Annotated in this window: 51 protein-coding genes (1 of these 51 running past the window's edge); 25 read left to right on the top strand and 26 right to left on the bottom strand. The window is 70.0% G+C overall.

Going from position 1 to position 57671, the window contains the following annotated elements:
- From AB0I41_RS23725 to AB0I41_RS23700, 6 genes are all read left to right on the top strand, one after another.
- Positions 1–3834, top strand: the 3' portion of a protein-coding gene (locus tag AB0I41_RS23725; RefSeq protein WP_357111405.1) for a DNA methyltransferase. The gene continues 282 nt to the left of window position 1, outside the view; 3834 of the gene's 4116 nt are visible here — the last part of the coding sequence; the start codon falls outside the window, past its left edge; the stop codon is at positions 3832–3834.
- Positions 3835–3912: 78 nt separating this feature from the next.
- Positions 3913–4902: an HIRAN domain-containing protein gene (locus AB0I41_RS23720; protein WP_357111401.1), complete on the top strand. Its 990-nt coding sequence runs from the start codon at positions 3913–3915 to the stop codon at positions 4900–4902.
- 955 nt (positions 4903–5857) lie between these two features.
- The gene (gene drmA, locus AB0I41_RS23715) at positions 5858–9361 is read left to right on the top strand and encodes a DISARM system helicase DrmA (protein ID WP_357111398.1); all 3504 of its coding nucleotides are present in this window, start codon (positions 5858–5860) and stop codon (positions 9359–9361) included.
- On the top strand, positions 9358–11196 hold the full coding sequence (locus AB0I41_RS23710) for a DUF1998 domain-containing protein (protein ID WP_357111395.1): 1839 nt from the start codon (positions 9358–9360) through the stop codon (positions 11194–11196). The genes drmA and AB0I41_RS23710 overlap by 4 nt, the downstream gene beginning before the upstream one ends.
- Positions 11193–11996, top strand: a complete 804-nt coding sequence (drmC, locus tag AB0I41_RS23705) for a DISARM system phospholipase D-like protein DrmC (RefSeq protein ID WP_357111392.1) — start codon at positions 11193–11195, stop codon at positions 11994–11996. Before AB0I41_RS23710 ends, drmC begins: the two co-directional genes overlap by 4 nt.
- A 443-nt stretch (positions 11997–12439) precedes the next feature.
- Positions 12440–13252 carry an abortive infection family protein gene (locus tag AB0I41_RS23700; RefSeq protein WP_357111389.1) on the top strand — a complete coding sequence of 271 codons (813 nt, stop codon included), beginning with the start codon at positions 12440–12442 and terminating at the stop codon, positions 13250–13252.
- A 364-nt stretch (positions 13253–13616) separates the two neighbouring features.
- On the opposite strand, the gene AB0I41_RS23695 is transcribed toward AB0I41_RS23700, so the two are convergent.
- The 4 genes from AB0I41_RS23695 to AB0I41_RS23680 all read right to left on the bottom strand — a co-directional run bounded on the left by AB0I41_RS23695 (position 13617) and on the right by AB0I41_RS23680 (position 17648).
- The gene (locus AB0I41_RS23695; protein ID WP_357111386.1) at positions 13617–15089 is read right to left on the bottom strand and encodes a site-specific integrase; all 1473 of its coding nucleotides are present in this window, start codon (positions 15087–15089) and stop codon (positions 13617–13619) included.
- Positions 15086–15487, bottom strand: coding sequence for a hypothetical protein (locus AB0I41_RS23690; RefSeq protein ID WP_357111383.1), 402 nt, complete (start codon positions 15485–15487; stop codon positions 15086–15088). Before AB0I41_RS23690 ends, AB0I41_RS23695 begins: the two co-directional genes overlap by 4 nt.
- Positions 15462–16379: a DUF2637 domain-containing protein gene (locus AB0I41_RS23685; protein WP_357111381.1), complete on the bottom strand. Its 918-nt coding sequence runs from the start codon at positions 16377–16379 to the stop codon at positions 15462–15464. The genes AB0I41_RS23690 and AB0I41_RS23685 overlap by 26 nt, the downstream gene beginning before the upstream one ends.
- Positions 16380–16760: 381 nt before the next feature.
- Positions 16761–17648 carry a replication-relaxation family protein gene (locus AB0I41_RS23680; protein WP_357111378.1) on the bottom strand — a complete coding sequence of 296 codons (888 nt, stop codon included), beginning with the start codon at positions 17646–17648 and terminating at the stop codon, positions 16761–16763.
- 486 nt (positions 17649–18134) lie between these two features.
- Between AB0I41_RS23680 and AB0I41_RS23675 the strand changes: the two genes are divergently transcribed.
- Positions 18135–18647, top strand: a complete 513-nt coding sequence (locus AB0I41_RS23675) for an HAD domain-containing protein (RefSeq protein ID WP_357111376.1) — start codon at positions 18135–18137, stop codon at positions 18645–18647.
- 113 nt (positions 18648–18760) lie between these two features.
- Here AB0I41_RS23675 and AB0I41_RS23670 read toward each other — a convergent pair whose 3' ends face one another.
- The 4 genes from AB0I41_RS23670 to AB0I41_RS23655 all read right to left on the bottom strand — a co-directional run bounded on the left by AB0I41_RS23670 (position 18761) and on the right by AB0I41_RS23655 (position 21111).
- Positions 18761–19330: a kinase gene (locus AB0I41_RS23670; protein WP_357111373.1), complete on the bottom strand. Its 570-nt coding sequence runs from the start codon at positions 19328–19330 to the stop codon at positions 18761–18763.
- Positions 19331–19345: 15 nt separating this feature from the next.
- The gene (locus AB0I41_RS23665; RefSeq protein ID WP_357111370.1) at positions 19346–20008 is read right to left on the bottom strand and encodes a pentapeptide repeat-containing protein; all 663 of its coding nucleotides are present in this window, start codon (positions 20006–20008) and stop codon (positions 19346–19348) included.
- Between the two features lie 61 nt (positions 20009–20069).
- Entirely contained in the window at positions 20070–20252 is a 183-nt protein-coding gene (gene amcA, locus AB0I41_RS23660; RefSeq protein ID WP_357111367.1) for a multiple cyclophane-containing RiPP AmcA, read from the bottom strand.
- A gap of 61 nt (positions 20253–20313) precedes the next feature.
- Positions 20314–21111: a DeoR family transcriptional regulator gene (locus tag AB0I41_RS23655; protein WP_357111364.1), complete on the bottom strand. Its 798-nt coding sequence runs from the start codon at positions 21109–21111 to the stop codon at positions 20314–20316.
- Between the two features lie 471 nt (positions 21112–21582).
- Between AB0I41_RS23655 and AB0I41_RS23650 the strand changes: the two genes are divergently transcribed.
- Together AB0I41_RS23650 and AB0I41_RS23645 are read left to right on the top strand one after the other, a co-directional pair.
- A complete protein-coding gene (locus AB0I41_RS23650) occupies positions 21583–22080 on the top strand; it encodes an NUDIX hydrolase (protein WP_357111361.1) in 498 nt (165 codons plus the stop codon).
- A gap of 141 nt (positions 22081–22221) precedes the next feature.
- On the top strand, positions 22222–22878 hold the full coding sequence (locus tag AB0I41_RS23645; protein WP_357111358.1) for an HAD family hydrolase: 657 nt from the start codon (positions 22222–22224) through the stop codon (positions 22876–22878).
- On the opposite strand, the gene AB0I41_RS23640 is transcribed toward AB0I41_RS23645, so the two are convergent.
- Positions 22875–24206: a helix-turn-helix transcriptional regulator gene (locus AB0I41_RS23640; RefSeq protein WP_357111355.1), complete on the bottom strand. Its 1332-nt coding sequence runs from the start codon at positions 24204–24206 to the stop codon at positions 22875–22877. The genes AB0I41_RS23645 and AB0I41_RS23640 overlap by 4 nt on opposite strands.
- A gap of 443 nt (positions 24207–24649) precedes the next feature.
- Between AB0I41_RS23640 and amcA (AB0I41_RS23635) the strand changes: the two genes are divergently transcribed.
- From amcA (AB0I41_RS23635) to AB0I41_RS23585, 11 genes are all read left to right on the top strand, one after another.
- Positions 24650–24829 carry a multiple cyclophane-containing RiPP AmcA gene (amcA, locus tag AB0I41_RS23635; protein ID WP_357111352.1) on the top strand — a complete coding sequence of 60 codons (180 nt, stop codon included), beginning with the start codon at positions 24650–24652 and terminating at the stop codon, positions 24827–24829.
- Positions 24826–25797, top strand: a complete 972-nt coding sequence (locus AB0I41_RS23630; RefSeq protein WP_357111349.1) for an NAD-dependent epimerase/dehydratase family protein — start codon at positions 24826–24828, stop codon at positions 25795–25797. The genes amcA (AB0I41_RS23635) and AB0I41_RS23630 overlap by 4 nt, the downstream gene beginning before the upstream one ends.
- 18 nt (positions 25798–25815) lie before the next feature.
- Positions 25816–26769 carry a thymidylate synthase gene (locus AB0I41_RS23625; protein WP_357111346.1) on the top strand — a complete coding sequence of 318 codons (954 nt, stop codon included), beginning with the start codon at positions 25816–25818 and terminating at the stop codon, positions 26767–26769.
- Complete coding sequence (locus AB0I41_RS23620; RefSeq protein ID WP_357111343.1) at positions 26766–28475, top strand: carbamoyltransferase C-terminal domain-containing protein; 1710 nt, start codon at positions 26766–26768, stop codon at positions 28473–28475. Before AB0I41_RS23625 ends, AB0I41_RS23620 begins: the two co-directional genes overlap by 4 nt.
- Positions 28460–29506: a hypothetical protein gene (locus AB0I41_RS23615; RefSeq protein WP_357111341.1), complete on the top strand. Its 1047-nt coding sequence runs from the start codon at positions 28460–28462 to the stop codon at positions 29504–29506. The genes AB0I41_RS23620 and AB0I41_RS23615 overlap by 16 nt, the downstream gene beginning before the upstream one ends.
- A gap of 51 nt (positions 29507–29557) precedes the next feature.
- Positions 29558–30079, top strand: a complete 522-nt coding sequence (locus tag AB0I41_RS23610) for a topology modulation protein (RefSeq protein ID WP_357111338.1) — start codon at positions 29558–29560, stop codon at positions 30077–30079.
- A 24-nt stretch (positions 30080–30103) separates the two neighbouring features.
- Complete coding sequence (locus AB0I41_RS23605; protein WP_357111335.1) at positions 30104–30919, top strand: class I SAM-dependent methyltransferase; 816 nt, start codon at positions 30104–30106, stop codon at positions 30917–30919.
- Entirely contained in the window at positions 30916–31677 is a 762-nt protein-coding gene (locus AB0I41_RS23600) for a phosphotransferase (RefSeq protein WP_357111332.1), read from the top strand. The genes AB0I41_RS23605 and AB0I41_RS23600 overlap by 4 nt, the downstream gene beginning before the upstream one ends.
- Positions 31674–32327 carry a histidine phosphatase family protein gene (locus AB0I41_RS23595; RefSeq protein WP_357111329.1) on the top strand — a complete coding sequence of 218 codons (654 nt, stop codon included), beginning with the start codon at positions 31674–31676 and terminating at the stop codon, positions 32325–32327. The genes AB0I41_RS23600 and AB0I41_RS23595 overlap by 4 nt, the downstream gene beginning before the upstream one ends.
- Complete coding sequence (locus AB0I41_RS23590) at positions 32320–33156, top strand: aminoglycoside phosphotransferase family protein (RefSeq protein ID WP_357111326.1); 837 nt, start codon at positions 32320–32322, stop codon at positions 33154–33156. Before AB0I41_RS23595 ends, AB0I41_RS23590 begins: the two co-directional genes overlap by 8 nt.
- A 249-nt stretch (positions 33157–33405) precedes the next feature.
- The gene (locus AB0I41_RS23585) at positions 33406–34782 is read left to right on the top strand and encodes a hypothetical protein (RefSeq protein ID WP_357111323.1); all 1377 of its coding nucleotides are present in this window, start codon (positions 33406–33408) and stop codon (positions 34780–34782) included.
- Positions 34783–35026: 244 nt separating this feature from the next.
- On the opposite strand, the gene AB0I41_RS23580 is transcribed toward AB0I41_RS23585, so the two are convergent.
- From AB0I41_RS23580 to AB0I41_RS23565, 4 genes are all read right to left on the bottom strand, one after another.
- A complete protein-coding gene (locus AB0I41_RS23580; protein ID WP_357111321.1) occupies positions 35027–35287 on the bottom strand; it encodes a hypothetical protein in 261 nt (86 codons plus the stop codon).
- Positions 35288–35616: 329 nt separating this feature from the next.
- Positions 35617–36438, bottom strand: a complete 822-nt coding sequence (locus AB0I41_RS23575; RefSeq protein ID WP_357111318.1) for a helix-turn-helix domain-containing protein — start codon at positions 36436–36438, stop codon at positions 35617–35619.
- 523 nt (positions 36439–36961) lie between these two features.
- A complete protein-coding gene (locus AB0I41_RS23570; protein ID WP_357111315.1) occupies positions 36962–37807 on the bottom strand; it encodes an N-formylglutamate amidohydrolase in 846 nt (281 codons plus the stop codon).
- 108 nt (positions 37808–37915) lie between these two features.
- A complete protein-coding gene (locus AB0I41_RS23565; RefSeq protein ID WP_357111313.1) occupies positions 37916–38152 on the bottom strand; it encodes a preprotein translocase YidC in 237 nt (78 codons plus the stop codon).
- 303 nt (positions 38153–38455) lie between these two features.
- Between AB0I41_RS23565 and AB0I41_RS23560 the strand changes: the two genes are divergently transcribed.
- Positions 38456–40606 (top strand): glycogen debranching N-terminal domain-containing protein, encoded by a 2151-nt coding sequence (locus AB0I41_RS23560; protein WP_357111310.1) that lies wholly within the window; start codon positions 38456–38458, stop codon positions 40604–40606.
- A gap of 100 nt (positions 40607–40706) precedes the next feature.
- Here AB0I41_RS23560 and AB0I41_RS23555 read toward each other — a convergent pair whose 3' ends face one another.
- From AB0I41_RS23555 to AB0I41_RS23505, 11 genes are read right to left on the bottom strand one after another with little or no spacing between them, the layout of a single operon-like run.
- Positions 40707–41234: a hypothetical protein gene (locus AB0I41_RS23555; protein WP_357111307.1), complete on the bottom strand. Its 528-nt coding sequence runs from the start codon at positions 41232–41234 to the stop codon at positions 40707–40709.
- A gap of 14 nt (positions 41235–41248) precedes the next feature.
- Entirely contained in the window at positions 41249–42019 is a 771-nt protein-coding gene (locus tag AB0I41_RS23550; protein WP_357111304.1) for a hypothetical protein, read from the bottom strand.
- Complete coding sequence (locus tag AB0I41_RS23545; protein ID WP_357111302.1) at positions 42016–43269, bottom strand: MlaD family protein; 1254 nt, start codon at positions 43267–43269, stop codon at positions 42016–42018. The genes AB0I41_RS23550 and AB0I41_RS23545 overlap by 4 nt, the downstream gene beginning before the upstream one ends.
- Positions 43266–44681 (bottom strand): MCE family protein, encoded by a 1416-nt coding sequence (locus AB0I41_RS23540; RefSeq protein WP_357111299.1) that lies wholly within the window; start codon positions 44679–44681, stop codon positions 43266–43268. The genes AB0I41_RS23545 and AB0I41_RS23540 overlap by 4 nt, the downstream gene beginning before the upstream one ends.
- The gene (locus AB0I41_RS23535; protein ID WP_357111296.1) at positions 44678–45928 is read right to left on the bottom strand and encodes an MCE family protein; all 1251 of its coding nucleotides are present in this window, start codon (positions 45926–45928) and stop codon (positions 44678–44680) included. Before AB0I41_RS23535 ends, AB0I41_RS23540 begins: the two co-directional genes overlap by 4 nt.
- Positions 45928–46911 (bottom strand): MCE family protein, encoded by a 984-nt coding sequence (locus AB0I41_RS23530; RefSeq protein WP_357111293.1) that lies wholly within the window; start codon positions 46909–46911, stop codon positions 45928–45930. The genes AB0I41_RS23535 and AB0I41_RS23530 overlap by 1 nt, the downstream gene beginning before the upstream one ends.
- Complete coding sequence (locus AB0I41_RS23525) at positions 46908–47942, bottom strand: MCE family protein (protein WP_357111290.1); 1035 nt, start codon at positions 47940–47942, stop codon at positions 46908–46910. Before AB0I41_RS23525 ends, AB0I41_RS23530 begins: the two co-directional genes overlap by 4 nt.
- On the bottom strand, positions 47939–49222 hold the full coding sequence (locus AB0I41_RS23520; protein WP_357111287.1) for an MCE family protein: 1284 nt from the start codon (positions 49220–49222) through the stop codon (positions 47939–47941). Before AB0I41_RS23520 ends, AB0I41_RS23525 begins: the two co-directional genes overlap by 4 nt.
- Before the next feature lie 2 nt (positions 49223–49224).
- Positions 49225–50028, bottom strand: coding sequence for an ABC transporter permease (locus tag AB0I41_RS23515; protein WP_357111284.1), 804 nt, complete (start codon positions 50026–50028; stop codon positions 49225–49227).
- Position 50029: 1 nt separating this feature from the next.
- On the bottom strand, positions 50030–50800 hold the full coding sequence (locus AB0I41_RS23510) for an ABC transporter permease (RefSeq protein ID WP_357111281.1): 771 nt from the start codon (positions 50798–50800) through the stop codon (positions 50030–50032).
- Positions 50797–51810, bottom strand: a complete 1014-nt coding sequence (locus AB0I41_RS23505; RefSeq protein WP_357111279.1) for an ABC transporter ATP-binding protein — start codon at positions 51808–51810, stop codon at positions 50797–50799. The genes AB0I41_RS23510 and AB0I41_RS23505 overlap by 4 nt, the downstream gene beginning before the upstream one ends.
- 160 nt (positions 51811–51970) lie before the next feature.
- Between AB0I41_RS23505 and shbA the strand changes: the two genes are divergently transcribed.
- Genes shbA through AB0I41_RS23490 form a run of 3 tightly spaced genes read left to right on the top strand, consistent with a single transcriptional unit; the run spans position 51971 to position 53651 of the window.
- Entirely contained in the window at positions 51971–52549 is a 579-nt protein-coding gene (shbA, locus tag AB0I41_RS23500; protein WP_357111276.1) for an RNA polymerase sigma factor ShbA, read from the top strand.
- Entirely contained in the window at positions 52546–53418 is an 873-nt protein-coding gene (locus AB0I41_RS23495; RefSeq protein ID WP_357111273.1) for an anti-sigma-D factor RsdA, read from the top strand. Before shbA ends, AB0I41_RS23495 begins: the two co-directional genes overlap by 4 nt.
- A gap of 23 nt (positions 53419–53441) precedes the next feature.
- The gene (locus AB0I41_RS23490; RefSeq protein WP_357111270.1) at positions 53442–53651 is read left to right on the top strand and encodes a hypothetical protein; all 210 of its coding nucleotides are present in this window, start codon (positions 53442–53444) and stop codon (positions 53649–53651) included.
- Between the two features lie 64 nt (positions 53652–53715).
- On the opposite strand, the gene AB0I41_RS23485 is transcribed toward AB0I41_RS23490, so the two are convergent.
- On the bottom strand, positions 53716–54678 hold the full coding sequence (locus AB0I41_RS23485) for a TetR/AcrR family transcriptional regulator C-terminal domain-containing protein (protein WP_357111268.1): 963 nt from the start codon (positions 54676–54678) through the stop codon (positions 53716–53718).
- Between the two features lie 216 nt (positions 54679–54894).
- Between AB0I41_RS23485 and AB0I41_RS23480 the strand changes: the two genes are divergently transcribed.
- A complete protein-coding gene (locus tag AB0I41_RS23480; RefSeq protein WP_357111265.1) occupies positions 54895–56547 on the top strand; it encodes a carboxylesterase family protein in 1653 nt (550 codons plus the stop codon).
- Positions 56548–56860: 313 nt separating this feature from the next.
- On the opposite strand, the gene AB0I41_RS23475 is transcribed toward AB0I41_RS23480, so the two are convergent.
- Complete coding sequence (locus AB0I41_RS23475; RefSeq protein WP_357111262.1) at positions 56861–57556, bottom strand: 50S ribosomal protein L11 methyltransferase; 696 nt, start codon at positions 57554–57556, stop codon at positions 56861–56863.
- Between the last annotated feature and the right edge of the window lie 115 nt (positions 57557–57671).

Raw genomic sequence — 57671 nt, 5'->3', positions numbered from 1 at the left:
GGCGAGCTGCTGGGCTATCCGGCGAGCGCGCGTACCGACGACGGGCTCGGGGTCGTCGGCAGCGGCGACTTCCGGCCCGACGCGGTGCTGTCCGGTCCGCAACCCGGCGGCGGCCGGACCGCCCGGCTGCACGTGCACCGCCTGCCCTTCGACGCGTCGCTCACCGCCGCCCGCGGTGGCCGGCCGTCCCCGGTGGAGCAGGCCGCCCAGTTGTGCCGGGACACCGGCGTGCCGCTGGCGCTGGTGACCAACGGGCAGCACTGGGCGCTGGTACACGCCCCCCGGGGCGAGCCGACCGGGGTGGGTGTCTTCGACGCCGACCTCTGGCTGGAGGAGCCGGCCCTGCTGCGCGCCTTCGCGACGTTGCTCACCGCGTCCCGGGTGCTCATGCCGCCGACCGGCGCCGACGGGCGCCCGTCGGCCAGCCTCGCCGGGCTGTTCGCGCGCAGCGCGGAGGCGCTCACCCAGATCACCACCACCCTGGGCGACCAGGTTCGCCGGGCAGTGGAGCTCTTCGTCGGCGAGTTGGCCCGGCTGGACCGGGAGTCCGAGGGGCAGCTGCTCGGCAAGGTCAGCGACCGGGAGATCTACCGGGGCTCGCTGACCGTGCTGATGCGCCTGGTGTTCCTGCTCTACGCCGAGGAGCAACGGCTGCTGCCGGTGGCCGACCCGCTTTACGCGCAGGCGTACGCGGCGTCCACGCTGCACGGCCAGCTCGGCGCGGTCCGGGACCTGCACGGCGACGAGGTCGGCGATCGGCGCACCGCCGCCTGGCCCCGGCTGCTCGCCCTCTTCGCCGCCGTGCACGGCGGGTGCGAGCACCCCGACCTGCGCATCCCCGCCCACGGCGGGTCCCTGATCGACCCCGGACGGTTCCCCTGGCTGGTCGACGCGGCGGTCACCGACCGGGTGGTGCACGAGATGCTGGACGCCCTGCTGGTGCTGCGGCACCGGGGCAGGGCCGCCGAGCAGCTCAGCTACTCCAGCCTCGGCGTCGAGCAGCTCGGCCACGTCTACGAGGGCCTGCTGGAGTTCTCCTGCGCCCGGGTGCGGGAGCCGTACGTCGGGCTGCTCGGCAAGGCCGAGCCGGAGCTGCCGCTGGCCGAACTGGAGGCGGCGGCCGCCCGGGGCGAGGCGGAGCTGCGGGTCTGGCTCGTCGCCCGCTGCGACCTCACCGTCCGGCAGGTGGCGAAGGCCAGGGCCACGACGCCCGCACCGCACCAGCTCGCCGCGCTGCACGCGGCCTGCGACAACGACGCCGACCTGACCGATCGGGTACGCCCGTTCTGGGGGCTGCTCCGCGCCGACCTGCGTGACCTGCCCACGGTCTTCCCCGCCGGCTCGGTGCTGTTCACCCAGTTCGGCGACCGGCGCAACACCGGCACCCACTACACCCCCCGAGAGCTGGCCGAGGAGGTCGTCCGGCACACCCTCGCGCCGCTCTGCTTCTCCCCCGGCCCGGCCCAGGGCGTCACCGACGAGGGCGCCTGGCGGGCCAGGACCGCCGACGAGCTGCTGCGGCTGAAGGTGCTCGACCCGGCGATGGGCTCCGGCGCGTTCCTGGTGGCGGCCTGCCGCTACCTCGCCGAGGTGGTGGTGCGGGCCTGGCAACGCGACGGGCTCCCCACCGAGCTGTCCGACCTGGCCAACGGCAACCCGGACCAGGAGGACCTGCTGCTCGCCGCCCGCCGCCTGGTCGCCGCCCGCTGCCTCTACGGGGTGGACCGCGACGACATGGCCGTGGAGCTGGCGAAGCTCTCGCTGTGGCTGGTGACCCTGGCCAAGGGCAAGCCGTTCGGCTTCCTCGACCACGCGCTGCGCTGCGGTGACTCGCTGGTCGGGATCACCTCCCTCGACCAGCTCACCGCCTTCCACCTCGACCCGGAGGCGGGGCGCTTCCAGCACAGCCGCTTCTTCGGCGACCTGGTCGACCGGCTGCACCGGACCGTCGACGAGATGACCGCCCTGCGCGAGTCAATCGGCGCGACGGTGGTCGAGGACAGCCGGGACGCCGCCGACAAGGCCGCCAAGCTCGCCGAGGTCAGGCACCTGGGCCGGGGCCTGCGACGGGCTGCGGACGCAGTGGTCGGCGCGGCGCTCTCCACCGCCGTCCGCGCCCAGCGCCGCCCGTGGGATCCGGAGGACGACACCGACGACCCCGAGCGGAAGTACGACGACCGCCTGCTCGACATCAGCGACGACGTGCACCGCCTGCTGGACGGGCCGTACGACGCGGAGCTGGAGCAGCGGATCGGGATCACCGTCGCAGGCTGGCTGCGGGGCACCCGCCCGGAGCCGATCCGGCCACTGCACTGGCCGCTGGAGTTCCCTGAGGTGGTCAACCGGGCCGGCTTCGACGCGGTCATCGGCAACCCTCCCTTTGTCGGTGGCCAGCGCCTGACCGGGGCGATCGGACCGGACATGCGCGAATACCTGGTCGAGCGGATCGGCCGGGGAAAGCGGGGCAGCGCGGATCTCTGCTCCTACTTCCTGCTGCGCAACCTGAGTGTCACGGGCAAGGGGCGGGTGGGCATCATCGCCACCAACACGATCGCCCAGGGCGACACCCGCGAGGTCGGGCTCGACCAGGCCGTGGACATGGGCTGGACGGTCTACCGGGCGAACAAGTCACAGCCCTGGCCGGGCACGGCGTCGCTGGAGGTTTCCCTGCTCTGGGTCGGCCACGCCGCCGACGACGAGCTGCCGATCCTCGACGGCAACCGGGTGCCCGGCATCACCCCGTCGCTGGACGCCCGTTCCCGGGTCACCGGCAACCCGTACCGCCTGACCGCCAACGCCGGACAGGCGTTCCAGGGGACGAACATCCTGGGCACAGGCTTTCTGCTGGAGCCGGAACAGGCGCAGACGTTGATCGCGAAGGACCCGCGCAACACGGATGTGCTCTTCCCCTACCTCACCGGGAAGGACCTGAACGGCCGCCCCGACTGCTCGGCCCGAGACTGGATCATCAACTTCCACAACTGGTCGCTCGAACGGGCCCAGGAGTACCCCGACTGCTTCGCCATCGTCGAACGGAAAGTTAAGCCGGAAAGATTGGAAAACAAATACAGCGTCAATGCACGAGAGCGTTGGTGGCAATACGAGCGGCGACGCCCTGAACTCTACGGTGCGATCAAGGGGCTCGATCGCGTACTTGTCATTGCCCGGGTCAGTAGCACCGCTGCGGCTACCTTTGTGACCACTAACCAAGTTCTAAACGAAAAGATTGTGGTCTTCGCTACGGACAACTCGGATCAACTCGCTTTACTCAACTCGCAGATCCACGTCTCCTGGGCTTGGAAGTATTCATCGACCCGCACGGGCGACCTGCAGTACACACCATCTGACTGCTTTGAAACGTATCCGCAGCCGTACAGCACTGAGCGGATGAAGCGGATCGGAGCGGAGTTGGACTCGTATCGGCGGTCGGTGATGCTGGGACGGGAGCTAGGGCTGACGGGGCTCTACAACTTGGTCCACAACGAGCGGGTGACCAGCGCCGACATTCAACGCCTGCGGGACATCCACGTCGAGATCGACGAGGCGGTGGCCGAGGCGTACGGGTTCGACCTCGGGCTGGGGCACGGTTTCCACCGGACCCGGCAGGGCACCCGGTTCACCATCGACCCGACCGCCCAGGTCGACGTGCTGGACCTGCTGCTCGAACTCAACCATCAGCGCCACGAGCAGGAGCGGCCCCAACAAACCACCGCCCGCCGCAGGCCCCGGAAGCAGACGCCGGCCGTGCCGCGCCCCAGGTCGGCAGAGACACCGGATTCGATGCCGCCCGCATTGGACGGTGGCCTGTTTCCCCTTCCGGACGCCCTGTTCTGAGCGGTGTCGGATGCCTGACATCCACCTCAACCGTTCAGGTGAACCCGGTTCGGGTTGCCGAGGCGCTACCTTGCCTCGGTGACCCGACCGTTTGATCTGTGGGGCCAGCGCGGCTGGTGTTCGCAGGAAGTCGCTGGCGAATCGCATTACGCCAAGAACATCCGTGCTCTGTTCGGGCGGGCGTTCGATCCGGACGGCGACAACGAACTGACCGTGCCGGCTCAACTGATTCCGGAGCCGAGCAATCGATACGATGCGCACGCCGTGAAGGTGCTCTGCTCCGGCAAGCAGGTCGGCCATCTGCCGAAGGAGCAGGCCCGGGAGTTCTCGTCGGTGCTCACCGCGCTGATCGACCAGGGCTGGACGCCTCAGGTGCAGGCCCGGGTCTGGGCGCAGGAACGCGAGGACTGGGACGACCCACGTAAGCGGACGTTCTTTGCCTCCGTGCGGATCGACCTCGCCGAGCCGCACATGATCGTGCCGACGAACATGCCACCGTCGGGCTTGCACACCGTGCTGCCCACCGGCCGCTTCATCCAGGTGACCGGCGAGGAGAAGCACATGTCGCACCTCGCCTCCCTGATCGGCCCAAGCGGCGAATCCTGGGTGTACGTGACGTTGCATGAGGTCGAGGTCCAGCGAGCCCGGTCCACCCGCACCCTGGTCGAGGTTCGGATCAACGGCCTGGCCGCCGGCACGCTGAGCCCGGCCATGTCCACGGAGAATCTGCCGGTGCTCGCTCACCTGCAGGACAAGGGGCTGATCACCGCTGCGCGCGCCGTCTTGAAGGGCAACCGGGTAAGGGCGGATGTCGCGATCAACCTCGCCAAGGCGAGCGAGCTGTCGGACGCCTGGCTCGAAGCGCCCCCTATCGCTCGGGGTACCAATCCGGCCGAGCGGGCAGAGTCGTCAACGAGCCAGGAAGTGGCGACCGCGACACCGTGGAGGTTCGTCGTACCTCCGGAGTGGCCGCCACCTCCGGTGGGTTGGGTCCCTCCACAGGGCTGGCGGCCCGATCCGTCGTGGCCCCCCGCACCGGGCGGGTGGCAGTTCTGGGTCCAGGAGTGATACCGAGCCGCTAACTGGCCCACCTACAGGACGGCCGTCTGGCGGTATCGCCCCACCACCGACAGCTGGGCACTGACATTTTGGGTCTGACGTATCGGAGTAGTGCGTGATCCCTGGACGTGGCATCGGCGACTGGTACGCCAACTCGGAAGGACGCAGGTCGGAGGAGCTGCGTCGCGACTGGGAGAACGATGATCCGATCGATCGGACCCCCGACTCCTGGCTCGACCGCCTTCCGTTCGAGGTACAGGTCCGGGCGACCAGGTCCGGCACTGCAACACCGCCTCAGCGGCCGAGCCAATCTCACAGTCCGCGACGCACGGAGAGCGGCCGAGGATCAGCGCCACCGGACGGTCGATTTTCGCAGAGGCCGAGAATTGAGAGCGCGTCGGGTGTCCCCGCCCAACGGCACACTCGTCCCCAGCAACCTCCATCGGTGACGAACGGAACCGATTCGGTGTCGCCTCGGCCACTCCGGCAGTTGTTCATCTCGACTGTGCAGAACATGTTGATAGGAGATCCTGGAATTTCCGAGAAGGCTGTCCTCCAGAGGCTGCGTCCGCAGTGGCCACTCGCCACGAGACGCGAGGTACAGCATGCACTCGATGCCGGCCGCAAAGATCCGCTAGTCCGTGCTGATGCGTTACGCGCGGCCCATCGGAAACATCAGGGCCTCGGCATGCGCAAACTGGCAGCACGGTTCCGGGAGTGCGGCTGGTCCGAAATGACCGAGGCAGAGGTACGAGCGGCCCTGAGGCAACCTCGCCCGCAACGTGTCAGTCCTCGCCCTGTCGCTTTAGGGCTCGAGCGGCCCGTTTCGCGTCAGCGGCGCGATACGTGTGCCGCTTGCGGAGCGGTTCCCTCGATTCTCGGCACCTGCGGCTGCTCGTGACTACCGCAGCGACGCGTTCGGGCAGGGCTCCAAGTGTCGGCGGCAGGCATTAGGGTGCCCCGCATGAATTCCGAAGGTGTGCTCGCCATACCGGATGAGCGGGTGATCCGCAGCGAGCTGCAACGGCTGGTCCTGGCCGACCTGCTCGGGCCGCTCGGCGGCCCGGCGGAGGAGTTCTCCACCAAGGAGAATCCCCTCGACCGCTACATCCTCGGGCGACTGGCCCCCAATGGCGTGTCGGTGGATCCGGCCACTCAGGACACCCTCGTCGAGGCCACAGCCTCGGATGTGACGGAGGGAGGTGTCGAGCCGACCGCACCGAGCGTGCCGAGTCTGGCTCCCTCCGCACTCGGCTTCACCAGCAGCGTGCTGCTGTCGGTCACGGAGTTGCGGGTTACCGCCGCCTGGGGCAGCTACGACACCGCGACAACCGAACGGGAGGAGTACGCCGGCAGGCCGGTCTGGCAGCGGCACCAGCGCGGGGGCACGGTCACCGTGCCCCTGCGAGAAGGGCCGATCACGCCGCTGCAGGTCGACGCGGCACAGCCGAAGGTCGTAGTGCGGGGTCGGGTGCGCCGCTTGGGTGGAGTCTGGCTCGTCTCACTTTTCCTCGAAAACCGGGAGCACAGTGAGTCGTCGCGTCAGCCGAAGCGGTGGATTTTCCAGGTCGAATTGAGTGCGGCCGGTCCGACGAATGACGAGCCGGTCTTCCAGCCCCGGCCGGAGCAGGTCACCGGCGGCGACGACGCCGACCAGGCGGAGCGACGCCGGCTGGCGATGGCCTACCGGTTCCACCCGGAGTTCGCGGTGGGGCACGGCACGGCCGTCGACGCCGAGCCAGCCCCCAACGACCCCCTACAGGCCCTTGAGGTACGCACCGCGACGGTCCCCGCGCACGAGATGCCGTTTACCGACGTGCCCAGCAGCGAGCAGGACGACGACCTGCTCGAGTTGGCCGACGTGGAGCTGGACATGCGGCGGCTCGCCGAGCTGGCAGCCGGCCCGGTCGAGTCCCTCACGGCGGCGTTGCAGCCCCTCGTCGCCGGCTACCGGGCGTGGATCGACCGCAACGAGGCGACCGCCGACGGCCCGGAGCGACGCCTCGGCGGGTATCGCCGGCAGGTGCGCGAGGCGCTGCGCGACGCCCGGGAGGCGGCCGACCGGATCGCCGCCGGCATCAGGCTGCTCGCCGCCCCGGACCCCACGGCCCGCCAGGCGTTCGGCTTCGCCAACCAGGCGATGTACCTGCAACGTGTGCACAGCGTGGTCGCCGCCCGACGGCGGGAACACCCGAGCGTCCCGTTGGAGCAGGCGGTCGCCGATGCCGACCGACCGGAGAACCACCGGTGGCGTCCGTTCCAGTTGGCCTTCGTCCTGATCAACCTGCCGGCCCTGGCTGACCCCCGGCACCCAGAGCGGGGTGACGACGTCGAGCGCGCCGTCGCTGACCTGCTCTGGTTCCCCACCGGTGGCGGCAAGACCGAGGCATACCTCGGCCTTACCGCCTTCACCATCGCGGTACGCCGCCGCCAGCCGGATCAGGGCGGGTTGACCAGCGGCGCGGGGCTCACGGTGCTGATGCGGTACACCCTGCGGCTGCTCACCATTCAGCAGTTCGAGCGGGCCGCGACCCTGATCTGCGCAGCAGAGTCCCTACGCCGCACCGATCCCCAAACATGGGGCACCACGCCGATCAGGATCGGGCTCTGGGTTGGCGGCCGGGTCACCCCGAACCGCACGCAGGACGCCAAGGACTGGTTGGACGAGCGGCGGCGGGGCCGCTCGAACCGGGGCATCGGTTCACCGCACCAGCTCACCAGTTGCCCGTGGTGTGGCAGCAGGATCAATCCGGGCCAGGACATCGTGGTGGAGCGGGAGCCTTGGCGGACCCTGGTGCTCTGCCCCGATGTGGAGTGCCCGTTCAGCAGAGTGGGCAGCTACCCGCTGACCGATGAGCAGGTCGGTCTGCCGGTGATCCTGGTCGACGAAGAGCTCTACCGCCATCCACCCGCGCTGGTGATCGCCACCGTCGACAAGTTCGCCCAGTTGCCGTGGAAGGGCGAGACCGCCGCCCTCTTCGGCCGGGTCAGCAAGCACTGCGACCAACACGGCTATCTCACCGAGGATCTCGAATCGACCGACTGGGAGCGCAAACGACACCGGCCGGGCAACCGGGTCGTCCCCTGCGCAGGGTTGCGTCCGCCCGACCTCATCATCCAGGACGAGCTGCACCTGATCTCCGGGCCGCTCGGTTCGCTGGTCGGGCTCTTCGAGACCGCAGTGGACCGGCTGGCCAGCTGGGAACCGGCCCGCGGGCACTGGTCCCGGCCGAAGGTGATCGCGTCCACCGCCACCGTGCGTCGCGCCCAGCAGCAGATCGGTGCGCTGTTCAACCGGCGTACCCGGGTTTTTCCGCCGTCGGGGTTGGATGCTTCCGACAGCTTCTTCGCCCGGCAACGCAAGACCGAGGAGCACCCGGGTCGCCGATACATCGGCATCTGCGCGCACGGCAACCGGCTCCGGTCGACCCTGATCCGGGTCTACGTCTCCGTGCTCGGCGCGGCGCAGAAGCTCCACGAGACGTACGGTCGCAACCGGGTCACCGACCCCTACATGACGCTGGTCGGCTACTTCAACAGCCTGCGCGACCTCGGCGGCATGCGTCGGCTGGTCGAGGACGACGTATCCAGCCGCCTCATTCGCGCCGACGAGCGCGGGCTCGCCCGGCGGTACGACCCGTACCTGGAGGAGCTGACCTCCCGAATGCCGTCGGACGCCATCCGGCCGCTGCTTGACCGGCTCGCGGTGCGCTTCGACGGCACCCGGGCCAAGGGCGCACCCCGGCCGATCGACGTGCTTCTGGCCACCAGCATGATCGCCGTCGGGGTCGACATCGAGCGGCTTGGCGTGATGGTGGTGGCCAACCAGCCGAAGTCCGCCGCCGAATATATCCAGGCGACGAGCCGGGTCGGGCGGAAGGCGCCGGGTCTGGTTTTTACCGTCTTCAACTGGGCCCGGCCGCGCGACCTGTCGCACTTCGAGCGCTTCGACCACTTCCACGCCACCGCCTACCGGCAGGTCGAGGCCCTGTCGGTGACCCCGTTCGCCGAGCGGGCCATCGACCGAGGGCTGACCGGGGTGCTGGTGGCCCTTGTCCGGGATCTGGAGGGCACCTACAACGGCAATCTGCGGGCGCGCGAGTTCGATCGGCACGGTCAACTCGCCGACCACGTGGTGCGATACCTCAAACGCCGTAGCGAGGTGGCCGCCGACAACACAGTCCGCCAACGGGTGGAGGACGAGCTCGAAGCCCGCCTCGACCTGTGGGCGCGGGAACGGGCCCGGCCCGCCCGACGGCTGGCCTACGACAAGCCGTACCACAGCGACGACGTCGCCGGGCTGCTGCACCGACCGGAGGAGGGCCGGTGGGTGCAGACCACCTGTCCTACCTCGCTACGGGACGTGGAGCCCGGCATTCAGCTCCAACTGCAACTCGGTGCCATCGGGGACGACCCACCACCATTCGTTCCGTCCACCGGGGGCGGCGTCACGGGGGCGTCCTCATGAGCCGGCCACAGCAACGCAGCCTGCGGGTCGGCGCGTTGCGCCCCAACCAACTGCTGCACACCTACGGCGTCGGCTCGGTCGCCGATCTGCCCAGCCTGTCGGTGCTGACCCTCGGGTTGGCGCACTGGGACCTCACCTACTCGATGCCAGTCACCGAGGACCGGCTGTTGAGGGCGGTCCGGCGCAGGCTCGGGGGCCAGGTGGAAAGCCTTCGGCTTCCCCCGCACCTGCCGGAGACGTCCGACCCGTTCGCCGACTGGACCCGGGTGGGGGTGCCGGTGGCGCTCTTCCCCACCTGGCTCCGCTGCTCGGACACCCGATGCAACCGACTCGCGCCGGCGGATTCCGGGCTGTTCGAACTGCTGTCGTCGCCCTACCAGCCGGACCGGGCCCGTTACGTGCACAGCTGCCGGGGCAACGGAAACTCCCGACCCACCGCCGTGCCGGCCCGTTTCGTGCTGGCTTGCGACAACGGTCACCTAGACGACTTTCCCTGGTCGTACGTCGCGCACGGTGGCACAGACCCGGGCGCCGGTCACTCGCTCACGCTCGCCGAGCGCGGCAGCACAGGTGAGGCGGCCAACATCTTCATCTCCTGCGAGTGCAAGGCCTCCCGACCGATGTCGGTGGCGATCGGCCTGCACGCCGAGCGGACCCTGCCCGCCTGCCGCGGACGCCACCCCCACCTCAACACCTACGAGCACTGCGACGCGCCCGCGCGAACACTCGCCCTCGGTGCCACCAACAGCTGGTTCGCCATGCAGTTACGGGTATTCAGCATTCCCCGGGCCGAGCACCCGGTCGATCAGGTGGTCGACGACCTCTGGCGAGACCTGAGCATGCTCGCCGGACTGGACGCGACCACCGCCAAGATGATCATGCAGACCCAGAGTTGCTGGGCCGAGCTAAAGCCCTACGGCGTCGACCGGGTCTGGGCAGCGATCCAGCGCCGCAGCAAGGCCGAGCCCGACGACACGCCAGACGACAGCGATGACCTGCGCAAACCCGAGTGGCTAGCGTTCACCGCCGGCACCAGCACCGAGCTCCCCGACTTCACCACCCGCCCGGAGCCAGTTCCGCCCGAACACCGGCACTGGCTCCGAGAGGTGGTCCTCGCCCCCCGGCTCCGGGAAGTCTCCGCCCTCTACGGCTTTACTCGAATTGACGCACCCGAGTGGGATGTGCTCGATACACCGGACCGACGGCGCGCGCCGCTGACCATCGGCAAACCGACCTGGCTGCCCTGCGCCGAGATGCGGGGCGAAGGAATCTTCCTGCGCCTTGACGAAGAACGCGTCGTCGAGTGGGAACACCGGCCGGAGGTCAAGCAACGCGAACAGTTACTGGTCCGCGCCCACGACCGCTGGCGGGCGCAACGCGGGCTGGACCAGGCACCGTGGCCAGGTCCTCGGTACGTCCTGCTGCACACCCTCGCCCACGTGCTCATCCGTGAGCTGGCCCTGGAATGCGGATACAGCGCCGCCGGGATTGGCGAGCGCATCTACGCCCGGACGGACGATACTCCCGCCGCCGGGGTCCTTCTCTACACCTCAGCACCCGACAGCGAAGGCACCCTCGGCGGCTTGGTCTCCCTGGGGCGAAAGGACAGACTGGGATCGCTCGTCGAGCGGGCCCTGGAAGCCGCCCGGCTGTGCAGCTCGGACCCGCTCTGTGCGGAACACAACCCGACCGTGCACGCCCGCCTATCAGGCGCCGCCTGCCACGCCTGCCTCTTCGCCGCCGAGACCTCCTGCGAGCGGGGCAATCACTACCTCGACCGAGCCCTGCTGGTCGACACCCTCAACGATCCTGGCTCCGGATTCTTCGCCCGATGAGCTACGACCGGTTCGCCAAGGTAATCGCCGACATCGCCATCAATCTCCCCGCCGATCATGTCACCGCCTGGGCCGGTGTGCTGATGAGCGTCGACACGCCCGGCGACAGCGCGGTAGCCGCCGAACTGGTCGGCGCCCGGCCCGGGTTCTCGGTCGGCACCCAAGTAGAACGGCTGATGAAAAGCTGGCGAATGGAGGCACCCGACCTTCCCGGTTCAGCGGTCGGTCTCGCCCTGCGCAGCGCCGCCCTCCTGCAGGGGCGCGCGGATGCGAGGCGCACCGAGTTGGCGGTCAGCGGGCCGACCAGTGCGGCCGTACCGGTACGGCTCACCAGTACCGTGGTCATCGAGGTCATCCGAGCGGCCCGAAGCAGACTGCTCATAGCGAGCTTCGCCGCGTACGGCGTCGCCGAGGTGGTCGCCGAACTGCGGTCTGCAGCCCTCCGAGGCGTACACATCGATCTGATCCTGGAAAGCTCAGCCGAAGACGGCGGCGCCCTACGGGGATCCGCCGGGGCCGCACTCACCTTCGCCGCTCTCCGTCACCAGGCGACATTCTGGCACTGGCCGGCCGCACGACGAACCGCCAGCGGGAACTCGCACGCCGCGTTGCACGCGAAGCTCATCGCCGCCGACAGCAGGATCGCGCTGATCAGCAGCGCCAACCTCACCGACCGAGCACTGTCTCACAACATCGAGGTCGGCGTCGTGCTCCACGATCCGGAGGTGACGCGAAAACTCGTCGCGCACTTCCATGCCCTTACCGATTCCCGCACTGGCGTGTTGCAGCAACTCATCTGAGCAGGCGGCGATCAATCCCGGTGACCAGTGCAAATCCGACCCCAGCCATGATCCCTGACACCCACGAGCTGCTGCTCGGTCGTCCATGGCGGTAGCGTCCCGGATTCCCCTGACCGTGTGGAGCGGGCAGCGGTAGGTGCCTGGTGCAGGCTCGCGATGGCGCAGATTTCCGGTGTGAGGCGGGAGTAGCCGAACGCGTCGGGTCCACGGTCGGGTGTCGCAAGTAGGACAGCACGTCGGCGAGGTCGGCCAGGATGAGCAGGCCGTGGTGGCCGCGCAGCCAATACCGTGGCCCGGCGGGGCTGACCCCCGTCTCCCAGGGTGGGTTGAGGCCAGCGGTACCGGCCTGTCTAGGCCGACGCGCCGAACTCAAGGATCAGCGGCGTAGCGCCGCGGATGGATATGACTCGCCGCTTCGACCCGGTCAGGGGCATCATCACTACATGCCCCAGTCGCCGGTCAGTGATGAGATCGCCGCCTCATTAGCCCGCTTCTACCACGGCGGCGCCGGGCCTTCTCACTCGAAGCTGACCCTCGCCTTCACCTCGGGTGGCTACGCCGACGTCGCTCCGTACGACCCTAGAACCTCGTCGCCCAACAAGGAGACGCGAGTGCTCACGACCGTCCGGGCGGCCATGCGCCGGCCAGGCGGAGCTCGGAGACTCGTTGACGCGCTCTTGGTGGATCTTCGAGTTGTGGGCTTCTTCGACGGCGTTAACGAGCAACGCGGCAATGTGCTTGCGGCACAGCGCGCCTTCTCGCGTCGTGGATGGATGCTCGACGATGATGGGCATTTGTCGCCTGTTGGCATGATCGATCTCGCGACGGGTGGGCGTGAGGCCCTCGAGGAGCAGCTAGACCGGCTTCGCCGCGCCACTGACGATCCGGGTCAACTGCTGGGAACAGCAAAGGACCTCTTAGAGGCAGTTGCGAAGTTCGTGTTGGAAGAGGTGGGGATGCCGGTTCCCGGCAACCCAAGCTTCAACCACTTGTGGCACCTCGCCCGGGAACGACTTGGGATCCTTCCCGAGCAGGTTGCGGCAGACACGCCGGGAGCCAAGCACATTAAGGCGGTACTCCAGTCATCGTGGAAGATCGCGGAGCAGGTGAATGAGCTGCGATGTGTTCAAGGCGCTGGTCATGGAAGGACCTTGCCGACGGGTGTCACCGCGGAGATGGCCCTCCTCATGGTCCGAGAGGCTTGCAGCGTCGCCGAGTTCACGCTGACGACGCTGCACCGCTTATACGGTCGTTAGCCCGGGTCATCAGCTCCGACCGCCCTCCGGGCCTTCACCCTGCTCGACGGGCTGATGTCATTGCACTTCTGCCTGCCTACATCGCGCTGCCACTGTGGATCGCCGGGCACCCGTCCACCGGCCTGGATGATCTCCGTTCTGACACTTGTCAACACCCTGCTGGTGGTACTCCTACAGGTACGCGGCGCGCGGTGCCAAGACTCTCACCGGCGCCGCCCGCGCCTCCCGCCGGGCCAGCGGCGCCATCGCGCTTCTCTGCGTCCTGATGCGGATCTTCCGCAGCAGACGTTACGCCAGTCTCGGGCTTCCGGGCCCCGGCCCGGAGGCTCGGGAGGAGGCCGACAACGGTGCGGCAGCCTGCGGATCATGCTGGCCTCGTCGAGCCATGCTGACGTGGGACAACCGACGCGGTGGCTTCGGCTGCGGCGTGGGACAGCTCGGGTAGGACGTCGCCGTAGAACTTGGCGGTGAAGTGTGGGCTCGAGTGGCGGAGCCGGTTGGAGATGACTTTCATCTGGACGCCGGCGGCGAGGCCCATGGTGGCGGCGCCGTGGCGGAGGTCGTGGAGTCGGATGGGTGGTAGTCCGGCTTGGGTGGCGAGGTGGTGGAAGTGGTCGGTGACGTCGGCAGGGTGGAGCCGCCCGCCAGCGGGCGTGGTGAACACGAGTCCGGTGGCGGTCCAGGCAGCACCGGCGGCGAGGCGTTCGCGGTGTTGCCGGGTGCGGTGGGCGCGCAGCACCGCGACGGTCTCGGTGTCGAGGGCGACCGCAGCTTCGCTGTCGGTGGTTTTGGGGGTGTCGATGGTGGTGGCCCAGCCGTGTTGGACGAGTTGCCAGCGGACGGTGAGGGTGGCTGCGTCGAGGTCGAGGTCGTCCCAGTGCAGGCCGCAGGCTTCGCCTCGGCGGAGGCCGGTGAAGGTGATGAGATGGTAGAGGGCGTAGAGCCGGTCGTTGGCGTCGTGGGTGTGGTCGAGGAATCTGCCGGTGTGTTCGGGTGTCCAGATCATGACGGGGCTGGGGGTCTTGCCGGTGTCGCGCCAGGTGCGGACGCGCTGGTCGGTCCAGACGGTGGGCTTGGGTGGCCGGGCAGACGGTAGCTCGACCATGAGAGCGGGGTTGGTGTCGATGTAGCGGTGGCGACGCATCGCGTCGTTGAGGGCTTTGCGCAGGGTGGCGTGAATGACGTGCAGGGTTCTGGGGCCGACGATCCGCTGGTTCTTGACCTGGTCGCGTTTCACGGGGTCGCGGCTGGCGCGCAGGGTGGCGATGCTGGTGTTGCGCTGGGCGATGGCGTCGTACATGGCGTCGATGTGGCCGGGGCGGAGCCGGTCGATGCGCAGGTGGCCGAGGTACGGGATCAGGTACAGCCGGATGTGCCCTTCGTAGGAGCGCAGGGTGCCGGTCTTGATGTTCTTGCGCCCGGCCAGCCAGTCGTTCAGGTACGCCCGCATCGTGGGCAGTTCGGTGGGGGTGATGTCCAGGTGCAGCGCCCGCCGGACCTGCTCCGGGGTGGGGACGGGCGCGCCGGTCTTGACGGCAGTTTCGATGAGGTCACCGGTCTTGACGGTGGTGTGCGGGTCGGTGGGGTCGGGGACGGCGAGCGCCGCCCGGATGCGGTCCAGGACCGCGTCGGCGTCTGCCTGGGTGGCGTAGGGGCCGTGGCGTAGTGGGCGGCGGGTGCCGTCGGCGCGGGCAGGGATCTCGATCTGCCAGTGCCAGTGGCCGTGGGTGCGGGACCAGCCGCCGCCGGGCCGGCGAAGCTGGGGGCAGGAGCGTCCCAGTCGCCGGCCCGTGGTGGTGTCGCGGCAGCCGCAGCGTTTGAAGGTGGATCCCTTCACTCATCGTCTCCTGGATGCTTCGTATGGTGCCGCCAGCGGTGTGGGGTGTAATCCGCTGGTGGCGGGGTCGTCGCATCCACGCTCACCTTCGCGTCGGCATCAAGTCGTCGGTGGTCGTCGGTCGAAGCGGGGTCCCCGACCAGCAGGAGCTGAAGAAGGCCGGCAACCGGGACGATGATGCGGCTGCCGGCCCGGATCAGCGGTATGGGGAACTGGTCGGTGGCGGCGAGCCGGTACGCCTGGGACCGGCTGATCCCGAGCACCGACGCGGTGGCGGCGAGGGTGGTGGTCACGCCGAGGGCACGAACACGCTCGACCGTCCACACCTCTCCAACGGTGGTGGTGCTGTCGGTCGTAGTGCGGGTTGTCTGGTCAGCGGGGTTCGTTGGGCTGTTCATGATCAGGCTTCTCCTGGTTCTGAGATAGATGGCTGTGCGGTAGGAGCGGGGCAGCCCTGTCGGGGTCGACCGGCGCAAGGGTGGCTGCTCCGCCACCATCGCGCCGCTCCGGTGACAGAGGCGGTGACGTCGCGTTGGTCGGCACGGCCGGGCTCGCGATCAGCTCGGGCGGTGCCGACGACTCGACCTTGAGGGTTTTGAGGAGTTCGGATAGGCGAGTGTTGGACACGGTGTGACCGGCTGCGCGGAGGGCTTCGGCGAGTGCCGCCCGGGTCAGTGCCTGCCCGTCCGTGGCGAGCCGGTCCCGGACCTTGCGCGCCGCCGGCAGCAGCTCGCCAACGTCGCCGGACGGCTGCGCGGACGGTCCCCGGTCCGCTCTCCGCTGCCGGTCCCGTCCGCCACGTCGACGACGCCCATCCGATGAGCGAACGGTCCCGGTGCTGGATGGCTCCCCCGCCGTGACAGCGGACCGTACCGTCTCGTCCGGTCCGCTGTCCGGAGCGGTCCGTCCGGCCCCGTCCGGTTGGCAGTCCGCGACCGTTCGGGCGGTGGCGGGCGTGGCGGTGCTGGTCCGGCCGAGGGCGATCTTGACCATGACGAGGAAACCGAGCGCGGGTACGGCGGCGGCGACCCACCCGATGACCGAGGGTTCGGCCTCGACGACCTGCGCCGCCAGGGACAGCGTGACGGCGCAGGCCAGCACAGTGGCTGGGAAGACAGTGGAGGTGTGGGCGCGTTTGCGGCGGCGCAGTTCCAGGCCGGAGGCGATGGACATCAGCTCCAGGACGATCGCGTCGGCCCAGGCCAGCCAGCCGGGTTGGCCGTGCGCGGCGGCCACGTTGTGCACGTGGGTGAAGCTGGCCGCCCCCGCTGCACTGCCGATGGCCAGCATGATGACGACCTGAACGCCACCCTCGGCGCGGCTATCGCGCGGACTGGCGTCCGGGTCAGGGACCAGTGCTGTCGTGGCCCATCACCTCCTCGACCCGGACCGTGGTTCCGGTCCGTCCGTCAGTCGCAGGAGGCGGGACCGGATGGCGGACCGACCCAGCGTCGGACAACCGTCGGGACAGGGACCGGACACCGGTCGGGGACCGCCCGCAGCGGACGTGGCACTTGGACGCGCTCCCGCCGCTGTGGGAGGGGACGTCCGGTTCTCTCACGGATCTGTCAGCACCGGCCGAGCCGGTCCCGACAGATCCGTGACAGACGTCGACCTTTGCCGTCCGCTCGGCGGTAGAGGTACCGTCCGCCGCCGTTGTGCCGTCGCCGATCACGCCGCCTCACCCGTCCGGCCGGAGGCGTCCACCACGTACCCGGCAAGGTCGGCCAGGCGCAGCAGCTGCTCTCCCCCGCTGGCCACCGCCCACACCGCCTCCGCCGGGCCCAGTCCCACCGTGATGGCGTGGTCGCGGGCGCCAGTGGCGACCGGCACCGACAGCGGCACCTCGCCCAGGACGCGGCGCAGGTTGCGCTCCCGGGCGGCCGAGGGCAGCCAGAACAGCACCGGCCACGCCCGCCCGATCTTCGAGAACAGCTCCTGGTAGCCGTCCACCTTGCCGGCCAGGATCGACAACTGCTCGGCGCCGGTGTCGTACTCGACGAAGAACGGCACCTCGACACCGTTCTCGACCCACCGGCCGTAGCCGTCCGGGCGGACCCGCGGCTGATACGCCCGCACCAGGCCCGGATCATGCGGGCTGGTGAACGTACCGGCGCGCTGGCACACCGCCTCCGGCAACCACTCCACCAAGCCAGTGCCCGGATGGGTGCGGGCGTGCCCGGCCAGGTCGGTGAAGAAGCCGTTCACCCCGAGGCGGTGAGTGAGGCTGCGGGTCGAGGTCCAGCGCCGCCGCTCCACCCGGGCATGATCCCGCCGCGGTGGGCGTTCGTCCCGGCTGGCCGCGACGACCTCGGCGCCGAGCTGGTCGATGACGTAGTGGTACGGGTACGAGCCGCCGTCGGCCCGCTGTGGCCGGAACCGGGCCACCAACCGCAGCCGGTACAGGGTCCGCAGCCGCCGCTGACAGAAATCGAGGGACGGGAACAGGGCGGTCGCGAGTTGGAACGACGTCAACACGCCGTGGTCGTACAACCAGCCCAGCAGCACACGGTCACGGCCGGTCAGCTGGGACTGGACCCGAAGGACCGGATCATCCACCGGCTACCACATCCTTCCCGGGTGGGGAATGCCAGCCCCAGGGGGAGAGACCCGAGACCAGGCAGGGTCTGTCGCAGGACAAGGCTCCAGCGCTGTCGGACGGATTGACCTGCGGTGTGAGAGGAAACAGGGGGTCGGTTCGGGGGTCCGGCTGAAGACTGACGTCAACGCTGACGCCAAACCCGACGCCCGAACGGGGATCAAGCCGGAAGTCGTCACTGTCAATGCCTAGGGCAGTAGTGGAAGGTGTTGACGAAAGCACGGGAACTCCTTGGTTGAGGATGTGGAATGTGGTGCTGGTGGCGTGGTCGGGTCACCACAGCGCCGTCGGAGCGGGAAGGGCCGGTGAGATGCATCCCGGCGCCGACCCTGCCGTGGTCGCCACCGTCAGCGGTGCACGTCAGGCGGTAGCAGCAGCGAGACGAATGGACCTGGGGTAAGCGCGCTGAGGTGTTGGTGGCGGGGTGGGGGCTAGCCTCTGGGGTCATGTCCGCCCCTGCGACACGTCCCTTGCTGTTCCTCGACGTGGACGGCACCCTCATCCCGCTCGGCACACCCACGGCGGCTGGGCTGGGCATGCCGCATGGCCACCCCGGGGCACCGGTCCTACCGGCCGACACCCATCCCCTGCTGCACAAGGTCGATCCAGAACACGGCCGCCGGCTGAAGGCCCTGCCGTGTGATCTCGTGTGGGCGACGACCTGGATGAGCGACGCGAACGACATGCTCGCGCCCCTGCTCGGGCTACCGGCCTTGCCGGTCGTGGACTGGCCCGACTCCGACGAGGTGGGCATCCTGCACTGGAAGACCCGTGGATTGGTCGAGTGGGCGCAGAGACGCCCCTTCGTCTGGGTCGACGACGAGATCTCCCACGCCGATCAGAAGTGGGTATCGACGCATCACCAGGCTCCGGCCCTGCTACATCGGGTCGACCCACGTCGCGGGCTGACCGAGCGCGACTTCACGGTCATCCAGAGCTGGCTCATGCAGGCGCGATAGGGCGAGTTCCATGCCACCGCAGTCACCGTGCTTGACGGGCTGTCTAACCACTCGGGACTGGCGATGGCGATCGGTGTGCCGGAACGGCGGCACCGTTCGCCGGCTGGGCCGCTCTACGAGGACGGAACGTTCGGAAGCAGGTCGTCGTCGCGTCCGGTCTGGGGTAACCCGGCGGCAGCCGCGATGGCCCCGACGGCCTCGTCCAGGCCGGCGGTCTCGGGGAGGACGAGTTCGTCAGACCAGCCCAGGACGTCATGGGCGGCGTACCAGCCGCTCATGTCCTCGGCGGTGAACTCACCGGCCTGCGGCCGGGTGAGGTGCCGGCGCAGAGTCTCCGGCAGCGACACGTCGAGGTAGCAGAACAGCGACCGGCCGCGGTGGCCGTCCCGCAGGGCGGTCAGCATGCTGCGGTAGCGGCTGCTGTGCATGATGCCTTCCAAGACCACGTGGTAGCCGTGGTCGAGGGCGAACCGGACGGTCTGCGCGATCAGGGCGGGTGCGGCGCCGCCGGGCAGATCCCGTTCGCGCAGCAGGATGCGACGCAGGTAATCCCGCTCGACCAGGGCGCAACCCCGACCGTGCCGACGTCGCAACTCCCGGGCGATGCTGCTCTTGCCCGAGCCGGAGTTACCCCGGATGCAGACGAGGATCGTGTCCGAGCTGCCCGTGCGTTCAGCGACCACGACGCCTCCTCGGCCTCAGTCGTTGCGGACGGTGAGGTCGAGGGCGACGACGGTCAGCCGGGTGAGGTCAGGAAGCTGGTCCTCGCCGAGGATGACGCCGCGCAGGTTGGCCAGCGGCGTCTTGAGGCCCTGGAGGCGACTGCCCTGCAGGTCAGTGCCGTCGAGGTGGCAAGAGTCCAATTCCAGACCGGTCAGGTCACATGACCGCAGTGCGGTTCGCGGTAGTCGGCAGGAAGACCACGCGCCGTTGGTGAGAGTGCAGTCGGTGAACGCGACCGAGCCGGCGGCGGCGACGCGGTGGAAGGTGGCGTAGTCGAAGCGGCAGCCGTCGAACAGGACGTCCTTGAGGCGTACGTCGGTGAGTCTGGTGCCGGTGAACCGGGAGCCGGTAATCGCGCACCGTTCGATGGTGATGCCGGTCAGGGTCGCGCCGGAGAAGTCGGTGCGGGTGATCTCGCAGCCGAAGAGGCTGCCAGCTTCCCAGGTGCTCCCGCTCAGGTCCACGCCGGTGATGAGGCTGCTGCGGATGCTGGCGTCCTCAAGGTGCGAGCGGTTCCACGCTGCGCCTTCGACGAGGGCCTCGGTGAGGCCGCCGGCCAGGTCCGTCGTGGTGTCGAGGTCGGCCGGTTCCAGGTCCGGGAGCAGGACCTTCACGTCGCCGATCGTGGTGGTGCGCATGTGTCCTCCACGTGTGTGGGCGCGGGGTGGGCACGCCACCCCGCGCTTCCCGTGGTGCGGGCTACTTCTTCTTGTTCCAGTTGTCCCAGCCGGGTCGGCTGTCGAACTTTCCGCGGTTGTCCCAGGTGGGGCGGTTGTCGAACTTCGCCGCATCGATTGACGCTACCGACCGCTCCGGGTCGACACCGAAGCGATCGAATTGCTCGGGTGCGGCGTTGACGAGGACCGCGAGAGCGTTGGTCATGGTGCTCCTCCCTAAGGATCAGGATGTTGGCGGCGGTCCGGGCATCGTGGCGTGGCACCGGTCAGGATCCGAGCTCGACGAGGCGACGCCTGCCAATTTCGCCCGGGACCTGCCATACCTGCTCGTCCGGCCAGTGGCGATACAACAACTGCTGCGTGGTCGTGGCGACAGCGTTCCGCAGTGGCTCGTGGAGCAGGTCGGCCAGCAGTCGTTCCTCACGCTCGGCGTTTTGAGCCATCAGAAGAACCGCCCCGACCGGCACAAGCCGGTCTGCACGCCGGTAGCCGGCCAACAGCCCACCCAGCCCTGAAGCCGGCCGCTCGTGCTCGGCGACAACGTCGCCGATCGGGCCACGGTCGACGTGTACCAGGAACCGCAGGCACCGCCCGTCCTGCAGCCAGACGCCGTACCCGTCGGCCCGCAACTGCGACAGGTCGTGCTGCCGCAACCACGCCGACGTCTCCATCGTCGCCAGCCACTGGAACAACTCGCACCGCCCCGGGTCGCGCCGCGACACCTCCACCAACGGCAGAAACAGCAGGGCATCCGCCGCACCGGGGGGCCGCTGCCCCAGCCGCAGCGGAACCGGCCGCCCCGACGCCGTCAAGGCGCGCCGGAGCACCTCTGTCCCCTCGGGCGTGACCCCGTACCACCAGGTGTGGGTCCGGTCCTCCGGCGAGCGCTCGCGGCGCACCAGTCCCGCCTCGTGCAGCCACACCAGATCCCGGTGAGCCGTCAACCGCGACACCGCGCAGACAAGCGCCACGTCCAGCGTCGACGCGGAGCCATGCTGCGCCAGGTACGACAGGATCCGCCACCGCCGCGGGGACAATCGCGCCGTGGCACCCTGGTCACCCATCCCCCGATAATCCCTCCGACTCCGACGGTCCAACATCCTGTCTCCCACAGCCGTAACAGAGAGTGATCAATGCCCCGGCCGGGAGAGTCGTAGCCGGGATCGCCCTGGACCGGAGACAGCGCTCGGCGTGGGCCGTTGAGCTAGGCGTCGGCGGGCCGTGCGAGCACCCGCATACCCAAACCGTGGTTTTGGGGCCGATTTTGGAGATCACTGTTCAGTGAATCAGCCGAAGAGCTGAGGACAGAAAGCGCGGTACGGTCAAATCAGACCGCCCAGAGTTGATCTCCACGATCGGCACCGCACTGTAGCGCTGACCTTTCGGAGGCGTCCGACAAGCCCGTCCCGATTCGGCGATAACGCGCCACGCCCCGATCGGATGGTTACTCCCAGTAACTACACTAGAGGGATCGTTGCCGCGTCTTGCTTCAGGAACGGGCTATGCGCCGAGGGCGAGCCCTTAGGGTCGGTCGCGTGGCCGAGACGCAGACCGAAGCGGACCTCTCCTACATCGCCAGCGTGACTCGGGTCCGCGCGGCGGCCGGTGCGCTCCTCCGCGATCAAACCGGCCGGGTGCTGCTGGTTCACCCGGCCTACAAGGACGTGTGGGAAGTTCCCGGCGGGACGGTGGAGCCGGACGAGTCCCCGGCGGATGCCTGCACGCGCGAGATCCGGGAGGAGCTGGGCCTGTCGATACCCGCAGGGGCGCTGCTGTGCGTCGACTGGGTGCCGGCGAGCCCGCCGTGGGACGGCGGGCTCATGTTCGTGTTCGACGGCGGGGTCCTGACAGCGGACCAGATCACGGCGATGCGCCTGTGCCCCGACGAGCTGGACGGCTTCGAGTTCGTCGAGCCGGAACGCCTGGGCGAAGTGTTGATCCCCCGGTTGGCTCGGCGGGTTGCCGCGGCGGTCGCCGCGATTGGGCGGGGTGGCGTCTACCTCGAAGACGGAACCGTGCCTATCCCCACGTAGCAAGCCGCATCGAATCGTCGGCAAGGCACGGGGCACGCCCTGCAGTGGTGGTTCCCTGCCATCGCAGGCGCCACGATCCGTGCGACGAACCCGCCTGCGGGATGCGTTGATCCGCCTGAGCCCGGGAGGCACAATCCCAGGATGATCTCGAGCGTGTTCTTCGACGTAGGTGAGACAATCGTCGACGAGTCCCGGGAGTACGGCACCTGGGCCGACTGGCTCGGCGTCCCACGGCACACCTTTTCGGCAGTCTTCGGCGCCGTCATCGCCCGCGGCTTGGACTACCGCGAGACGTTTCAGGTGTTCCAGCCCGGCTTCGACCTGGCGAAGGAGCGGCAACGCCGGGCCGACGCCGGACAGCCGGAACACTTCTCCGAGGAGAACCTGTACCCGGACGCCCGGCCATGTCTGGCGGCCCTGCGGGAGTTGGGCGTGCAGGTTGGCCTGGCCGGCAACCAGACTGCCCGAGCCGAGACCATTCTGCGTGCCCTGGATCTGCCGGTCGACGTGATCGGCACCTCGGACGGCTGGAACGTCGAGAAACCTTCGGCCGCATTCTTCGACCGCGTCGTCGCGGAGGCTGGCTGCCCCGCCGGCCGAGTGCTCTACGTCGGGGACCGGCTGGACAACGACATCCGGCCCGCTCAGGCCGCCGGACTCGCGACCGCCCTCGTACGACGCGGCCCATGGGGGCACATCCTCGACGACAAGACCGTCAGCGACCGCTGCCTCTTCCAGCTTGACTCGCTGGCCGAGCTGCCCGAACTGGTACGCAGGCACAACGAGGCGGCCGCTTAGCTCCCCGGAAGGGCAGCACGGCTGGCCGCGAGGGCGGCGATGCGGTCGTCGAGCTGGCCGCCCTCTCGGCTGTCGCCGAGTACCTGACGGACTGCTCTGACCCGCTCCAGCCCGGTGCCGTACCAGTCGGTATGCAGGGCGTCCAGGGCCTGGTTGAGGTAGTCGGCGACGCGGTCCCCATCGCTGCTGTGCGCCGAGGCCAAGTCGGCGAGGACGACGCTACGCTGCTTGGCGCCCGCTGCGGTCAAGCCAGCCAGGGACTCGGCCAGGTGGCGGGCGGCCTCGGCGTGGTCGCCAGTGGCGAGGACCGCGTAGCCGGCGAAGGAGTGCAGCCGGCCGGTGTCGTAGAAGTCGAACCATGCGGGCGCTTCGGGACGCGTCTCGAGCGCGGTGGCAGCGAGGTCGATCTGGTGGCGACTTGCCGCTCCCGCACCCGCGCGAGCTTCCACTTCCGACGCTACGCAGTGAAGCCAGGAGCGGACGGCGGGGCTGACGCCGTGCCAGGTGTGCTGGAGCGCCGCGTCGATCAGTGACCGTGCTGCGGCTGGATCATGTCCGAAGGCGGGGAGGAAGGCCATGTGGCCAAGTACGGCGGCGGCCAGAGCGTGGTCTCCGGCCTCACGGGTGGCGGCGAGGGCGACGTCGTAGCAGCGTTGGGCGACGGCGGGTTGGTTGAGATCGAAGAACGCCAGCCGTGCGGTGAGCAGCGCCGATTCGGCGAGGGCGCTGGCGAGGGTCGCCCGGCTGGTGCCGGTGGCCGCACGGACGAGTCCGCTACCGAGCTGGGTGTGGGCGTACGCGGCCTCGTAGAGCGGTCGAGCGGGGCTGGTCCAGTACAGCGTGCGCTGGCACCGCACGATCTCGGCGTACGCGTCTGGATCTATGGCCTTGGCTTGGGCGTACGCGGCCTGCGGATCGAGTGACAGCAGGGGCGCCACCAGGGGAAGCATGCTGGCGCCGAACAACGCGCGCAGAACAGTTGCCCGGTCCCAGCCGGTTTCGTCGCCTCCAGTGATCATTTCCCACAACCTCCTGAACTCGTGCAGTGTCTCCGCCTGCGGACGCATCGCCAGCTCGTCCGGGGTGAGAAGACCGAGCTGGCTCGCCGGCTTGTCGAAGATGGCCACAAGGTGCTTGCGGTAGCGCGGGTCAGGCCACCGTTCACCGGTTTCCCATCGCCGCACCGTGTTGGCGTTCAGCCCGGTGTCGATCTCCCCGGCATGGCTCATTCCCGTGCGGATGCGCTCGGCGACCTCCTCGTAGGACCAGCCCCGCTGGAGCCTCTCCCACGCTAGCCGCCGATTGGCGGGGTAGCGCCGTCCGGCCATGCGAGCACCTCCGTACGTCCTCTGTCGACAACGGTCACGTTAGCCATCACCGCTACGGGCCGTCACTACCTGGTTGCGAGCGGACGGGTCGTGGACGGTACCGATCGGGTCCGCTGAACGGTTCGCTGTTAGCGAGCATCGACGGACGCTGCCGGCCGGCTCCAGCTCACCAAACCCAATGTCATCGACGCCAGGGGATTCACGGTGAAGAAATCGGACAAGACGACCAACAAGCAGGCGCCGCTTGTTGTGGCGGCGGCCGGAGGTGCAGTCGTGAGGTTGATTCCTCGTCCGCGTACTGCCATCGGGGCTGCGCGGGCGGGTGACCGGCGGGGTGCTCCCAGCCGCCGCCTCACCACGGCGGGCCCGCCGGCGCCTCGGCGGGCCCGCCACGACTGGACCAACCAGCGGGAATCAACCGCAACTCGTCGGACGGTGACGTCATGACCGTGTACGTCTCGCGGCACGCCTCCACGGATGCGACGGGTGGGCCCAGTCCGGCGGTGCAGCCCCGCATACCGGCGACCGGCCGGGCAAAGGTCTCCCAGACCGAGCCCCTCCTGCTCACCTTCGTGTGGCAGCGCATGCTGTCGCAACCAGCTCAAGCCGGTGGCCGCCGGTGACGGCGCGGGTGTTGGTGACCGGCGCGGCCGGCTTCATCGGCTCGCACGTCGTCGACGCGCTTCTCGCCCGGGGCATGCAGGTGGTCGGCCTGGACCGCCGCCGCCTCGGCCAGGACGCCCTCGCCGACGAGAACCTGTCAGCGCCAGCTGGCAATCCGCTGTTCACACCGCTCTGCCGGGATCTTGCCACCGACCGGCTTGATGACACTCTCGAGGGCTGCGACATCGTGTTTCACCTGGCTGCCCGGCCAGGCGTCCGGCCCTCCTGGGGTACGGAGTTTCACGACTACGCCCAGTCCAACGTGCTCGGCACCCACCGACTGCTCGACGCGTGCGTGCGATCGGGCGTACGGCGGTTGGTCTACGCCTCGTCGTCGAGCGTCTACGGCCCGGCGGAGCGGCCCAGCCGCGAGACCGACCCGACCTGTCCGGTGTCGCCGTACGGGGTGAGCAAGCTCGCCGCCGAGCAACTGTGCCTGGCCTACGCCCGTCGCCCCGACAGCCGGCTCAGCGTCGTGGCGCTGCGCTACTTCACCGTGTACGGACCACGGCAGCGACCCGACATGGCCATCGGCCGGCTGCTGTTCGCGGCCTATACCGGCCTGCCGGTCACCCTGTTCGGCGACGGCAGCCAACGCCGGGAGTTCACCTACATCACCGACGTTGTGTCCGCGACGATCGCTGCCGCTCACATCGATACCCGCTGCGCCGTGGTGAACATCGGCGGCGGCGCGAGCGTATCCATGCGCGGCGCCATCCAGGAGGCGTCCACGGTTACCGGACGGCACATCCCGGTTCAGGTAGCCGACGCACAGCCCGGCGATGTTGCCTCCACGTCCGCGGACCTGACCCTTGCCGGCCGGCTGCTCGGCTACTGGCCCACCGTCGGCCTCCACGAGGGCATGGCCCGGCAGTCCTCCTGGCTGGTCAATCTCTCCCGCGACCGGCTCGCGGCCTTCACCTCCTGACCTTGAAGGAAGCCTCTCATGATCGTCTTGACAGCGGACTCCGCGAGCGAGTTGTTCACCGCCGCCTGCCAGGCAGTACTGCTCAACGGCCGCATCGCCTGCCCGCGCGACTTGATGACCACCGAGGTCATCGGCGCACACCTGTGCCTGACCAATCCTCGGCGCCGGCTGGTCTCCGTGCCGCCCATACGCGTCATCAACCCGGCATTCGCCGTCGCCGAGGCGCTGTGGATCCTCTCCGGCTCGGACGACCCGTGGATCTTTGACTTCAACGACAACCTGCGCCGCTACGCGGACGACGGAATCCTGCAGGGCGCGTACGGGCCACGGATCCGCCGATGGGGCGGCAGCCTCGACCAGCTCGACGCGGCCGTCCGGAAGCTGACGGCCGACCGGGACTCCCGACAGGCCGTCGTCCAGATCTACGACCCGGGACGCGACCACCGCGGCTACCGCGATGTGCCGTGCACTCTCGGGTACCGGTTCCTGATCCGGCAGGGCCGACTCGAGATGCACACCACCATGCGCAGCCAGGACCTGTGGCTCGGCCTCCCGTACGACATCTTCGCGACCACGCTCCTGCAGGAACTGATGGCCGGCTGGCTCGGTGTCGAGGTCGGCGAGTACCACCACCACGTTGACTCGCTGCACCTGTACGCCGAGCACGCGCCAGCCGCCGCCGAGTGCCTTCACCACGAGCCGACCGTCACCGAGATGGATCCGCTCGGCGTGGACTGGCACAGCCTGGACGCAGTCCTCGCCCGGATCATCGGTGGCGACAGCGACCTGTCCGACGGCACCCCGTGGGACACGTTCGGACAAGTGCTTGCCAGCTACCGGACCTGGAAGCTTGGCCAGCGGGACCTGGCGCGCAAGCTCGCCCACGACACACCGGGGCCGCTCGGCGCTGCCCTTGTCGCCTGGTATCAGCACCTCACCCAGCCGGCTCTCGCCTTGGCGGAGTTGGCATGACCGCGGCTGTGGTGCTCGGGCTGTGCGCGTACACGCACGACTCGGCGGCGGCGCTGCTGGTCGACGGCCATCTGATCGGCTTCGTCGAGGAAGAACGGCTCGACGGGGTCAAGCACAGCAAGGCCTACCCTGCACACGCTGTCGCCTGGCTGCTCGACGAGGCCGGGCTGTCGCCGTCGGACGTGACAACGGTGGCGTACAACTTCGACGGACGCCGCTACCTGGGAGCACTGGGCCAACTGCCAAGTCATCTACGGCAGGCTGCCAGCCGCGCCCGAGCCGTACCACGGGCTCGCAGCTTCACCACGGTCCACCGCCGCTACCAGGCCCGGATGCGAGACCTGGCCGAGCGGTTCCCGCGCGCTCGACTGCAACCGGTGCCGCACCACCGGGCGCATGCCCTATACGCCTTTGCCGCCGCCGGTGTGGACGACGCGGCAGTCCTGATCGTCGATAGCCTCGGCGAGTTGCAGACCACCACCACCTGGCACGCCCGTCAACGCAACTCGCGGCTCAGCCTCGACCTGGCACACGCGATCGACGACCCGGCCTCCCTCGGCTACGCCTACGGTGCCGTCACCGAACACCTCGGCTGGCGGCGCGGTGACGAGGAAGGCACCGTGATGGCGCTGGCCGCCCTCGACGACCCCGCCCGGTTCCGAGAGCTGATGTCCCGGGCGATCCGGCTCACCACCGACGGGTTCACCCTCGACCCAGCGCTGATCGCCCTGCGGGTGCTCGCCAGCCGCTACGGCCGGGTCACACCCGCGTTCACCGCCGCAACGTGCCCGCCCCGCACGCCGGCGGCACCGGTAGAGCCTGTGCACGCCGACCTGGCCGCTGCGCTGCAGGAACGCACCGAGCAGGTGATGCTGCATCTCGCCGCGCGCGCCCGCCGGCTGAGCGGCTCAGGGCTGCTCTGCCTGGGTGGTGGAGTTGCGATGAACTGCGTCAGCGCCGGCCTCATCGCCCAGGCCGGCATCGTCGACGAGGTACATGTACCGCCCGCCCCCGGCGATGCGGGCACCGCGATCGGCGCCGCCGCCCACGCCTGGCTCGACGTGACCGGCCGCCCACCCACCGGCCTCCGCCATCACTGCTACCTCGGCCCCGCCTATCCCGACCTGGCACTACCGGCAGCACCACGCGCGGGGCTGCACGCGAGCCGACCCTCCGAACCTGTCCACCACCTGGCCCGCAAGTTGGCCGACGGGGCGATCGTGGGGTTGTTCACCGGCGCGCTGGAGGCCGGCCCACGGGCACTGGGGCACCGGTCGATCCTCGCCTCTCCCCTGGAGGCCGGCGTGGTCGAGCGGCTCAACGCTACCGTCAAGTTCCGCGAACCATTCCGACCTTTCGCCCCTGTCGTCCTCGCCGACAAGGCCACCGACTACTTCCGGCTGCGCCAACCGTCGCCATACATGTCGCTCGCAGCGCCGGTGACCGAGCTGACCCGCGACAAGCTACCCGCAATCGTGCACGTCAACGGCACCGCCCGGGTCCAGACCGTCACCCGCGAGCAGCACCCCTTCCTCGTGGACGTTCTCACCCGCTTCGGCGAGCTCACCGGCCACCCCGTGCTGATCAACACCTCACTGAACATCAAGGGCAAGCCGATCTGCGGCACACCGGAGATGGCCTTGGACTGCCTCACAGAATCCGGCCTGGACGCGCTGCTCATCGAAGGCTGGTGGGTGACCAAGTGAGAATCGGCTACAGCTTCTGGGGATTCCTCGGCCCCGGCATCACCGACACCCCGGACGGAGGCCGCAGCCACCGCCGGACCTTGGTCGACGGGCTACATACGGCCGGCCATGACATCGTCTTCCTCCAACCCAACCGAGACCTGTGCGAGGCCGGCGACGACCTCACCGGCCACTACCGCTGGGACGTCGGCCTGCCCGACATCGACGTGCTGTTCCTCGAATGGCGCTGGCCCATTCCCGGCCGTAACACCACCGTCTGCGGGCGACCCGGCCACACCTGCGACCTGCATCGACAGGTCGAACTGCTTGACCACTACACCCACCAGGTCGGCACCCCGACGCTCCTGTGGGACAAGGACCGCCGGCTGCCCGCAACGGACCCCCTCCGCCGTGCCCACAACGTGACCGTTTGTGAACCCGCTCTGCACCCGACTCCGGGCGCGGTGCCACTGCTCTTTCCCGTGGCCGACACTGCCATCGACGCCGCTGACCCGGCTGCGCTGGCGGCCCTGCCCCGCCGCACCCCGCTGGTCTACGTCGGCAACCAGTACGACCGCGACCACACGTTCGACACCTACTTCGCGCCGGCCGCCGCGCAACTGCCCCACCTGATCGCGGGCAAGTGGGCCGACACCAGACGCTGGCCGAATCTGAACTTCATCGGCCGAGTCCCGTTCCCCAGGGTGTCCGCGATCTACGCCGACGCGCTCGCCACCGTTCTACTGCTGCCTGCCCGGTATGCCGAAGCAGGGCAGATGACCCAACGGATCTTCGAGGCCGTCCTTGCTGGCTGCGTGCCCCTGTTGCCCGGTGATGTTCGCGGCGCCGATGCCCTTGTTCCCTCGTCGCTGATCGTCCGCGACGCCACGGACGTGCGGCACCACATCGGCTGGCTCAGCGAGATCGCCGGCACCGGTGACCATGCCAGCCTGATCGCGGTGTGCCTACGGCACCTGGACCCGTTTCGGCTCTCGACCCAGCTTGAGGTGCTCACCTATCTGCTGCATCACCCAGAGTCGGTGCTGTCATGACCCACCGTGTCACCACCGGACGAGCGCACTACACCTTTACCCTGGAGAACCATGGACAGGATCGCCATCATCGGCTGCGGCGGCAGCGGCAAGTCCACCGTCGCGCGCCAGCTGGCCCGGATCCTCGACGCGCCGTTGACGCACCTCGACGCGACCTACTACGACGAGCACTGGAAGCCGCTACCGCAAGACGAGTTCGCCGCCCAGCAGGAGAAACTCGTCGCTGGCGAACGATGGATCATCGAAGGCAACTATGCCGGTACCCTGCCGATCCGGCTTGCCGCCGCCGACACCGTGATCTTCCTCGACCTGCCGGCCGTGACCTGCCTATGGGGCATCGCCCAGCGCCGCTGGCGCTACCGGGGCGGGCAACACCACCAGGACGGCGTCTACGACCGCATCACCTGGAACTTCGTCCGCTACATCCTCGGCTACCGGCGCACCATGCGCCCGCGAGTCCAGAACCTCATCCGAGAACACGGACCACACGTCCACCTGATCACCCTCACCAGCCGCCGCCAGGCCGCCCAACTGATCAAACGCGTCCGCGACGAGCATCAGCCCGTGACCTGACCGCCGCGGAACGGGAGGCGACGAATGTCGGCCAACCCGTTCCTTGACCCCACGCTGGTCCACGGCGACCTCTACCGGGGCGACGGCCGGCTCGCCGACCGCACCCACGCGCTGCATCGCGCCAAGATCAGTGGAAGCGACGTCGCCGATACGATCGCCGGCCTGCTCGCCGCCCGGGTCCCGGCCGGGGCGGACGTGCTCGACATTGGTTGCGGGCGCGGCACCACAACCCTGCGCCTGGCCGACCGGCTCCGGCCCCGCCAGCTCGTTGCCGTCGACGCCTCGGCCGCGCTACTCCGCACCACCCGCGACCGCCTCGGCGCCACTGGCGCGTTGGGCTCAGTGGTCTGCGCTGACTTCCACCACCTGCCGCTGCCGGACAGCGCGGCCGACGCCGCGGTCGCCGCCTTCTGCCTGTACCACTCCCCGACGCCAGATCTGGCTGTAGCGGAGATCGCCCGCTGCCTACGCCCCGGCGGCGCCGCTGCCCTGGTCACCAAGTCTCTGGACAGCTACGCCGAACTCGACCACCTGGTCCAGGCTGCCGGCCTCGACCCGGACGCCACCAGCCGACCGAGCCTCTACGAGAGCTTCCACAGCGGCAACCTGCACACCATCACCGCCACCCATCTGACCGTCCTCGACATCCAGCACGAGCAACACGTCTTCCACTTCGCGGACGCCACGCACCTCGCCCGCTACCTCACCACCACACCCAAATACCGGATCACCCTGACCGGCGGGATTCTCGCTCTCGCAACGACCCTCAAGCAGCGGCTGGCCCCACCGCCCTACACAGCCCGATCCACCGTCAGCTACGCCGTGGCGGTGCGGCCGTGAGCGGCGATCTCTTCGTCAAGCGGTACGACGACCCGGAACGCTGCGCCGCCGCTGCCGCCCACCACGCCTGGCTCGTCGGCCTGGGCTCCGGCGTACGCCTGCCCGCGCTCGTCGCCCGTGGTACCCGACATCTTGTGTTCGAACGGCTGTCGGGGCATATACCCGGCGTCGAAGATCTTCCGCGAGCCGCAGCAGCCCTGGGCCGCCTTCACGCTGCCGCACACCGGCAGGAGCTTCGGGCCGCGTGCCTCGATCGACCTCACACCACCTCGACCGGATTCGTGATCCCCGACTTCGCAAGCCCGCGTCAGGCGGCCCTGCACCTCGCCGCCGCGGCGGCGGGCATCCACGCATCGGTCATCGACGCCGTACTCGACAGAGCCGGGGAGTCCGTGACGTTCTACAAGGACCCGAACATCCGGAACTACCTCGCGAACGGCAACGAGGTCGCCGTCGTCGACTTCGACGACCTCACGCTCGCTCCCTTCGGCTACGACCTGGCCGGCCTCCTGGTCACCGCATCCATGACCTACGGCCGCCTCGCCGACCGATCGATCACTCGCTGTCTGCGCGCCTACCGAGTCGCTGTCGCGCCCCGTATCTGCAGCCTGGCCGACCTGAAACGGCACGCCGAGCTGCACCACCTGCTGACTCTGCGATATCTCGGCCGCAACGGCTACCGGCACCCCTGGCCCACAGTCCGGCCCTGGCCCGACCCGTTCCTCACCGAACTGCCCCAAGAAGGAACCCCCGTATGACCCCGACAACCGAACTCGTCATCGCCCGCCACGGCGAAGCTGCCTGCAACGTCGCCGAGATCGTTGGCGGCGAACAGGGCTGCACCGGCCTCACCGACCTCGGCCGGAACCAGGTGGAGCAACTCGCCGCCCGCCTGACCGCCGAACACAGCCGCCGGCCCTATGCCGCCCTCTACGCCACACCCCGACTGCGCGTCACCCAGACCGCCGAGATCATCACTCAAGCTCTCCACTTGCCCGCCACCATCGACCCGGACCTCCGCGGCCCTGACCACGGCGACGCCGACGGCCGGCCCTGGGTCGACATCAAGACCTCCTTCCAGGGGCCTCCCCAACACAGGCCCGACCGCCAGTACGCTTCCGGCTCCGAGACGTGGAACAAGTACCTCGACCGGGCAACGACAGCACTGCAGAAGATCCTCGCCCGCCACGAGGGTGAACGGATCCTCATCGCCGCCCACGGCGAAACCATCGAAGCTGCCCACAGTCTGCTCCTCGGCCTACCCCGCAACGCCTGCCTGCGGCTCGGCTTCGTCACCGACCACGCCTCCATCGCCCGGTGGCAGCGGCCCACCAACCGCTTCGGCCGCACCATCTGGCAACTCGTCAGCCACAATGACATCCGACACCTCCAACCCCGCCATGGCTGACGTCAACGTTCACCTCGCGCTCTGCCAACGGCTTCTCGACGCCGACGCCGAGCCTGTGACTTCGCACCCCGGGCACGCTGGCACTCGCGCGCTCCGCGCCTCGACGGCTGCACACGGAGACGTCATTGTCAAGATCCATCGCAGCCTGGATCGACACCATCAGGAAGTCCACGCCTACCGGACCTGGGTTCCGGCTCTCGGAGACAGGGCACCCCGACTGCTCGCGACAACCGACGACCCACCAGCCATCGTCATCACCGCGGTAGCGGGAGCCCCGCTCACCGAGCGGCAGCTGGACGTCGAAGCTGAGCAGAGCGCATACCGGCAGGCAGGACAGCTACTCAAGACATTGCACGCCACTGGACCGCCCCGCCCGGAACCCGACTGGACAGCCTGGCTTGCCGAACGCGCCGAGTATTGGATTTACCACGCCGGGGACCGCATCACCGCCGCCCTCCGGACCGAGGTACGCGCCCACATGCGAGCCCTTCGAGATCTGGCGCCGTTGCCCGCCCTTCCCTGCCACCTCGATTTCATGCCCCGCAACATGATCTACGGCGACGACGGAGCCGTCAGGCTGATCGACTTCGAGCACTGCCGCTACGACCTACCCGCCCGCGACCTCGTACGACTCGCCACTCGGGTCTGGCCCCACCGCCCAGACCTGCGCGCGAGCTTTCTCGATGCATACGGCCAGCTCGACGCAGTCGACAACGCGGTACTGAAGCATTGCGCCCACTTCGACTTCCTCACGAGCTTGGCGACAGGCAGCTGCCACATCGACCGCGAAGCCGGCCAACAGCAACCTCACCATCGGCGCGCCGATTAGCCCGCAGGCGCATTGGTCTCGGCACGGCAACAGCCCGGGACATGCCCCCTGCGCCAGCCCGCACGTCTACCAACGGTGACAGAGCCTCGTCCGCACTGGCGCCCACTTGGCGGCAGATCCGTGCACGGAACTTGAGCAACGGTCGGCGGAGAATTGGCGGCGCCCGGGCCGTCGCTGCGATATGCTACTTGGCTCGGCTCGAGGTCCGAGCGTGGCGTACGCCATCAACGACTCGTAGACCGGGCCGATATGCAGATCTTTTCCCTGGCTCAGCTGCGCGAGACCGACGAACGTAGCCAGCGTTTCACTCCGCTGGGTCTCGGCTTAGATCGCATGCTGACCCCCGAGTCCGCCGCCGCCCACCACCAGGAAACGGTTGCCCAGATTGGCCTCGCGGACGCCGTGGCGCAGGGCACGCGCGATGCCTTCGAACGACTGCGCAACGTCCACGCGTACGGGGTGCTGTGCTACGAGATCTACACTCTGGTCAACGACCACGCGCTGCTGGTCATCGAGCAGGCTCTGCGGGATCGGTTCATCGACTTCCACGACGGCTCATGCACCTTCGTGAGTCGCGATGGCCGAGAGAACACGATCGCCATCGGCAGGTACGAAGACGTATACAAGGCGGCCAAGCGATTCTCCCCGGCCCGCGGCTACCGGCTACGTGTAGGGTGCGGTCCAGCGACCGTCGAGTTCAACGGCATGCTCGACGGCTTGCGCAAATGGGCACGGGCCACTGGACTGCTTCGCGGGCAACGCAATCGCCAAATCGAGCAACTGCTCGCGAAGCTACGCAACTCCGTCGCCCACCCCTCGTCGACGCACCTGCTTACTCCAGTCGACTGCGCGGTGACGTTGCGCGACTTGGCCGAGTTCATCAACCAGCTTTGGGGAGTACCCACGCCGGGCGGACGTCTCTACCCCGCACCGGCCGAACGCGACGTGCTGTTCATCGGCTGGAATGCCAACGGGAGTATGACTCTCGCTCCAGCCCACCACCTCACCGCCGGCTTGGTTCCTCTCGACGACATCGAAGAGTGCGCGATCGTCCGCGGCTTCTTCAATCCGGGAAGCCGCCTGGAGGACCCCGACCTCCACTACTTCAACAGTCGATACGAGAACACCCGACTACCTTCGGAGTATCTGTGGGGCCCAGGAATCCCCACCGAAGCCGCCGCCTGGCTCGCCACCACCCAGCCGACATGGGACTCTGTGGACCTACTTGACCAGGTCTTCGCTATCCGGCACGACCGCGACCGCGTATACCGACCCATGAAGCCCGGTGTTGTCGCGTTGCTCGACCCAGCCGACCAGACCGGCCATTGGTACCTCGTCCAAGCTGATTACCCTCAGGATGCCTTCGTCCACATCCGGCAGCTCTTGGCAGCCAAGCCAGGGTGCAGCCCATCCGGTGAACGCACGACATGTCCAGTCGAGATCCTTGACCAAGGCACCGTCGGGGAACTCGTCGGGCGCGGCCATCTCGCCCCGACAAGCACCGCACTGCCTCCGTCCTTCTGCCTTCGCGACGACATTCCGTCCTGGCAACCGGCGCCACAACGCACCAACCGCGAGCCGACGCCACGTGGCAGGAGCAACCGCCGCCGTATTGGCTCCGGATAGCTCTGCATAGGGACCGGATCGCGACATGAGAGTACGACAGGCAGATCGCAAAATAGCCTGCGGAGTGCTTTGTCCGCTGGCTCGAGGGGAAGTACAGCCACAAGGCGGGGTAGCTTGTCGATAATAGTCGCTGCGCCTTGCGAAAGCGCATAGGTCGCAGAAGTAGAGCTTGTTCGAGCACCTCTACTTCTGCGAATGCATCAGGTGGCTCCCGAGAGGCCCTCTGTCCACGCCGACAATTTTCTTATGTATTGCGCTGGTTTGCCGGGAAGTCCCGCAGGCGGGCCTCAATTTCGTCCTTGATCTCGTACAACTTCAGCAACAAAAGTTGCTCTTGAGTGGATGATTTACCGCCCGGCTTGCTTTTGATCTCGGCTATACTCTCCGACAGAACGCTCAGGCAAATATTGGCAGCACCTTCGAAGCCATTAAAAAACTCATCCTCAAAGAGGGCCCTATTACGCTCTCTTACTCCGTCCGCGACATTACGCACAAAATCCTTCACGCTGGACACTCTAACCCACCTGGTCAAGTTGGCCTACATTGCGTCATTCGTGCTGCTATCTCGTTGCGGCAAGCATGCGGGCGCAACTGGCGGGACTTTGCGTTTGCCCTAGCGTCAGACATGCTCCCCCTTCCGTTGCCGCCATCATGCATCTGGTTCCTGAAGTCGACACTTTGGATAGCGCGAAGCGGCAGCCGAAATTTTCGAAGCAGATAGCCATGCTTTGGCACCACCATCGACAAAAGCAGACACTCCACACGGTCGATGCTTGCTCCTCAAGGTGCCAGACCCACGGCGGCGTCCCACGGCATTCGCTTACTGCGGTCCCCCTACCTTCGGACTTCGGGCATAGGTCCGACCGAAGGAGGGAGGTCGATCAACCGGTGACGTGCGGTGCCCGCCGCCGGGACCCTCCACACACTCTCGTGCGGCCAGTACCGTTGCAGCAGGTCGACGGTGGTCACCGCGACCGGTGCCCGCAGCGGCCGGCTCACCAGGTCCGCCAGCAGGTTGGCTTCTCGGGCGGCGTCCTGGGCGATGACCAGCACCACGCCGACCGGCACGATCGGGTCGGTACGCCGGTACCCGGCCAGAACAGCGCCGAGGCCGGCAGTCGACTGCTCGCGTTCGGCGATGGCATCACCGGCCGGGCCGGGATCGATGTGCACCAGGAACCGCATGCACCGGCCGTCTTCCAGCCACACTCCGTACCCGTCAGCGCGGAGATGCGCCAGGCCCCGCTCCCGCAGCCACACCGACGTGTCCATCGTCGTCAGCCATCGGAACAACCCACACCGGCCCGGATCCCGCCGAGAGGTCTCCAGCAGTGGCAGGAACAGCAGGGAGTGCGCAGCACCCCAGTACCGCTGCCCCAGACGCAACGGCACCGGCCGCCCCGACGAGACGAGATCACGGCCGAGCAGGTCGACGCCCTCCCTCGTGATCCGATACCACCAGGCATGCGCCCGGTCCTCCGCCGACCGCTCCCGGTCCACCAAACCCGCCGCGTGCAACCAGGTGAGGTCCCGGTGCGCGGTCAACCGCGGCACCCCCACCACCACTGCGACGTCACTCGTCCTGGCCATGCCGTGCAATGCCAGGAACGACAGGATCCGCCACCGCCGAGGAGTCAGCTCACGACCACCGGCCACCCATCGATGATCCCCTACCCGTCGACGCCCCACCATCTCGGCGGCCCGTCGCCGCGGTGGCGCCCCCGAGGGAACTCCCGCACCCTCAAAACGGGGTTTGTGAGGCGTTTTCCATGATCACTGTTCACCAAATCAGCCGAAGAGCCGACGATGAAACACTCAGAACCGGCAAACCGCACCCACCACGATCGGCCCGTCCCTCGGCACCGAGCCCTCTGGGACCACCCGCCGAGCTGATCCTGGAACCACCGACAACGCCAACCGGGCCACCCATCCGCCCCGCGTCGGTAGCCACAGACCGGCGTCCCGGAGCACCCCGCCGCGTCCCACCGGAACCGCCCCGGTCCATCGGCTCCCGAGCACCCACCGAGCTACCACTACCCGCCAGCAGACACGAAAAAGGCCCCGACCCAGTGAGAACCACCAGGTCAGAGCCTTGATCGTTGGTGCGCCGCCAGGGACTCGAACCCCGAACCCGCGGATTAAGAGTCCGCGGGCTCAACACGTACGGATGAGCACCGGCTCACCGGTGAGTCTCCGGCTGGACCGGGCGTGCGTCCGGGGGCGGTGCGGCGGCTGACACCGCCTGGACGAGGGTGGCCAGCGCCGTGGCGAGGCGGTCGATGCCGTCGGTCGGTGGCCCGCCGGGCTCGATCATGTAGGTGTCGCGCCGGATCTCGACCATGAGGGCGGTGACGGCGGGCTGCTGCCGGTAGTGCTTGAGCGGCACGTAGCAGCCAGCAAAGGGGGTGTCCAGGTCGATGTCCCCGAAGCCGGCGAAGGCGTCCCGGGCGGCGTTCACCAACTCCGGTGGGGTGTGGAACGAGTCGGTGCCGAGGCAGATCGCCGGACGTGGACCGTCGCCGTGCAACTCGTACGGCAGCGGCCGGCTCGGGTAGGAGTGGAGGTCGATGATGACGGCGCGGCCGGTGGCGACCAGCCGCGCGTCGACCAGGTCGGCCATGGCCGCCGCGTACGGTCGGTAGTGCTGAGCCAGGAGAGCCTCGTCGCGGGCGCGGTCGTCGTGGCGCAACCGCTGGCCGTGCGCGGTGCGGGTGTAGACGGCGGCCATGCCGACGGCGCCCATCTCCTCACGCTCATCGGGAAAGCGTTCGGGATCCACCACCAGGCGGGAGTAGCGATTCTCCAGTACCCAGGGTGTGCGGCAGGCGGCGTCGGCGGCCCGAGCGGCGAGGAGTCCGGTGTGGGCGTCGGTCATCTGGTCCAGCTCCGCGGCCAGGGCGTCGTCGTCGAGGACGATGCTGCGCCGGGCGGCGGCGGTGAGCGCGCGGGAGCCGTGCGGTACGTGCAGGACCACCGCGGAGGACGCCGCGCCCGCCAGCACCCGGTAGACGCCGTCGTCCGACATGCTCCGCCTCCCGTGACCCTGGCGTTCCTTGATCAATTCAACGGAACGGTACCAGCGGATCAGCGGGCTTGACCGCCGGCCACCGCTGCCGGGCCGGCGGACGGGTCATCAGCGGGTGGCGTCAGGGTGCCCGACCATGCTGGAGCCGCCGCCGCTGCTGCCGGACGAGCTGCCGGCGACGCCCGACCCGTCGTCCTCGGTGACCACGTCGGGGCGTGCGTCGGTGTCGTCCGGGGCCGGGACGTCGGTGTCCGCCTCCGCCTGGACGAGCCGGGCCTGGCCGGCCTCGTCCTCGGCATGCTCCGGGTCGACCGGCAGCTCACCGTCACGCGCCTGGTACCCCACGGTCGTCTCCTGTCGGTGACGTATGTGTCCGGCGACGGCTACCCGGCGCGTCGGGGGTGAAACCTCAGCTCCGGGCCGCTCCGGACAAGGCGCCAGACGCGGGTGGCCGAATCTCGCGGGCGCGTGCGGCGGCGCGGATCAGCCGGGGTGTACGGGCGGCGCGAGCGGGTAGGCAGGCCCCCGACCGGCTGCCCCACAGCACCACGCCCGGGCCGCAACCGCAGATCAGGGGGTGCGACCTATGCCGCTTCCGCACGCATCACCCGGTCACCGCGAGGTGCCGTCGCGCCGGCCGCACGGCCGATGAGCCGGGTCCGGAACCTGCGCGTCCGCCCCGACCTGCTCTACGTGGCGAGTGGGTGGAGCACGCTGGTCACCGACGTGCGCGGCCGGATCACCGGAACGGACCCGCAGGGCTTCTTCGCACGCAACACCCGGGTGCTCAGCGCCGAGCGGCTCACGGTCGGCGGTCGCGAGCCGGTTCCGTTCAGCACGGCGAACGTGCAGGGCCACGCCCAACTGTCGTACGCCGAACTCGGCGACGGCGAGGCGCTGCCCTCCCGGGCGGCCTACCTGCTGATGGAACGCTTCGTCGGCGAGGGGCTGCGCACCAGGTTGACCGTGGTCAGCTACGCCCAGCAGCCGCTGACCCTGCCGATGCGGATCCACCTCGCCGCCGACTTCGCGGACACCAGTGAGGCCGAGACGGGCCGCCGTCTGCAGTTCGGCGACGTCGACGCGAGCTGGGATCCCGGGGAGCAGGAGCTGCTCCTGACCTACCTGCGCGACGACCTCGACCGGGCGGTGGCGATCCGGGTACGCGCCGAGGCGCCGGTGCGGTACGCCGACGACGCGCTCGCTGTCGAGGTCACGGTGCCGCCGGGCGGAAGCAGCCGGGTGGAACTCGTCGTCGAGCCCGTCTTCGACGGGCAGCGCCTGGCCGCCCCGCCGCCGAGCTTCACCGGCCCCGTCGATGCCGCCACTGCCGCCGGCGCCCGACTCGCCCGCGAACTCACCCGGCTGAGCAGCACCAACTTCGACGTCACGGCGGCCTGGCGGTGCGCGGTCGACGACCTGACCGTGCTGCCGCTCGGCGAACCGGCCGGGCCGACGGCGCCGATGGCCGGGCTGCCGATCTACCAGGAGATCTTCGGCCGGGACACGATGACCGCGTCCTGGCAGGCCCTGCTCGCCGGGCCGACGATGCTGGCGGACAGCCTGCGGCTCAACGCCCGCCACGTCGGGCGGCGCATCGACGACGGCAGCGACGAGGAGCCGGGCAAACCGCTGCACGAGGCCCGCCTGGGCCCGGTGTCCGTGCTCGGGCTCAACCCGTTCAGCCACTACCACGGCGACTGGTCGACGGCGCCGGACTTCCTGGTCTTCCTCGGGCAGTACTTCGCCTGGACCGGGGACCTCGACACGGTGCGGGACCTCCTGCCGACGGCGCGCCGCGTCCTCGACTGGATCGACCGGTACGCCGACCTGGACGGGGACGGCTTCCTGGAGTACCACTGCCGCGCCCGGTCCGGCCTGAAGAACCAGGGGTGGAAGGATTCGGACACCGCCATCGTCGACGAGCACGGGCGGGTGGTGCCGAACCCGATCGCGACCAGCGAACTCCAGGCGTACTGGTACGCCGCGCTGCGGCACGCCGCCGTGGTGTTCACCGCGACCGGTCACCCGGCGCTCGGCGCCACCCTGCTGGCCCGGGCGAGGGCGTTACGTCGCCGCTTCCACCGGGCCTACTGGATGCCCGACGCCGGCTGCTACGCGATGGCACTCGGGCCGGACAAGCAGCAGGTGCGGTCGGTCAACTCCAACGACGGCCACCTGCTGGCCACCGGCATCGTGCCGACGCGGGTCGCTCCCCTGGTGGCCCGCCGGCTGCTCGCGCCCGACATGTTCAGCGGCTGGGGCGTGCGTACCCTGTCGGCGGCGCATCCGGCGTACAACCCGTTCAGCTACCACCGGGGCAGCGTGTGGCCGGTGGAGGCGGGCACGATCGGGGTCGGCCTGGCTAGGTACGGCTGCTGGGCGCAGCTGCACCGGCTGGCCGAGGGGATGTTCGCCGCGGCGGCGCTGTTCGAGGAGCACCGCCTGCCCGAGGTGCTCAGTGGCCTGCCGCGCGACGACGCCCATCCGCATCCCGGCGTCTATCCCAACTCCTGCTCGCCGCAGGCGTGGTCCGCCAGTTCGGTGATCATGCTGATCCAGGCGCTGCTGGCGCTGCGCCCGGCCGCACCGCTGCGGACGATCGTCGTGGACCCGCACCTGCCCGAGTGGTTGCCGGATCTCCGGTTGGAGGGCGTGCGGGTGGGTCGCGCCACCGTCGACCTCACCGTCCGCCGCGGGCGCGGTGGCCGCACGTCGATCCGCGCCCGCGGCGACCGGATAGCCGTGGTCCGCCGACCGACGGTGCAGGCGATGGCCGCCCGCCGCCACCGTTGCTGACCGGCCGGTGCGCCCGCCGCGCCCGTCGGCCCGGACCGCCGCCACCGGTCCGCAGGGAAGGCGACGAGGTCTGCGCCCACCTGCGGAAGGCGTCGTCGCCTCAGATGGCCGTGGCCTTGGCGACCTTCCACTCACCGTCGACCGGGACCAGGGTGAGCACCACCCGGTTCTGGTCGACCTTCTCCCCCGCCGTGTTGACGTTGCGCCGGAACTGGTTGAGGTACACCAGCAGCTCGACCCGGTCGGTGGTCGCGGTCACCACGCCCGTCGCGGACACCTCCGCGGCCACCACCGCCTGCTGCTTCGCGGCGGTCTGCTTCAACGCCGCCGTGGTCTGCTCGTACTCCTTGCCGAACGAGCCGGTGGCGAAGGTGCGGCCGTTGGCGACGCTGTCGTCGAAGGTGCGGTAGTCGTAGGAGAAGATCGCCTTGGCGGCGGCGGGCGCGGTGGCCAGCGCCTGACGTACGGCGATGTCCCGCTGCTCGGCGCGGTGGTCACCCCACCAGGCCAGACCGGCGACGGTGGCCGCGAGCACGATCGCGACGACCAGTGCCGGGACGAGCCCGATCCGGCCGGGGTGCCACCGGGGGGCGCGCAGCCGGCGCGCGAAGTCGAGCAGGGTACGCACGGGTCCTCCCTCTCTCATCCGACGAACTGCAGGCGGGACACCAGCCACCGGCCGGAGTCCTTGTCGTGGACCATGTCCATCTGGATCCGGTAGTGCGACGGCCGCCCCTCGGGTGACTTGACGTTCTTGACGGTGGCGTCGACCGCCACCAGCACGACCGCCCGGCTGCGGTCACCGGAGACCAGCCCGGCCCGCAGCACCGACCCGCGCGAGTCGACCTTGTTCTCCACGACCGCGGCCCGGACCTGGGACTGTCCCCGGGTGAACTCCTCCTTGAAGTCACCGGTGGCCCCGGCCGTGATCCGCTGGATGTCCCGGTCCACGCTGGCCGCGCTGACCGACACGAAGTTGACGCCGGCCTGCTTGGCGGCGGCGATCGCCTCCTGCCGGGCCTGGTCCGTCGCCCGGTCGACGTACCACCGGTGACCGGCCACGCCGGCGGCCGCGAGGGCCGCGGCGAGCACCGCCACGAGCAGGACGATCAGCGGGCGCCACGGTCGCGTCGGCGCCGCGGTGGCCCGCTCCTCGGCGGGGCGGCCATCGGCGGCCTCCTCCGGGGGAGCGTCCGCGTTCGCCGGATCCTCGAACTCCGCCGGGTCCTCGACCGGTTCCCGGTCGAGCCGCTTCAGCAGGTCCTCGATCGGCTCCCCCGGCTGCGGCAGCTGACGGGGGACGATCCGGCGTTGCCCCGCCCGACCCGGCACCCCAGGCTTCGCCCCCTTGATGACTTTCAGCGTGTGGTTCCTACGGGCCCGCATCGCCACCTCCTCCTTCGCGCCGGTCACGGGGTCACCCCGGCGAGCAGCAACTGCTTCCACGACTGGTCCCCGGCCATCCGGGACTGACCGCCGGTCCCGCCGAACTGCAGCGGTCGACCGTCGGAGCCGAGCACGAGGCCGGTCGCCGGGTCGTACCCACCGGTGGTTCCGGCGGTCGGCGCGGCGCCGGACGACGCCGGGCCGGCCGCCGGTTCCCGGCCCCCGGGTCGGGGGGCGTTGGCGTTGCCGCGCACGCTGGCGCCGGCCGCCCGCTCCCCCGGGCTGCATTTCGTGCTGCCCCCCCGGTACACGCAGGACGGCGGGTCGTCGAGGTTGACGACCAGGCCGAGGTGGGCGGTGCCGTCGCCCGGGGTGACAGTGAAGCCGCCGGCGACGGCGATCGGGTACACCACCAGCATCTGCTCGATGCCGGGCAGCCGCCGGGCGGCGATGCCGTTGACGGTCACCAGGTTGCCGAGCAGAGTGCCGACCGTCGGTTCCAGACCCCGCAGCAGCGCGGACAGTTCACGCCCGGCGGGAGGTCCGGCGGCGAGCAGCCGCCGCAGGTCCGGGTCGGCCTCGCGGAGGGTGGCCGCCAGCTGGGCCAGACCCGCCGCCCACCGGCGCAACGCCTCGGCCGACTCCGCCTGGGTGGTGAGCACGGTGCGTCCGTCGTCGATCAGCGCGAGCGTCTCCGGCAGCCGGGCGTCCGCCTCGGTCAGCAGCGCGTCCCCGGCGTCGAGGATGCTGGCCAACGCCGTCTCGTTGCCCTCGAACGCGGTGCCGAGCTCGGTGATCAGGACGGTGAGGTCCTCCGGGTCGACGGAGCGGACCAGGGCGTCGAGGTTGGTCAGCAGGACCTCCGGGGCGAGCGGGACGCCGGTCCGGTCCGCCGGGATCACCGCACCGTCGGTGAGGTACGGCCCGCTGTCGCGGTCCGGGCGCAGGTCCACGTACTGCTCGCCGACGGCGGAGCGCTGAGCCACCACGGCCCGCAGATCGTCGGGCACCCGGACGTCGCGCCGCAACCGCAGGTCGGCGCGGACCCCGTCGCCGTGCAGGGCGACTGCGGTGACCCGGCCGACCGGCACCCCGCGATAGGTGACCGGGGCGTTGGGGAAGATCCCGCCGGCCCGGGCGAGGTCCATGTGGACGACGTAACTTCCGCCGAGCAGCCGGTCGCCGATACCGACGTAGCGGACGCCGACGTAGCCGACGCCGAGGACGCTCACCAGAACGAACGCCAGGACCTGCAGTTTCGCGGTACGTCCGATCATGGCTTCAGTCCCCCTCGGAGGATGTCCGGCAGGCCGCCGATCTGTCCGGTCACCGCGCCGGTCACCGGTAGCACGCACTGCGCCGACATGACGGTGCCTGCGGGCAGTTCGGTCCCGGCGGGGAAGGCGGTGCCCGGTGGCACGACGCCCTTGGGCAGGATCAGTCCGCCGATGGGCACCGTCGAGCCGGGCTTGAGCAGAACGCAGCCCTCCGGCAGCAGACAGTCCTTCGGCGGCGTCCAGGTGGCGGGGAACTTGTCCGGGTCGGGCAGGCACTCGAGGAGCGGCAGGCCGGGCAACGGACCGGTGCCGAGGCCGGGCAGCGGGACGGCAGGCGACGATCCGCCGACGGCGGGCGGCCCGGTCGGAGTGGCCGTCTTCGGCGGCGCCACCGGGCCTGCCGGCGCGGGGGCTGCGGCGGCCAGGTTCGCCAGGATCGAGGCCGAGTCGAGGTCGGCGGTGACGGACAGGTTGACGAAGTCGCCGACGATCGCGCCGGTGACGTTCGGCGGGAACGGGTACGACAGCATGAAGTCCAGGGACTTCGGCAGGTCGTCTCCGGCGCGTACCAGCTGCTCCAGGATCGGTTGCAACGCCCGGAGGTCGGCCACGGTGTCGTCGCGGCTGCGGTTGACGACCCGGGTGCCGACGTCGCCGAGTTTGTCCAGGGCGGTCAGCGCCCCGGTCAGTTGGGCGCGCTGGCGGGCCAGCACTGTCAGGCCGGGGGCGAGGGAGTCCACCGCGTCGCCGAGCACCTGCTTCTGCCGGTTGAGCCGGCCGGTCAGCCGGTCCAGGGCGTCGAGGGCGCGGACCAGGTCGGCCCGCTGCTTGTCCAGCCCGCCGATGAACTCGTCGAGCTGGCCCAGCGCGTCCCGGACGGCGGGTTCCCGTCCGGCGAGTGCGGTGCCGAGTTCCTGGTTGATGGTCCGCAGTTGAGCCAACCCGCCACCGTTGAGCAGCAGCCCGAGAGCGGCAAGGACCTCTTCGACCTCGGCGCCGCGGTTGGTGCGGGACAGCGGGATGACGTCGCCGTCGGCGAGTCGGCCGCTCGCGGCTCCGGTGATCGGCGCCGCGACGGTCACGTACTTCTCGCCCAGCAGGCTGCTCTGCCGGACCGCGGCGGTGGCGTTGGACGGCAGGCGCACGTCGGTGCCGATGCGTAGGGTGACCCGGGCGGTCCAGCCGGCGAGGGAGATCTCCTCCACGCTTCCGACGGTCACGTCGTCGACCTTGACGGCGGCCTGCGGCACCAGGTCGAGCACATCGCTGAACTCGGCGGTGACCGTGTACCCCTCGCCCTTCGGGGCGCCGCCGGGCAGCGGCAGGTCGGCGAGGTCGGGCAGGCCGCACCCGGCCGGCAGCAGCGCCACCAGGACCGCGCCGGCCAGGGCACGCAGTGCCCGGGCGGTCATGACACGCCTCGCAGGATGCCGCCGAGGGTGGGGTCGCTGGTGATGCCGGGGCCGCCCGGCGCCTGGTCGGGGATCGGCGCACCGGGGGAGCTGACGGAAGGATTTCCCGGTGGGGACCCGCCGGTCGCCGGGGCGCCGGGCGGCAGCTTGAGCAGCTTGCGCAGCTGGTCGGTCAGGGGCAGCCCGCGCTGGTGCAGGGTCTGCGCGAGCGCCATGCACTTCGCGGGCACTTCGGCGACGGGGAGCTGGTCCACCAGCAGTGAGCAGGCGAAGCTGGCCGGGTCGTACGGGCCCATCGCGTTGTCGCGGGTGTCCAGGGTGCCGGACCGTGGGTTGTACGAGAGGGCGAGGTTGTTCACGGCGAGCGGGGCGACGTCGAGGATGTCGATGACCGCCTGTTGCTGGCGGACCAGCACGCCGGTGATCTCCGTCAGCGCGGCGACGTTGGAGGTCAGCGCGGCCCGGTTCTGCTTGACGAACGCGGTGACGTCGGCCAGCGCGGTGGCGAGGTTGCGCAGCGCGGCGGCCAGCTCGTCGCGGTCGCCGGCGAGCTGTTCGGCGACGTCGGCCAACTGCCGGTTGAACGCGCGCACCTGCTGGTCGCTGCGGGCGAGGGCGGTGGTGAAGCGTTGCAGGTTGGCGACGGAGCCGAAGAGGTCCTGCCGGCCGTCGGAGAGGGTGGTCAGCGCCCGGGACAGTCCGTCGAGGGTGTCGTGCAGGTTCTGCCCGTTGCCCTCCAGGTTGGCCCGGCCGGTCGCGACCAGGTCGGACAGGGCACCGTCGCGGTTGGCACCCTCCGGCCCGAGGGTGCGGTTGAAGTCGTCGAGCGCCTGGTAGACATCGTCGATCTCCATCGGCGCGGCGGTCCGCCCCAGCGGGATCTCCGCCCCGTCGGTGAGTCTGGCGCCGCCGGCGTAGGCGGGGGTGAGCTGCACGTACCGGTCGCTGACCACGCTGGGCGGGACGATGAGCGCCTGCGCCTCGGCGGGGACGTCGGTCTCGGGGTCGTACGACATGGTGACCTTGACACGGCGGCCCTGCGGGGTGACCTCGAGCACCTCGCCGACGCGGACGCCCAGCACCCGCACGTCCGATCCGGGGTACACCCCGACGGCACGGGTGAAGTAGGCGACCACCCGCCGGTCGGGTGTGCCGTCGCGGAGGACGACCACGCCGGCGGCGACGGCCACCAGCAGGGCGGTGGCGACGGCGACCGGTCGTCGCCAGCGCTGGATGGGACCGGGCATCAGCGGCCTCCCGTCGTGGGCTGGTACGGCTGGAGCAGACCGGACACGTACGAGTCGAACCAGCGGCCGTTGCCGACCACGTTGGCGAACGTCGAGACGAACGGGCCCATCCGCTGGATGGTCTTCTCCAGGTCGTCCTTGTTGCGCTGCAGGATGGCGACCACCTCGCGCAGCTTGCGCAACGCGGGCTCGAGCTGGGCGCGGTTGTCGGTGACCAGTCCGGAGAGCTGGGTGGCGAGTTCGTCGGTGCCGACGAGCAGCTTGTGGATGGCGTCCCGACGCCGGCTCACCTCGGCCAGCAGCGCCTCGCCGTCGGCGACCAGCTTGCGGAACTCCTCGTCCCGGCTGGCGAGCACCGTGGTGACCGAGCGGGCGCGGGAGAGCAGGGTCCGCAGTTCGGCGTCGCGGCCGGCGACGGTGCGGGAGAGCCGGGAGAGTCCGACCAGGGAGGCGTTGACGTTGTGGGGCGTGTCGGCGAAGGTCTCGGACAGGGTGGTGAAGGCGGCGGCGAGCTGTTCGGTGTCGACCTTGTCGAGGGTGTCGGCGAGTCCGGTGACCGCCTGCACCACGTCGAACGGCGCCGCGGTCCGGGCGAGGGGGATCTGCCCGCCCTCGCGCAGCCGCCCCGGTCCGGCCGGTGACAGGGCCAGGTACTTCTGGCCGAGCACGGTCTTGATCCTGATCATGGCGCTGGTGTCGGTGCCGAGGCGGACGCTGTCGTCGTCCAGCCGGAACCGGACCCGGACGTAGGGCGCACCGTCCCGGGCGAGCTCCACCGCGGTCACCTTGCCCACCCGCACCCCGGCGACCCGCACCTCGTTGCCGGTGGTGAGGCCGCTGGCGTCGTGGAAGGCCGCCTGGTAGGCGCGTCCGGTGAGGTCGGCCAGCCGGTCGAGCTGGAAGGCGCCCAGCAGCGCGGCGACGATCAGCGCCAGCCCGACCGTGCCGATGACGACAGGGTTACGTTCCCGGAACGGTGTCATCGGCTGCCTCCGGCGGCGCATCGGGCGGCCGGGGCGCTGAAGGTGGGCACGTCGAGCGGCGCCCGGCCGGCCACCGCCATGTTGCCGTCGAAGTCGCAGAGGTAGAAGTTGAACCAGGAGCCGTAGGAGGCGACGCGGGTCAGGGACTCGTACCGCTCCGGCAGTCGGCCGAGGGTGCCGTCGATGACGGCCGCGTTGCGGTTGAGGGTGCCACTGAGTTCGTCCAGGGCTCGGATGTCCGCGGCGAGCGGTGCTCGTGCCTCGCCGATCAGCGCGGACGTGGCGGTGGTGAGCTCACCGATGCTGACCAGGGACTCGCCGATGGCCTTGCGGTCGGCCGAGAGCCCGGAGACGAACTGCTGCAGCTGGCTGATGCTCTGGTCGAGGTTGCGGTCCCGTTCGGCCAGCGTGGCCAGGACGCCGTTGAGGTTGGTGACGACCCGTCCGATGACGGCGTCCCGGTCGGCGAGGGTGTTGGTCAGCGACGCGGTGCGTTGCAGCAGGCTGCTCACCGTGCCGCCCTCGCCCTGCAGCACCTGGATGATCTCGTAGGCGAGCTTGTTGACGTCCTCGGGATTCAGGGCGGTGAACAGCGGCCGGAAGCCGTTGAACAGGACGGTGAGGTCCAGCGCCGGCGTGGTCTGGTCGAGCGGGATGAGGCCGTCGGCCCGCAGTGGCCGCCCCTCCCCCGGCCCCTCGCTGAGCGCCACGTACCGCTGACCCACCAGGTTGCGGTAGCGGATCTTGGCGCGGACGCTGGTAGCCACCGGGACGTCGCGGGTGACGGTGAAGGCCACCTCGGCGACCGTGCTGTCGACCACCTTGATCCGGCTGACCTGGCCGACCTTCACCCCCGCGACGCGTACGTCGTCCCCGGGGAGCAGCCCGGTGACGTCGGTGAACCGGGCCCGGTAGGTGACCCCGCCGGGCGGGAAGGCACCGAGGGTCTGCGCGAGCAGCGCGGTCAGCAGCAGGGTCACCGCGGCGAAGACCACCAGCTTCAACAGGGGCGCCACCGTCTTGCCGCTCATCGGGCGTTCACCACCCCTCCGCGTAGCAACGGCCCCCAGAGCAGGACCGCGATGTCGGGAACCTCCGCCGGCGGCGTGCCGGTGACGGCACCGACGAGGGGATTGATCAGGGCACGCTCCTCAGCGGTGCCGGCCCGGCCCATGGCCGGGGAACCGCCGGCCGGCGAGGTCCCCGGCAGGCCGACGGGCAGCGGCGTACGAGGGCGCTCGCCCCGGTAGTCGTAACCGTCGTTGATGGGCACCTCCGGCGCCGGCTTTCCCGGATCGGGCACGCCCCGGCAGTGCGGGCCGTCCTGCGCGCCGTAGACCGGCTCGTCGCGTCCCTTCTCGAACTTGCCGCCGTCGCGGGTGACCTCGAGGGTGATGTGCATCCGCCCACCGGCGAAGACCTCCTCGACGCGGGGTTGCAGGGCGACCAGGCCGCTCATCATGCACGGGTACTCGGGGGAGTACGTGGCGAGCAGTTGCAGCACCGGTCGGCTCACCCTGCCGAGCGTGATGAGCTGGTCGCCGTGGCGGTCGAGGAAGCCGCGGGTGAGGTCGGCGGTGTCGGTGGTCTCGGCGAGGAACGCCGCCAACTGTTCGCGCTGGTCGGTGACGGTGCGGGCGGTGACGGTCACGTCGCGCAGCAGGGCGAGCAGGTCGGGCAGCGCGACGTCGTAGCTGTCCAGCACGACCGCCAGTTTCCGGACGTCCTCGGCGATGGTCGGCATCGCCGGGTTGAGCTGCTTCAGGTACGCGTCGAGCCGCTCGACGTTCGCGCCGAGCTGCTCGCCGCGTCCCTCGAGGGCGGCGGCGATGGCACCGAGCGTCAAGGCGAGCTGGTCGGGCCGTACCGCCTGCAGCAGGGGCAGCGCCTGGTCGAGGACCCGTTCCAGCTCGACGGCGGTGCGACTGCGGTCCTGGCCGATCACCGCGCCGTCGCGGATCGGTGCGGCGGCGCCGCCGGTCGGCGGGACGAGTTCGACGTACCGCTCGCCGAAGAGGGTCTTGGGCAGCAGCCGCGCGCTGACATCGGCCGGGATCCGAGACGTCGTGGCCGGGTCCAGGGCCAGCCGGATCCTCGCGCCGGCGCCCTCGCTGCCGACCGAGCGCACCTCGCCGACGACGACTCCGCGTACCTTGACGTCGGCGCCCGGGCTGAGCTGCAGTCCGGCCCGGCCGGCGTGCAGGGTGACCCAGGCGACCGGGGTGAACGCCTTGTTGTACTGCAGCACGGAGGCGGTCAGCGCCGCGGTCAGCAGGGCGATGAAGACGATGCCCAGAATGCGATGTCTCATGGTCACCCCGCGATCCGGACGGTGGTGGTCGCGCCCCAGATGGCCAGCGACAGGAAGAAGTCGACGATGTTGACCGAGACGATCGCGAGCCGGACGGCCCGTCCGACCGCGACGCCGACGCCGGCGGGTCCGCCGCTGGCGGTGTAGCCGTAGTAGCAGTGCACCAGCACGACGATCACGCTGAAGACCAGCACCTTGAAGAAGGACCACAGCACGTCGCCGGGGGGCAGGAACAGGTGGAAGTAGTAGTCGTAGGTGCCGGCCGACTGCTCGAAGTAGTACACGGCGATGGTGCGGGTGGCCAGGTAACTGGTGAGCAGCCCCACCACGTACAGCGGGATGACCGCGATGAATCCGGCGATCATGCGGGTGGTGACCAGGAACGGCAGCGACGGCACGCCCATCACCTCGAGGGCGTCCACCTCCTCGGAGATCCGCATCGCTCCGAGCTGGGCGGTGAACCCGCAGCCGACGGTGGCCGACAGCGCCAGCGCCGCCACCAGCGGGGAGATCTCCCGGGTGTTGAAGTACGCCGAGACGAAGCCGGTGAAGGCGCTGCTCCCGATCTGGTTGAGCGCCTGGTAGCCCTGCAGGCCGACCTCGGTGCCGGTGAAATAGGTCAGGAAGCAGATGACGCCGACGGTGCCGCCGAGCACGGCGAGCGCGCCGGAGCCGAAGCTCACCTCGGCCAGCAGCCGGACCACCTCGCGCTTGTAGCGGCGCACGGTGCGCGGGGCCCAGGCGAAGGCGCGCAGGTAGAAGGCGAGCTGTCCGCCCAGGTCGTCGAGGTACCGCAGGCCAGGCATGTCAGCTTCCCTTCTGCGGTACGACCTGGAAGTACACGGCCGTGACGACGAAGTTCAGCGCGAACAACAGCATGAAGGTGATCACCACGCTCTGGTTGACCGCGTCGCCGACCCCCTTCGGGCCGCCCTTGGCGGTCATCCCTTTGTAGGAGGCGACCAGCGCGGCGGCGGCGCCGAACAGCAGGGCCTTGACCTCGCCCACCAGCAGGTCGGGCAGTTGCCCCAGGGCCTGGAAGCTGGCCAGGTACGCCCCGGGCGTGCCGCCCTGCATGACCACGTTGAACAGGTAGCCGCCGGCCACCCCGACCACGCTGACCAGGCCGTTGAGCAGGACGGCGACCAGCATCGAGGCGAGCACGCGCGGCACCACCAGGCGCTGGATCGGGTCGATGCCCAGCACCTGCATCGCGTCGAGTTCCTCGCGGATCTTGCGGGAGCCGAGGTCGGCGCAGATCGCCGAGCCGCCGGCGCCGGCGATGATCAGCGCGGTGACGATCGGGCCGGCCTCGCGGACCACCGCGAGCACCGACGCGGCTCCGGTGAACGACTGCGCGCCGAGCTGACGGACCAGCGAGCCGAGCTGCAACGCGATGACCGCGCCGAAGGGAATGGAGACGAGTGCGGCGGGCAGGATCGACACCGAGCTGATGAACCAGGCCTGCTGGACGAACTCGCGTACCTGCACCGGCCGCCGGCCGAGGCCGCGCAGGGTGTCCAGGCAGAACGCGAAGAACTCCCCGGTGTCGCGTAGGGCGGTGACGGGGGCGCTCATCCGGTCACCTCGCGGTGGTGCCGCCCGTCGGCGGCGAGCTGCTGGCCCAGGTCGATGGTCGGGTACGCGGTGTCCCGGCCTTCGAAGGAACCCGGTGGCGGGGTGACGCCGTTGTCCCGGCACCACTGCCCGGGTGGCCGCTCGGCCGGTCGGGGCAGCCCGTCCGAGGGCGGCAGCTGCAGCGGGATGGGCGGCAACGGGGGCAGTTCGACGCCGGCGTCCGCCTCCGCCTGCAACTCCTCGGCGTCCTTCTCCTCGGCCATGCCGATCGGGCCGATCCGCTGGGCGTTGAGGAACTGCCGCACCACCGGCTCGGTGCTGGACAGCAGCATCTCCCGCGGCCCGAACATGGCCAGGTGCCCGTGGTAGATCAGCCCGATGTTGTCCGGCACCGTACGCGCGGTGTTGATGTCGTGCGTGACGATCAGGAACGTCGCCCCGGTCCGCTGGTTGAGGTCGATGATGAGCTGGTTCAGGTAGGCGGTGCGCACCGGATCGAGCCCGGAGTCGGGCTCGTCGAACAGGACGATGCGGGGGTCGAGCACCAGCGCGCGGGCCAGCCCCGCCCGCTTGCGCATTCCGCCGGAGATCTCGCCCGGCAACTTCTTCTCGGCGCCGACCAGGCCGACCATGTCGAGCTTCTCGTTGACCACGTCGCGGATCTGCGACTCGGACTTGCGGGTGTGTTCCCGCAGCGGGAAGGCCACGTTGTCGTAGATGGTCATCGAGCCGAACAGCGCGCCGTCCTGGAACAGCACGCCGAACAGCTTGCGCAGCTCGTACAGCGCGCGTTCGGAGAGCCGGGGCAGGTCCTTGCCCTCGATCCAGATCGAACCGGCGTCGGGCCGGAGCAGCCCCACCAGGGTCTTGAGGAACACCGACTTGCCGGTGCCGGACGGACCCAGCAGCACGGAGATCTCGCCCGCCGGCAGGGTCAGGCTGATGTCCGACCAGACCGGCTGGCCACCGAAGGACTTGGTCAGTCCCTGCACGGCCACTTCGACACCCATGCGCCCTCCCTTCGTCGGCATCAGAGACATCGCGGCGGTCCGACCGAACGCAACAAACTTTTTTCGCACGCACGTGACCACGCGACGCGGCCTATGCAAAGTGGCCCGCGTCTCGATACCGTGCGGTTAACCCACCGGTAACGAAGGTGTCTCGCAATCCATGACCACAGCGATCCAGCCAGAGCTCGTCCGTCGGGCCGCTGACGGCGACCCGATGGCGGTGTCGGCCCTGCTCACCGACGTACGGCCACGGCTCGTCCGTTACTGCCGGGCTCGACTGGGCCGCATCGGCGGGGCGTACACCACCGCCGACGACGTCGCCCAGGAGGTCTGCCTGGCGGTGCTGAAGGCCCTGCCCCGCTACCGCGAGCAGGGAAAGCCGTTCGCTGCGTTCGTCTTCGCCGTCGCCGCGCACAAGGTCGCCGACGCCCAGCGGGCGGCGGTGCGCGACTCCGCCGTCACCATGACCGACACCCCGCTGGAGCGCCCGGACGCGGCGCCGGGTCCGGAGCAGCAGGCCGTGGCCACCGACCTGGCCCGCCGGCTGTCGGTGTTGTTGCGGCGGCTCCCCAATGTCCAGCGGGAGATCATCATCCTTCGGGTGGCGGTCGGTCTGACCGCCGAGGAGGTGGGCACGATCCTCGGAATGTCGGCGGCGGCCGTACGGGTGGCCCAGTCCCGTGCCCTCGCCCGGCTCCGTACGCTTGCCGGCAGCGGACTTGACGAGGTGGCGGCATGAGCAGCGGGCACGGACCGGACGGCGGCGAGGAGCTGGACCTCACCCCGGTCACCCGCGACGACCTGCTCCTCGACGCGCTCGGGCGGGGCGAGGAGGGGACCGACGACGACACCCTCGCGTCGATGCTCGCCGCCTGGCAGGCCGACCTCACCGCCGACGTCGACGGCGTCGGGGCGAGCAGCGTCCTCCTCGCCGTCGGGACGGACACCGACCGGCGGGTCGGCCGGGTCGGCGGCGACCTCCCCGCCGCGGCCGGCCGCGCGCGGTCGCGGCGGCCAGGTCCGTGGGTCCTGCGGCTGGCCGCCGCCGTGGCCGCCGTCATGGTGCTGGCGACGGGCCTCGGGGTCGGCAGCAGGAACGCCGGGCCGACCAGCCCGTTGTGGTCGCTGACCAAGGTCCTGCATCCCGAGCAGGCCGCGGTGCGCACCGTCGAAGACACCATCGGGCGCGCCCGCGAGGCCGTCGCGGCGGGCCGGCTCGACGAGGCCCGGCAGCTGGTCGATCAGGCTCAGCGGGAACTGGTCCCGGTGACCGATCCCGCCGACGTCACCCGGCTGCGTGCCGAGATAGACGCCGTCCTGCGCGACCTGGCCGCGCCGGGTTGCCCCACCTGGCCCCAATGCGCGACGCCTCCAGCACTGACACCCGCCGCCTCGACGACGACCGGCAGTCCCCGGGGCACTCCGTCCCCGGCTCCACCCGCGACCCGCCCGGCCTCGCCGCCGGCGGAGCCCACCTCCCGAACCGATCCCCTGCCATCGCTGCCCAGGCTTCCCCTACCGCCGGCGCCGAGCCCGTCGGTGCTGTCGCCGCTGCCGGGGCTGCCGCTGCCGGGGCTGCCGCTGCCCACCGGCGGTCTGCTCGACTGATCGGGTCGGGTAGCGACTGCCCGATGGCGTTTGCGGCGGCTGGCGTCATCGACGTCGTTCCGGTCGGCGCCGCCGCGCACGTCACGGTGACCGACAACGGCCGAGCCGGCGCCGACCCGGTCGGCATTGGGATCGACGGGCTGCGCCGCCGCGTCGAGGCGCCCGACGCCAGCTCGTCCTTACCGGCCCGCGCGGCGGGCCGAGCGTCCTGCACGCGGACCTGCGCATCGTGATCGCCGATGACCTGTTGCTGCTCCGCGAGACATGCGGCGCTGCTCACCGGCACCGGCCACATCGTCACCGGCATGCGCCGATCAGTGTCGCCACACCGTCGAGCATCCGTTGCAGGCCGAACTCGAACAGCGTGTCGATGTTGAGGTCCACGTCCGAGCGTGCCGAAACGGCTGACAGGATCGGGAACGCGCCGGAGCGCAGCGCGGCAGCCAACACGTCCTGCTGCACCCGCAACCACTCGTCGTCGGTCAGGCCGGTGTCCTGCTCAGCCTCCGCCTCCCGCTCCAGGTTCACCGCGGTGCCCCGTACGTAGCTGGCGACCGTGGCGGCCACGTGGACCACCGTCTCCATGTCGAGCCCCTGGCCGGTCACCGCGCGCATCGCCCACTCGGTGTGGGCGATCGCGTGGGGCGCAAGTAACGGGCGGGTCAGCGACACGACCTGGGCCAGCCACGGGTGACGCTGGTACATCGCCCACTGCAGCCGGCAGAGCAGCTCGAGCTGAGCACGCCAGCCGGCGGGCGGCCGGGCCGGTAGCGGCTGCTCGGCGAACGCGGCGTCGGCCATGAGCACCATGAGGTGGTCTCTGCCGTGGATCTGGCGATACAGGCTCATGGTGGGCATGTCCAGGTGGGTCGCGACGCGCCGCATCGTCGTCGCGGCGAGCCCTTCCGCGTCGGCGATGCCGGTGGCGGTCCGCACGATCCGGTCGCGGAGCACCTCAGCGTCGGTGCGACCGGCGATCCGCTGCGGCGATGCGGCGGCCTCGGCGGTGGGCCGCCCGCCGCGCGGGCGACGCTGGGCCAGCACAACGGTGCCGATGCCCGGCATCGCCTCGGCGAGCCCTTCTCGCTGCAGCGTGGCAAGCACCTTGCTGGCAGTGGCCATCGCCACTCCCCATTCCCGCACGATCTGCCGGGTCGAGGGCAGCCGCTCGCCGGGGGCGACCGCCCCGATGGCGATGCGTCGCCGTAGCTCGGCGACGATCCGCGCGTACGGCGGTCCCGGCTCGTCGTCGGGCAACATGTCGCCTCCCCCGAACGGTTCCGGCCGTAGGGGGCTGGCAACCGCACTAGTGCATCAGAGCGCGACGAGCTTAGCCCAGGCAGCGCGACGCGGTTCCGACGCCGGACCGCGCCAGGTGCACTAGTGCTCGGCTGCCGCCGGGTGGCGGTTCGTGGCCATCCTTGCCCGGCCGGCGCGACCAGTGTTCGGCATTCGGAAACGGCAGGGAGAGAGAGCATGCGGACGATCGGACAGCTCGGTCCACGACTGCGGCGATGGAGGACCGTTGCGGCACTCGGCGCGGCCGTCGCGGCCCTGCCCATCGCCTCCACCGCGGTCACCGGCGCGGCCGTGCGCCATCAGCAGGAAGACCCGGCCGTGGTGCGGACCGACCACGGCAACGTGCGTGGCACTGTCACCGAGACGTACCGGGAGTTCCAAGGGATCCCGTACGCGGCAGCACCCGTTGGGGTACGGCGCTGGCGGTCGCCGGAGCCGGCGCCGGCGTGGAGCGGAATCCGTGACGCCACCACGCCGAAGCCCGGCTGCGCCCAACTGGAGGGCCTGCCGATGGACGAGGCGAGCGTCACCGATGACTGCCTGTATCTCAACGTCACCACGCCACGAAACTCGTCGGGGCAGCGACTGCCGGTGGTGGTGTGGCTCCACGGTGGACACTTTCTTTTCGGTCAGGGCGACACATACGGTGGGCAACGGCTCGCGATCGGCGGTGAGGTGGTCGTCGTGACGCTGAACTACCGGCTCGGCCCGCTCGGATTCCTCGCGCATCCCGCACTCGAGGGCGCGCAGGGCGTGGACACGTCGGGCAACTACGGGTTGGAGGACCAGCAGGCCGCGCTGCGCTGGGTACGGGCGAACGCGGCAGCGTTCGGCGGCGACTCGGGCAATGTCACGATTGCCGGGCAGTCTGCCGGCGCCACCAGCGTCTGCGCCCATCTGTCCGCGCCCGGCTCGGGTGGGCTCTTCCACCGCGCCATCATGCAGAGCAACGGGTGCGTGCTGCCCTTCCGTACCCGGCAGGAGGCGCGGGAATCGTCCGCGGCGTTCGTCACGGCCGCCGGGTGTGACAACGACCCGGCTGGCGTCGAGTCCTGCCTGCGTGGCCGCTCGGCGCGGCAGTTGGTGGAGGCGGCCGCGTACCCCGGGCAGACCGCGTGGGGCGCCGAGCCGGTCGCCGGCGGACCGGTGCTGCCCGTCGATCCCGCCGAGGCGGTGGCCACCGGCCGGTTCCACCGGGTACCGGTCCTCATCGGCGCGACCCGCGACGAGTACCGGGCTCAGGTGTGGGGCATGGAGCGCACCGGCATGCTGTGCGCGCCCGGTGAGGAGGCGCCCTGTCCCCTCACCGAGGATCAGTACCTCGGCATGGTCGAGGCGACCTTCGCCGGGGACGCCGCGACCGTGCTGGCCCGCTACCCGCGGACCCGGTACGGCTCCGCCACCGAAGCGCTGTCCGCGATCATGACGGACTTCGAGTACGCGCGGCCGATCTTCGACAGCGCGCTGGCCTTCAGCCGACACGTGCCGACGTACATGTACGAGTTCGCCGACCGGGACGCGCCGTTCTACGCGGAGCCCGCCACGCCGAGCTTCCCCACCGGCGCCTACCACACGGCGGAGCTGCCCTACCTGTTCACCGTCGACTACAGCCACCCGCTCTCCGCCGGCCAGGAGCGGCTCGCGCAGACCATGGTGGCGTCCTGGAGCCGATTCGCCCACGCCGGCGATCCTGATGGCGTTGGCCTGCCCGACTGGCCGCGGTTCGACGGACGTTCCCCGTACGTGCAGGCGCTCGTCCCCGACGCCATCGGCCGGACCGACTTCACGGTCGAGCATCAGGTCGCGCTCTGGCGGTCCCTGCCGAGCTGAACGCCCCGGTCAACGGCTGGGCCGTGCCACGCCGCCAGGCAGGCACGGCCCAGCAGCGACCATGACGGTGCGGCGGTCAGCCCCGCAGGACGCCGCGATCGTGCGCCGGACGCGCGGTGTGGTCGCCCGAGGCGAGCTGGCTGGGGCGCTGCCCGGCACAGCGCCTGGCTCAGCCCTCTGCGGCAGCCCGGAGCAGCCTGGCGAAGAGCGCGATACCCCCGGTCATGATGCGGGGCGAGCAGCTGTCTGCTGGATCGACCGGGGCACCCGCGAAGACCTGCCCGTTTCCCCACAAACCGGCCGACCACGTGTCTTACCAGGTCAGCGTCCCGTCGCCGTGGCTTGGCGGCGGGCGGGTGAACTCCCATACGTCGACCCGGCCGATCAGTTCGGGCACCAGGCGGTGCCAGGCCGGGTCGAGTGGCAGGTGGGCGTGGGTGAGCACCGACGGCGCCGACCAGCGGCTCCCGCAGAGATCGGGTGCGGCGGCGGGCAGGTCGAGAACTGCGGCGGCGGTGGTCCGCACCCTGGGGGTGCCGGCGTGTCCGAGCACCATGCGGAGGCCGGCGAACCCGTCGTCACCGCCCCCGTCGTGCAGATGCAGCACGTCGTCGTCGACGTCTTCCAGCAGCGCTGTCGGGCGCTGCGGCGGGTTGACGGCCAAGACGTCCGCACGCATCGGACCGAGCTGTCGCCAGTCGGCCTCCCACAGCGTCAGCCGCTGTCGTGCGGCCGGGCCGAGGAGTCGTTCGACGTTCGCGGCGGTGTCGATGAGGCAGTTGGCGTCGTAGTCCTGGGCGATGACGTGCTGGGCGTCGGCCATGAGCGCAGCGATGGTGACCAGGCCGGCGCCGCACCCGGTATCCACCACCACCTCCCCGGCCGTGTCCTGGACCGCGCTGGCCAGCAGAGCCGAGAACGAGGACGGACGGTGGACCCGCGGACTCGTCACCAACTCGGCGCCGAGCGCCGTCCAGCGCTCCAGGTCCGACCGAATGCCCGCCGTCATGTCCACCTCACCAAGGTCACGAACCCGATGAGTCTACTGCCGGGCGAACGCTACCGAGCGGCAGCGGCGGGGGCCGGCCCCCCAGGGGGTCGGGGCGGGCCCCGCCCGCCCCCCC

Source organism: Micromonospora sp. NPDC050200 (genome assembly GCF_040656135.1).
GTDB lineage: Bacteria > Actinomycetota > Actinomycetes > Mycobacteriales > Micromonosporaceae > Micromonospora.
The sequence above is the reverse complement of the archived record's forward strand: the minus strand, read 5'-3'. Positions and strand labels throughout refer to the sequence as shown.

Bases quoted from the DNA above. Each gene is read 5' to 3' on its own strand.
- AB0I41_RS23570 (WP_357111315.1), bottom strand. From the start codon at position 37,807: ATGTCGGACGACGGCGTCTACCGGGTGCTGGCGGGCGCGGCGTCCTCC.
- AB0I41_RS23665 (WP_357111370.1), bottom strand. From the start codon at position 20,008: ATGCGCACCACCACGATCGGCGACGTGAAGGTCCTGCTCCCGGACCTG.
- AB0I41_RS23595 (WP_357111329.1), top strand. From the start codon at position 31,674: ATGACCCCGACAACCGAACTCGTCATCGCCCGCCACGGCGAAGCTGCC.
- AB0I41_RS23710 (WP_357111395.1), top strand. From the start codon at position 9,358: ATGAGCCGGCCACAGCAACGCAGCCTGCGGGTCGGCGCGTTGCGCCCC.
- AB0I41_RS23585 (WP_357111323.1), top strand. From the start codon at position 33,406: ATGCAGATCTTTTCCCTGGCTCAGCTGCGCGAGACCGACGAACGTAGC.
- AB0I41_RS23490 (WP_357111270.1), top strand. From the start codon at position 53,442: ATGGCGTTTGCGGCGGCTGGCGTCATCGACGTCGTTCCGGTCGGCGCC.
- drmC (WP_357111392.1), top strand. From the start codon at position 11,193: ATGAGCTACGACCGGTTCGCCAAGGTAATCGCCGACATCGCCATCAAT.
- AB0I41_RS23525 (WP_357111290.1), bottom strand. From the start codon at position 47,942: ATGAGCGGCAAGACGGTGGCGCCCCTGTTGAAGCTGGTGGTCTTCGCC.
- AB0I41_RS23475 (WP_357111262.1), bottom strand. From the start codon at position 57,556: ATGACGGCGGGCATTCGGTCGGACCTGGAGCGCTGGACGGCGCTCGGC.
- AB0I41_RS23505 (WP_357111279.1), bottom strand. From the start codon at position 51,810: ATGGGTGTCGAAGTGGCCGTGCAGGGACTGACCAAGTCCTTCGGTGGC.
- AB0I41_RS23675 (WP_357111376.1), top strand. From the start codon at position 18,135: ATGTCCGCCCCTGCGACACGTCCCTTGCTGTTCCTCGACGTGGACGGC.
- AB0I41_RS23590 (WP_357111326.1), top strand. From the start codon at position 32,320: ATGGCTGACGTCAACGTTCACCTCGCGCTCTGCCAACGGCTTCTCGAC.
- AB0I41_RS23535 (WP_357111296.1), bottom strand. From the start codon at position 45,928: ATGCCCGGTCCCATCCAGCGCTGGCGACGACCGGTCGCCGTCGCCACC.
- AB0I41_RS23560 (WP_357111310.1), top strand. From the start codon at position 38,456: ATGAGCCGGGTCCGGAACCTGCGCGTCCGCCCCGACCTGCTCTACGTG.
- AB0I41_RS23640 (WP_357111355.1), bottom strand. From the start codon at position 24,206: ATGGCCGGACGGCGCTACCCCGCCAATCGGCGGCTAGCGTGGGAGAGG.
- AB0I41_RS23485 (WP_357111268.1), bottom strand. From the start codon at position 54,678: ATGTTGCCCGACGACGAGCCGGGACCGCCGTACGCGCGGATCGTCGCC.
- AB0I41_RS23610 (WP_357111338.1), top strand. From the start codon at position 29,558: ATGGACAGGATCGCCATCATCGGCTGCGGCGGCAGCGGCAAGTCCACC.
- AB0I41_RS23645 (WP_357111358.1), top strand. From the start codon at position 22,222: ATGATCTCGAGCGTGTTCTTCGACGTAGGTGAGACAATCGTCGACGAG.
- AB0I41_RS23655 (WP_357111364.1), bottom strand. From the start codon at position 21,111: ATGGGTGACCAGGGTGCCACGGCGCGATTGTCCCCGCGGCGGTGGCGG.
- AB0I41_RS23685 (WP_357111381.1), bottom strand. From the start codon at position 16,379: ATGCTGGCCATCGGCAGTGCAGCGGGGGCGGCCAGCTTCACCCACGTG.
- AB0I41_RS23690 (WP_357111383.1), bottom strand. From the start codon at position 15,487: ATGAACAGCCCAACGAACCCCGCTGACCAGACAACCCGCACTACGACC.
- AB0I41_RS23540 (WP_357111299.1), bottom strand. From the start codon at position 44,681: ATGACCGCCCGGGCACTGCGTGCCCTGGCCGGCGCGGTCCTGGTGGCG.
- drmA (WP_357111398.1), top strand. From the start codon at position 5,858: ATGAATTCCGAAGGTGTGCTCGCCATACCGGATGAGCGGGTGATCCGC.
- AB0I41_RS23625 (WP_357111346.1), top strand. From the start codon at position 25,816: ATGATCGTCTTGACAGCGGACTCCGCGAGCGAGTTGTTCACCGCCGCC.
- AB0I41_RS23530 (WP_357111293.1), bottom strand. From the start codon at position 46,911: ATGACACCGTTCCGGGAACGTAACCCTGTCGTCATCGGCACGGTCGGG.
- AB0I41_RS23480 (WP_357111265.1), top strand. From the start codon at position 54,895: ATGCGGACGATCGGACAGCTCGGTCCACGACTGCGGCGATGGAGGACC.
- AB0I41_RS23545 (WP_357111302.1), bottom strand. From the start codon at position 43,269: ATGATCGGACGTACCGCGAAACTGCAGGTCCTGGCGTTCGTTCTGGTG.
- AB0I41_RS23510 (WP_357111281.1), bottom strand. From the start codon at position 50,800: ATGAGCGCCCCCGTCACCGCCCTACGCGACACCGGGGAGTTCTTCGCG.
- AB0I41_RS23520 (WP_357111287.1), bottom strand. From the start codon at position 49,222: ATGAGACATCGCATTCTGGGCATCGTCTTCATCGCCCTGCTGACCGCG.
- AB0I41_RS23620 (WP_357111343.1), top strand. From the start codon at position 26,766: ATGACCGCGGCTGTGGTGCTCGGGCTGTGCGCGTACACGCACGACTCG.
- AB0I41_RS23515 (WP_357111284.1), bottom strand. From the start codon at position 50,028: ATGCCTGGCCTGCGGTACCTCGACGACCTGGGCGGACAGCTCGCCTTC.
- amcA (WP_357111352.1), top strand. From the start codon at position 24,650: ATGACCGTGTACGTCTCGCGGCACGCCTCCACGGATGCGACGGGTGGG.
- AB0I41_RS23605 (WP_357111335.1), top strand. From the start codon at position 30,104: ATGTCGGCCAACCCGTTCCTTGACCCCACGCTGGTCCACGGCGACCTC.
- AB0I41_RS23700 (WP_357111389.1), top strand. From the start codon at position 12,440: ATGCCCCAGTCGCCGGTCAGTGATGAGATCGCCGCCTCATTAGCCCGC.
- shbA (WP_357111276.1), top strand. From the start codon at position 51,971: ATGACCACAGCGATCCAGCCAGAGCTCGTCCGTCGGGCCGCTGACGGC.
- amcA (WP_357111367.1), bottom strand. From the start codon at position 20,252: ATGACCAACGCTCTCGCGGTCCTCGTCAACGCCGCACCCGAGCAATTC.
- AB0I41_RS23495 (WP_357111273.1), top strand. From the start codon at position 52,546: ATGAGCAGCGGGCACGGACCGGACGGCGGCGAGGAGCTGGACCTCACC.